This window comes from Pseudomonas sp. B37(2017) (genome assembly GCF_002112885.1).
Lineage (GTDB): Bacteria > Pseudomonadota > Gammaproteobacteria > Pseudomonadales > Pseudomonadaceae > Aquipseudomonas > Aquipseudomonas paraglycinae.
This window is the reverse complement of the sequence record NZ_NEIX01000003.1, coordinates 1-53,818: the sequence shown is the minus strand read 5'-3', so window position 1 is coordinate 53,818 and position 53,818 is coordinate 1. Positions and strand designations below refer to the sequence as shown.

Sequence of the window (53,818 nt, the reverse complement as noted above, 5' to 3'; positions counted from 1 at the left end):
ATCGCGCTGGTTTATCTGTTCGGCAATCAGGGCATGTTGCGCGGGCTGCTGTCGGACAACATCTACGGTTTCTGGGGGATTGTTCTGGGTGAGGTGATCTACACCTTCCCACACGCCTTGATGATTTTGCTGTCAGCCCTGTCGCTGGCGGATGCGCGATTGTTCGACGCTGCGTCGAGCATGGGCGCCAGTCCGGCGAAAGCCTTCCGCAGCATCACCTGGCCGGCGACCCGTCAGGCCGTGTTCGCCGCGTTCTGTCTGGTGTTCACCCTGACGATCACCGATTTCGGTGTGCCGGTGGTGGTCGGTGGCGACTATCAGGTGCTGGCGCTGGAAGCCTACAAAGCCGTGGTCGGCCAGCAGCAATTCGGTCGCGGCGCATTGATCGGCATGGTTCTGTTGCTGCCGGCACTGTTCAGCTTCGGCGTCGATGCCTGGCTGCGCCGCCGTCACGGCGACTCCATGAGCGGCCGCGCCCAGGTGTTCAAACCGGCACCGTCGAAGAAGCGCGATGCTTTTTATCTCAGTGTTGTGCTGCTGATCAGCGCCGCGTTGCTGCTGGTGTTCGGCATGGCGGTGTTCTCGTCGCTGGTGAAGTTCTGGCCGTACAACCTGTCGCTGTCGCTCAACCACTATCAGTTCAACGAGACTGCCGGTGGTGGTTGGCTGGCCTACGGCAACAGTTTGAAGATGGCGCTGGGCACGGCGTTGATCGGCAGCGTGTTGATCTTTACCGGCGCCTACCTGATGGAAAAGACCCGCAACCAGCGCGGGCTGAATCTGACACTGCGCATGCTCAGTTTCGTACCGATGGCGGTGCCGGGGCTGGTGCTCGGTCTGGGTTACGTCTTCTTCTTCAACCTCACCGGCAACCCGCTGCACGTGCTGTACGGGACCATGACCCTGCTGATCGTCTGCACCATTGCTCACTATTTGACCACTGCGCAAATGACCGCCACCACCGCGCTGCGTCAGCTCGATGCCGAGTTCGAAGCTGCCGCGCTGTCGCTCAAGGCGCCGCTGTACCGGCATTACCTGCGGGTCACCGTGCCGATCTGCCTGCCGGCGCTGCTGGACATCGTGCGCTACCTGTTTGTCTCGGCCATGACCACCGTGTCCGCCGCGATCTTCCTCTACAGCCCCGACACCATCCTCGCGGCGGTGGCGGTGCTGAACATGGATGACGCCGGCAACGTCGGCGGCGCGGCGGCGATGTCGACGCTGATTCTGTTCACCTCGGCGGGCGTGTCCTTGCTGCTGGCGTGGGCTTCGCGCGGCTTGCTGCGCCGTTCCCAGGCCTGGCGGCAAACGGCGCCCGGCCACTGATTTTCCCAACCTCAACTCAAGACAGGAAAACGATCATGTTCAAGCCTATGGCCCTGGCCGCTGCTGTGCTCGCTACTTTCAGCCTGAATGCCTTCGCGGCAAAAACCGAGTTGACGGTGTACACCGCCCTCGAAGCCGAGCAGTTGAAGTCCTACAAAGAGGCCTTCGAAAAGGCCAACCCGGACGTCGAGATCAAGTGGGTGCGCGACTCCACCGGGATCATCACCGCCAAACTGCTGGCCGAAAAGGATCGTCCGCAGGCTGACGCGGTCTGGGGCCTGGCGGCGTCGAGCCTGGCGATTCTCGATCAGCAAGGCATGCTGCAAAGCTATGCGCCGAAGGATCTGGGCAAGATCGGCGCGAACTACCGCGATGCCGCCAACCCGCCAGCCTGGGTCGGCATGGACGTCTGGGCCGCGACGATTTGCTTCAACACCGTCGAGGCCGAGAAGCAGGGCCTGACCAAACCGGTGAGCTGGCAGGACCTGACCAAGCCTGAGTACAAAGGCAAGATCGTGATGCCGAACCCGGCCTCGTCCGGCACCGGTTTCCTCGACGTCAGCGCCTGGCTGCAAACCTTCGGCGAGAAACAGGGCTGGGCCTACATGGACGGCCTGCACCAGAACATCGGCCAGTACGTTCACTCCGGCTCCAAGCCTTGCAAACTGGCGGCAGCGGGCGAATTCCCGATCGGCATTTCCTTCGAATACCCGGCCGTTCAGCTGAAGCGCCAAGGTGCGCCGCTGGACATCATCCTGCCGAAGGAAGGCCTGGGCTGGGAGATCGAGGCGACTGCCGTGATCAAAGGCACGCCGCACGAAGAGGCCGCGAAGAAACTGGCCGACTTCTCCGCCAGCGCCCCGGCGATGGATCTGTACAAGGAAAACTTCGCCGTCCTCGCGCAACCGGGCATCGCCAAACCGCAGACCGAACTACCGGCCGACTACGAGCAGCGCCTGATCAAGAACGACTTCGCCTGGGCCTCGAAGAATCGCGACGAGATCCTGACCGAGTGGCGCAAGCGCTATGACGGCAAGTCCGAGAAAGTCGCTGCCAAGTAAATCTTCTTACCCGATCGTTCCCTGACGGAGCATTGATCGTTCCCACGCTCCGCGTGGGAATGCAGCCAAGGACGCTCCGCGTCCTCTGTGACGCAGAGCGTCACGGTATTCATTCCCACGCAGAGCGTGGGAACGATCATTGAGGTAGCTACATGACACAACACAAAGACTTGCTGATCGTCGGCGCCGGCATCCTCGGCCTGTCCCACGCCTATGCCGCTGCCCGGCGCGGTCTCAAGGTCACGGTTTTCGAACGCACCGCCACGCCACTTGGCGCGTCAGTACGCAACTTCGGCCAGGCACTGGTCACCGGCCAGCCACCGGGCCCGATGCTCGAACTGGCCAAGGCCAGCCGCGAAATCTGGGGCCAGTGGGCGCAGCTCGCCGGCCTGCAACTCAAGCGCAACGGCTCGTACCTGTTCGCCCGCACCGAGGCAGAAGAGCACCTGCTCGAAGCCTTCTGCGCCGGACGCGCCGTCGAGCACGGCTACCGCGTCGAACTGCTGCGCGGTGCCGCGTTGCGCGATCTGTACGGTGGTCAGTTCAGCCATCACCGCGCCGCGCTGCACGGCATGGACGATCAACAGCTGTATTCGCGGGAAGCGATTCCGGCGCTGATCGAATACCTGCGTCGCGAACTCGACGTCGAGTTTCACTTCTCGACGCTGGTGCGCGACGTCGAACCGGGGTGCTTGCACAGCACTGCCGGGATCTTCACCGCCGAACAGATCATCGTCTGCTCCGGCCACGATTATCAGACTTTGCTGGCCGAGCCGATTGCCGCCCTCGACCCGCAAATCTGCCGCCTGCAAATGCTCCGTGCCAGGCCGCAGATCGACCTGAACTTGCAACACGCCTTGCTCACCGGCCTCAGCTGCGTGCATTACGGCGCCTTTGCCGATCTGCCGGAAGCGGCCGCAGTGCAGGCGCAGATCCTGCGCGAGCAACCGCACTTGCAGGAAAACGGCATTCACCTGCTGATCAGCCCGACACCTTATGGCGAACTGATCATCGGTGATTCACACCATTACGGCTGCGATCCGTCGCCGTTCAACGCAGAACAGGTCGACAACTGGATGCTCGAACTGGCCGAACAGACCCTCGGCTGCAAGGTGCAGGTGGTCGAGCGCTGGCAGGGTGTCTATGGTTCCCGTGGACCGGGGCCGTTTTCGTTTCTGCGTCCGGCACCGGGGCTGAGTGTGGCGCTGATGCACAGCGGCGTCGGCATGAGCGTCGGTCCGGCCATGGCCGAACGCAATGTCGCACAGCTTTTTGGAGAGCACTGATGTTGAGTCACGAACAAGTCATCGACCGGGTGTTCGGCCTCTATGAGCGCTTCGGCGCCAGCGACTACATCGGCGAACCGGTGTCGCAGATCGAACACATGTCCCAGGCGGCGCAACTGGCCATCGCCGAAGGCTTCGACGACGAAGTGGTGCTTGCCGCGTTCTTCCACGACATCGGCCACTTGTGTGCCGAAGGCGCGGAAAACATGGGCGGTTACGGCGTGGTCAGCCACGAACGCCTCGGCGCGGATTATCTGCGTGAGGCCGGCTTCAGCGAACGCCTGGCGCGGCTGGTGGAATATCACGTCCAGGCCAAGCGTTATCTGACGCTCAGGGAATCGGGCTATTACGACCGCTTGAGCGAAGCCAGCCGCCGCACCCTGGAATATCAGGGCGGGGTGATGACGGAGGCTGAAGCGGATGCGTTCGAGCAGGATCCGTTGTGCGCCGTCAGCCTGCGAATGCGCCAGTGGGATGAGCTGGCGAAGGAAATGGCGGTGCCTGTGATGGATCTTGCCGTCCTCAAGCGCAAGGCTGAGTTTTTGTTGTCGACCGGGTGAGGGCGCGGATCTAAAGCTCAAGCACCTTCCCTACCAACAACTCAATCTGCTCCTGCCGCTCCGCCTGATTCAGCTTCGGATGCGGATTCAGCGAAGACCATTGCGGATGCGCCCGCGCTTTGTTCAGCGCCTCCGGCAGCTTGCCTTCGCGCCAGGTCTTGTCCTGCGGCGTCGCCACCTGAACGGCATCCATCGCCGCATGGCCTCGGGCATTCAGCGCTTGCAGCAGTTGCCGCTGACGCAGTGCCAACAGGCGCAACACGTTGTCGTCGACGGTCAGCTCTCGTTCCCCTTTGATCTTGCCGAGCAGACGGTTGCCATAGCTGCGGGCGGTTTGCAGGGCGCCGCCGGCAATGGCCCCAGCCAGAGCGGCGGCGCCGAGGGTGATGCCGCCCACCAGCAGATCCACACCCGCACCGGCTGCGGCACCGGCGGCAATCCCGCCACCGACTCGCACGCCGAGTTGCTTGAGGGTTTCCGGGTTGAACAGGTCATCGCCCCAGCGCCCGTCGAGCAGCGGCAGATCACTGGCGGCGGCGTCCTGCGGGCGGAAGGCGTAGAGCTTGAGCAGCGCTTCGACGCAGCGTTGTTCGCGCTGGCGCACGGCTTTGCGCAGTTCGCTGATGGCTTGTTGTTCCTGTTCGGCGTTGCTCGCCACACTGCGCCGGCAGGCGGCGCAGTCGATCAGCAATTCGGCGATCAGGCGTGCGGCGCTTTGCTCGCGGGCCAGGCGTTGGGCCTGTTGATCGGCGATCAGTCGTTCAAGTTGTGGGCGGGCGTTTTCCAGCAACAGTGCGAGGCTTTCATACAGCCGCCGCTCACCGTCCTCGGGCGGGACGACGCTGTCGAAACGCACCAGCGCATGCAGGCCCAGACGCGCCAGCGCTTCGCGCCAGTCCGGCTCGCGGTGGTTGGCGCTGCTGACGAAATTCAGCACCGGCAGCAACGGCTTGCCACAACTGGCCAGCACTTCCAGCTCATCGCGGTACTTGGCCAGCACCGGTTCGCGGGCGTCGATCACGTACAGGCCGGCATCGGACTCGAGCAGCTGCCGCAACACTTTGGCTTCCTGTTCGAAACGCTGGCGCGCTTCGCTGCCATCGAGAAACCGCGCCAGGCGTGCCGGGCCGTCGAGGCGTTCGCCGGGGCGCTCCAGACGTTCCAGAAAATCCAGCAGGGCGATGGCGTCTTCCAGACCCGGCGTGTCGTAGAGGTCGAGCAACGGTTCGCCATCCACCGACAACCGCGCGCCTTCGACATGCCGGGTGGTGCTCGGGCGATGGGAGACTTCGCCGAAGCCGACGTCGCGGGTCAGGGTGCGCAACAGCGAAGTCTTGCCGACGTTGGTATGGCCGACCACCGCCAGTTTCAGCGGCGCTTTCCAGGCATCAGTCATGTCCGTGCTCCAGCCAGCTCAACGGGGCGCAATCGGCAAACGGCAGCTCAAGCTGTTGCAGCGCCACATGCCAGTCACCGAGGCGTTCGGCGTCCAGCGCCTGTCCTTGCGGCGCCTGCAACAGCCAGACGCGGGTCGCGGCGGCGTTGCGCGCCAGCTCGGCGATCAGCGCCAGGCTGCCGCGATCCGGTGAACGCCGTGGGTCGCAGGCAATCGCGAGGCGCGCCGGCGGGAAGCGGCTGAGTTGTTCGAGCAGTTTGTTGCGCGATTCGCGACTATCGAGGATGCCGGCGTTGCTGACGTTTTTCGGCAGTGTCGGCGGCCATGAGTGTTGATCGTCGAGTTCGATTGCCACGAGCAACGCGCCATCGCTGGCGTGTTCGCCGACGGTGCTTTCGACGCGGTGCAATTGCGCAGGTTCTGGATCGGTGATGCCGAGGCGTTCGCTGGTCGGCATCAGGCGTTCGCGCAGTTGTGCGTAGCCGGGCAGGTTCAGGTCAAGATGCAGCGCAGCTTTGCCGCTGTTCCAGCGCCAGAAGCAGAACAGCGCCAACAGCAGGCGCGGCAACACGCCGTACACCACCAGCACGCCGACCAGCCAGGTTGCCCACGCCTGACGGGCGCTTTCGATGTTCAGCGCGGTGTCGCCGCTGGCGCGGATCATGTCCACGGTCGGCACGTTGAAGCCCAGTAGCGCCGGCAATGCGCCGAGGGCCTGGGTCATGGTGATGAACGTGTCGGCGCTGAGAATCGTGGTTTCCCAGACGAAGCCGTAGCGCCGGGTCGCCATCAGGGTTAGCAGCAAAACCAGCGCGCTGAACATCGCCAGCAACCACAAGCCATTGACCAGCGTGCCGAGCGCCCAGCGATTGAGCTTTTTGCGTTGCAGCATCAACAGCAGGGCCGGCGCCAGTTGTGCAGCTTTGGCATCGCGGGCGAGTTTTTCACTGAGCCATAGCCACAAGCGGCCGAGGGTGGCGCCGTGTTCGCCAGCGAAGATCAGCCCCAGCGCCCAGCTCAACAGCAGAATCAGGTTCAGCCCGAGCAGACTGCCCAGCGCCCAGAACACATTGACCGGCGTCTGTCCCAGTGCAGCGAAGGCCAGGCCGGCGCCGCTCAGTACCGCGAAGATCGCCAGCAGCACCAGCGCCAGACGTGCGCCTTGCAGCCAGTGCTTGAGCGCCGAGGTCAGGCCGTCGCGCTCGGCCAGCCACAGGGCGCGGCGTTGAATGCGTCCCGGCAGATCGCCGCCGGCCGCGCGGGCCAGGCGATTGGCTTCCAGATCGTCCAGCGGGCCTGCGTGCTCTTCGCGCAGGCGCACGGTTTCGGTGAGCCAGAGGTTTTGCAGTGAAGTCAGTTCAGTCACGCGGCATCCCGTTGCTTGATTGAGCCGTGAGCATAACCGCTGTGGCGCTTATCGGGGTAAGGGCGGCTCTGGTATCCTCGCCCGCATGACTAAATCACTCCCCCTCAGCCTGATCGCAGCCCTCGGTGAAAACCGTGTGATCGGCGTCGACAACAGCATGCCCTGGCACCTGCCGGGGGACTTCAAATACTTCAAGGCCACGACACTCGGCAAGCCGATCATCATGGGTCGCAAGACCTGGGATTCGCTGGGACGTCCGTTGCCGGGCCGTCTGAATATCGTGGTCAGCCGTCAGGCCGGTCTGGTGCTGGAAGGCGCGGAAGTCTATCCGTCGCTGGACGCCGCCGTGGTTCGCGCCGAAGCGTGGGCGAAAGAGCAGGGCGTCGACGAGTTGATGCTGATTGGCGGGGCGCAGTTGTATGCGCAGGGGCTGGCGCAGGCGGACCGTTTGTATCTGACTCGCGTGGCGCTGAGCCCGGAAGGCGATGCGTGGTTTCCGGAGTTCGATCTGAACCAGTGGAAACTGGTGTCGAACGTGCCGAATCCGGCTGAGGGCGACAAACCGGCTTACAACTTCGAAGTCTGGGAGCGGGTTTAGCTCGATTGATCGTTCCCACGTCGAGGCGTCGAACCGTCCGCGTGGGAATGCAGCCCGTGACGCTCTGCGTCACTGGACGCGGAGCGTCCCTAGAGGCGTTCCCACGCAGGAGCGTGGGAACGATCAGTATCAAGACTTACGCCTGAGCAAGCTCCGCATGCTCATCGGCATCCAGCAGTGCCTTGTCGGTCTGCTGCATCGCCTGGCTGGTAATCGCGCCAGCGGTGATCGAACCGCTCACGTTCAGCGCCGTGCGACCCATGTCGATCAGCGGCTCGACCGAAATCAGCAACGCCACCAGCGAAACCGGCAAACCCATGGCCGGCAGCACGATCAGTGCCGCGAAGGTCGCACCGCCACCCACGCCCGCCACACCGGCCGAACTCAGGGTTACGATCGCTACCAGCGTCGCGATCCACAGCGGATCCAGCGGGTTGATGCCCACGGTTGGTGCAACCATCACCGCCAGCATTGCCGGGTACAGACCGGCGCAACCGTTCTGGCCGATGGTCGCGCCGAACGAAGCGGCGAAGCTTGCCACCGATTGCGGAATGCCCAGACGACGGGTCTGCGCTTCGATGCTCAGCGGGATGCTCGCTGCGCTGGAGCGGCTGGTGAACGCGAAGGTCAGCACCGGCCAGATCTTGCGGAAGAAGCGCAGCGGGTTGATCCCGGCCGCCGACACCAGCAAGCCATGCACCACGAACATCAGGCCCAGACCGAGGTACGACACGACCACGAAACTGCCGAGCTTGATGATGTCCTGCAGGTTGGAACCGGCGACCACTTTGGTCATCAGCGCCAGCACGCCGTACGGGGTCAGCTTCATCACCAGACGCACCAGACGCATCACCCAGGCTTGCAGGGTGTCGATGGCGTTGATCACTTTCTGACCTTTCTCGACGTCATCCTTGAGCAGTTGCAGCGCGGCAACCCCCAGGAACGCGGCGAAGATCACCACACTGATGATCGAGGTCGGCTTGGCCCGCGCCAGGTCGGCGAACGGGTTCTGCGGAATGAACGACAGCAGCAGTTGCGGCACATTCAGGTCGGCGACCTTGCCGGCGTAGTCGGTCTGAATGGTTTGCAGACGGGCCATTTCCTGTGTGCCGGCGACCAGGCCTTCGGCGGTCAGGCCGAACAGGTTGGTCAGGCCGATACCGATCAGCGCCGCAATCGCGGTGGTGAACAGCAGCGTGCCAATGGTCAGGAAGCTGATCTTGCCCAGCGATGAGGCGTTGTGCAGACGGGCCACGGCGCTGAGGATCGAGGCGAACACCAGCGGGATCACGATCATTTGCAGCAGTTGCACGTAACCGTTGCCGACCAGATCGAACCAGCCGATCGAGGCTTTCAGCACCGGGTTGCCGGCACCGTAAATCGTGTGCAGCGCGACGCCGAATGCCACGCCCAGCACCAGTGCGAGCAGGACTTTTTTCGCCAGGCTCCACGAGGTGTGACGGGTTTGCGCCAAGCCGAAGAGCAGGGCGAGGAACACCAGCAAGTTGAGAATCAGGGGCAGATTCATGAGGACTCCAGAAAAGACTGTGCCAACAACCTTCCGGGGCTGTTGCGAACCGGCAAGCCTAACAGTTTGATTTCCAATGATTTAATACCGAAATCAAAGGTCGTCCGTCGTTTTTGGAATAAGCGGGTGTCGCTCTCGGGGATGCAGCTGGCGCGAAACGGACGTGCACGGTCGCTGACAGACGGGGACTGTCACATTTATTTGTTAGCGTCGATTTCTTTGACCCAGGGAGAAGCGCCAATGAAGTTTGCACCGAAATTTCTGGCTGTCGCACTGACTGTGGGGATGGGCCTGGCCACTCAGGCATTCGCCACCGACCTGAAACACTGGCCGGCGGATCAGGCCAAGGCACTGGACGCGATGATCGCCGCCAACGCCAACAAGGGTAACTACGCGGTGTTCGACATGGACAACACCAGTTACCGCTACGACCTCGAAGAGTCGTTGCTGCCGTTCATGGAAAACAAGGGCCTGATCACCCGCGACAAGCTCGACCCCTCCCTGAAACTGATGCCGTTCAAGGACACCGCCGACCACAAGGAAAGCCTGTTCAGTTACTACTACCGCCTCTGCGAAGTCGACGACATGGTCTGCTACCCATGGGTGGCGCAGGTGTTTTCCGGCTTCACCCTCAAGGAACTCAAGGGCTACGTCGATGAGCTGATGGCCTCGGGCAAACCGGTGCCGGCGACTTATTACGAAGGTGACGTGGTCAAGAATCTGGATGTGAACCCGCCGAAGATCTTCACCGGCCAGAAAGAGCTGTACAACAAACTGATGGAGAACGGCATCGAAGTCTACGTGATGACCGCCGCCTCCGAAGAACTGGTGCGCATGGTCGCGGCCGATCCGAAGTACGGCTACAACGTCAAACCGCAGAACGTGATCGGCGTGACCACGTTGCTGAAGAACCGCGAGACCGGCGAACTGACCACCGCGCGCAAGCAGATCACCGCCGGCAAGTATGACGAGAAAGCCAACCTCGGCCTCGAGTTGACCCCGTACCTGTGGACCCCGGCGACCTGGATGGCCGGCAAGCACGCGGCGATCCTGACCTACATCGACGAGTGGAAAAAACCGGTACTGGTGGGTGGCGACACGCCGACCAGCGACGGCTACATGCTGTTCCACGATGTGGATGTGGCCAAGGGCGGCATTCACCTGTGGGTCAACCGCAAGGACAAATACATGACCCAGATCCAGGGCATGATGGCCAAACACGCGGCGGCCCAGGCGAAAGAAGGTTTGCCGGTGACGGCGGACAAGAACTGGGTGATCGTGAAGCCGGAAGAAATCCAGTAATTGCTACGGTGATCGCTCTCGAGCAGAGCGCGATGATCGTTCCCACGCTCCGCGTGGGAATGCAGCCCGTGACGCTCCGCGTCACTGGACGCAGAGCGTCCCTTGAGGCATTCCCACGCGGGAGCGTGGGAACGATCAAAACCTGAAGGCAAAAAAATGCCCCGCACTTGGCGGGGCATTTTTATGCGCGACGGCTAAGCATTACAGCCCGTCGAGCATCGCCTTGTTACGCACTGCACCCTTGTCGGCGCTGGTCGCCAGCAGGGCGTAGGCCTTGAGGGCGGTGGTCACTTTGCGTGGACGCTGTTCGACCGGTTTCCAGCCTTTCTTGTCCTGCTCGACCCGGCGTGCCGCCAGTTCTTCGTCGCTGATCAACAGGTTGATCGAGCGGTTCGGAATGTCGATCAGCACCTTGTCGCCGTCTTGCACCAGACCGATCGCGCCGCCGGCCGCAGCCTCTGGCGAAGCGTGGCCGATGGACAGACCGGAAGTACCGCCGGAGAAACGGCCATCGGTCAGCAGGGCGCAGGCTTTGCCCAGGCCTTTGGATTTCAGGTACGAGGTCGGGTAGAGCATTTCCTGCATGCCCGGGCCGCCTTTCGGGCCTTCGTAGCGAATGATGACGATATCGCCTTCCTTCACTTCGTCGGCGAGGATGCCGCGTACGGCGCTGTCCTGGCTTTCGAAGATCTTCGCGTTGCCTTCGAACACGTGGATCGACTCGTCGACGCCGGCGGTTTTCACCACGCAGCCGTCCAGGGCGATGTTGCCGTACAGCACGGCCAGGCCGCCTTCTTTCGAATAGGCGTGTTCGAAGCTGCGGATGCAGCCGTTTTCACGGTCGTCGTCCAGGGTTTCCCAGCGGGTCGACTGGCTGAACGCGGTTTGCGTCGGAATGCCGGCCGGGCCTGCCTTGAAGAAATGGTGCACGGCTTCATCGTCGGTCTGGGTGATGTCCCACTTGGCGATGGCTTCTTCCATGCTGCGGCTGTGCACGGTCGGCAGGTCGGTGTGCAGCAGGCCGCCACGGGCCAGCGAACCGAGGATGCTGAAGATGCCGCCGGCGCGGTGCACGTCTTCCATGTGGTACTTCTGGATGTTCGGCGCGACCTTGCACAATTGCGGCACCTTGCGCGACAGACGATCGATGTCACGCAGGTCGAAGTCGATCTCGGCTTCCTGGGCAGCGGCCAGCAAGTGCAGGATAGTGTTGGTCGAACCGCCCATGGCGATGTCGAGCATCATCGCGTTCTCGAACGCCTTGAAGTTGGCGATGTTGCGCGGCAGTACCGACTCGTCGTTCTCGCCGTAGTAGCGTTTGCACAGCTCGACGATGGTGCGGCCGGCCTGCAGGAACAGCTGTTCGCGGTCGCTGTGGGTGGCCAGGGTCGAACCGTTGCCCGGCAGTGCGAGGCCCAGGGCTTCGGTCAGGCAGTTCATCGAGTTGGCGGTGAACATGCCGGAGCACGAACCGCAGGTCGGGCAGGCGCTGCGCTCGTACTCGGCAACCTTCTCGTCAGAAGCGCTGGAGTCGGCGGCGATGACCATGGCGTCGACGAGGTCGAGACCGTGGCTGGCCAGTTTGGTCTTGCCGGCTTCCATCGGGCCGCCGGAAACGAAGATCACCGGGATGTTCAGGCGCAGGGCGGCCATCAGCATGCCCGGGGTGATCTTGTCGCAGTTCGAGATGCAGACGATGGCGTCGGCGCAGTGGGCGTTGACCATGTACTCGACGGAGTCGGCGATGATCTCGCGGCTCGGCAGCGAATAGAGCATGCCGTCGTGGCCCATGGCGATGCCGTCGTCTACGGCGATGGTGTTGAATTCTTTTGCAACGCCGCCAGCGCGTTCGATCTCACGGGCAACCAGTTGACCCAGGTCCTTCAGGTGAACGTGACCCGGTACGAACTGGGTGAAGGAGTTGGCAATGGCGATGATCGGCTTCTTGAAGTCGTCATCTTTCATCCCGGTGGCGCGCCACAGTGCGCGGGCGCCGGCCATGTTGCGGCCGTGGGTGGATGTTTTCGAGCGGTAATCTGGCATGGAGCACTCCGGGCGGCTAATCAGGTATCAAAAGGGAGTGAGCTTCTATTGACGTCTGGAACACTCAGAAATGGCCGTGTGTCCTGATGTTGCCGATGACGTTGCGGGATCGCCGCTGGTCTCAGCCTGAGCTCATAAACCCGCCGGGGATGAATGGCGATGAATCTCGCGATTCTACACCGCTGGCGTCAGGAGGGAATGGCGCAAAGCGTTGTTCCAGTGCTGACGAAGCGTGCGGGATGACGACCGGCAGGATTAATCGCTGTCCGGTTGCGCCACCAGAGCGTTGCGCCGGCTGATCCGCGCGTTCAACGCCAATGCCACTCCGCTGAGTATCACGAAGCTGTAGCCCAGCGTGGATTGCAGATTGGTCGGGCTCAGGCTGATCAAGGCACTGATCAAGCCGCCGCAGATGAAAATGATCGTGCTGCCGGCCGAGGCGGAGGTGCCGGCGTTTTCCGGAAACAGGCTCATGGCCCGGGACGTGGCCGCCGGCCGGGCAATGGTGGTGCCGGCGGTGCAGATCAGCATCGGGATCAGCACGGTCGCCGGAGCCAGTGCAAAGTTCGACGACAGGTACAGCATGGTCACGCCGGCGAACAGGATCAGGCTCAGGCCGACGACCATCTGCTGGCCGCTGTTGATGCGCCTGCTCAGCACGCTGGCGAGGATCCCCCCGGTCACGTAAGCCGCACCGTAGATCAGCAGGATCAACGAAAATTCGTAAGCGGACAGTTGCAGTCGATCCATGAAGATCAGCGGCGAGATCACGATGAATGAAAAGTGGCAGGCGAAGGCAAACGCTGAAATCAGCCAGTAACCGACGAAGTCGAAATCCCCCAGAACCCGTCGATAGAACGTGAGGAAGTTCGTACGTGTGCCACTGGCGGTCGGTCGGGTTTTCTCCAGAAACAGCCAGGCCTTGAGCAGCACTGCGGCTGATAATGCGATGAACACCCAGAAGCTGCCGCGCCAGCCCAGCGTCGCCTGAAGAAAGGTGCCAGCCAGCGGCGATACCGAGATGAAAATCCCGCCGGCGGTCACCATCAGGATCCGCAGGCGATCACGTTGCTCGCCTTCAAAAAGATCCTGCACCAGCGCCTGTGACAGCACGAAGCAACCGCACCCCAGCGCCTGCACCACCCGGAACATCAGAAACAGCGAATAGTCCGAGGTCATCACGCACCCGAGGGCGCCGAGTATTGAAACGCTCATGCCGGCGAGCAGCAGCCCCTTGCGCCCGATCACGTCCGACAGAGGGCCGATCAGCAACTGGGCGAAGGCAATTCCGACCGCGAACAGGCTGATCGACAGGGCGATGTCCGCCGGGGTGCGGCGAAAGTGTTCGGCCAGTGCCGGGAACGAAGGCAGCAGGACATCCAGTGGAAAGACGCCGAGCAACACCATTGCCAGCAGAAGACTGACAGCCCCGCGCCGCTGTCGTCGGGTCACCACAGATTGTCCGTCATCCATCGATCAGTCCTGCCCTGGCAAATAATGTCTGGTTTTGAGGTTCGGCAAAAAATCCGGCTTTTTTCAGTGCGTTCAATGTAGCGAGGCTGCCGGCGCGCGCCTGTCGTCGACGGGCCTGGGTCGTTGTCATCGTGCCGAGAATGTCCATCACCGTCGTGTTTGCAATGCCCGCGCCACAGAGGCTTTCCTGCAGCCAGTGCTCATCCACTTCGAAGAAGATTTGCAGAATGTCGAGCAGGGTCGTCGCGGTGAACGTTCGCTGTCGCGGGTTCAGGTGCAACCAGAGGTAGTGGAACACTTCGGTGAAATAGCGGCTGTGGCGCGCTTCGTCGGTGAGGTGATCGCGCAACATGTCGTTGACGCCGGACACCAGGCTGTCGCGGCAGACATCCAGCAGTTCACGGGCAATGATCGTTTCCGAAACGAAGCCCAGAAGAAAGCACGCCAGCGGTCGTTGCTCCTGCCCGGTGCGCGCAATCAGCAGGTTCATCCGGGTGATCCGCCTGGGCATCACGGGGCGCCCGGTGATGGCGTAGATACTGGCGATCTGCTCTGCCACCTGACTGGAAAACAGGGCGTGATAGCCCTCGTCGGTGTAGAGCTGGAGTGCGGCGGTTTTCATCGGCGCAGGCACCGCGACCGGCAGTTCGCCGTGGACGATGGTTTCGACGGCGCGATTGACGATCCGGTGTTCGAGCAACGTGGTGTAGTCGAGAAAATGCACCAGATGCCGGGCCGTAAGCCGATGCAGCATCGAACGGCCCGCTGCTTCAATGGCCGGGTGGGCCAGATAGGGCAGGAATGCCGGCGGAAACCAGTGCCGGGTCTCCAGTTGTTCCTGCACGTTGTCCGGCAAGCGGTAATCGTGAGGGCTGGTGCGGACCGAGGCGCGGCTGTTCCAGTCACTCAGGGTGAACTGAAAGACCGGTTCCGGGGCGAGGGGGTTCATGATTGTGCCTCACGCAGCAGGTCACGCATTTGCTGACACATCGCCTGACCGTCGCTTTCCCCGCAACCGACAAAGAACAAGGGTTGCTCCGCACTGTTCTCGAGCTTCAGCAACGTTTCGACCTGATCGTCGGAAAACGCGCCCGTGAGCCAGGTGTTCATGCCCAGCGCTGTAGCCACCAGTTGAAATGTCTGCGAAAGGTGCCCGGCTTCGACGAACGCCATTCGATAGGCGCGTGAGTGCGGGTATTTCCACCAGAGCCGGTCGAAGCGGGCGGTGATGAACAGCCCCAATGGCAGGTTATTGATGAAATGCTGGCCCCCCAGCAGATTGCCGGGCTCGGTGTCGGGCAAGGGGTTGATGAAGCTCAAGGCGTGTTCGACGGGGTGGTAGGCATAAACGCCGGGCGCCAGTCCGTCGACGTTCTGTACAAACACGAACCCGGCGCAGGCATTGAGCCCGCCGCCGGAAGGACTGCTACGCCGTGCGCCAAGTCCGTCGGCAATGCTGTCGTCGCAATCGGCTTCGCGTTCTCGCAGGTAACCGAGTGACAGGTAGAGCAAGGTGCCGACATCGTCCAGCGACACGGCGGCGCCGGTGAAGGATCGGCAGGTCTTTCGCCGGGTCAGTGAACTCGACAGGCTGTCGTCCTTCAGTGCCAGCGGTTCGGGCAGGGCGATGAGTGGGGTCGGACAGGTATCTGCAGGGATGTCGGCCGGCGGTGGGGTAGCAAGCACTGTGTTGCAGTGTTCGAGGTATTGCCTGGACCATTCCTGAATGTTTCGGGGAGTGTGTTCGCAAGGAATATCCCGAGTCCCGATATGGTAGATCCTGGACAGTTCATCCCAGCCCCAGACAGACGCTGAGATTTTTGAAGAAGTCAGTATTCCGGCATTTAATAACTGTGTGTCTATTATGTTGCTATTGTCATATGAATCAGGGTTGTGAATAAGTTGCGCCAATCGGGAGGAGTACTCAAGATTAAGTTCATGTTGAGTATGGTCTTTGTAGTTCCAGACTATCTGGCCGGGCGTTCGTGGCAGTATGAATAAATAAGGGTTTATATGCATGTTGGGGCACGCTGCTCTGGATAGGTGCTTTGTCAGAGGCGCTGGGTAGCCGGCTATACCCAGCGCCGACCTTACTTAACGGGCTTTAGGTGCGACCAGAAAAGCCAGGTTTGCGAGGGTGCGGGATTCCAGAGTAATTGCTTTCATGATTGAACTCCTTGTTCATTGTTGCTTCGTGGTTAGTTAGTGTCACCTCCGTGGTGACGACTTAATAATAGTTTGTAATGGGTTAATCGCAAGCAAATATTAAGTAGGAATAATCCAGTAATTTTGTCGGAGTGATCTTTGGCTGGAAGTCAGTGTGTAAGTTAGATATCAGTAAATAAAGTATTCGCGGAAATATCCTGCACGTCGGCAGGACGCTAAATGTAGGAAAGCAAAATCAAGGCAAAAAGAAGGGGAGCCCGTGGGCTCCCCTTCTTTATACGCATCGATCCCGTTAGCTGTTGGGCAGCAGGCGGCAGGTGATGCTTTTGATGTAGCGGGTTTCCGGGATGGCCGGGTGTACCGGGTGATCCGGGCCCTGACCGCCGCGCTCCAGCAGCTGGATGTTGCGGTCCAGGTGACGGGCGCTGGTCAGCAGGATGTTCTGCAGGTCGTCTTCCGGCAGGTGCATCGAGCACGAAGCGCTGAACAGGATGCCGTCCTTGGTGAGCAGGCGCATGGCTTGCTCGTTCAGGCGACGGTAGGCGCCTTCACCGTTCTTCAGGTCTTTCTTGCGCTTGATGAACGCAGGCGGGTCGGCAACGATCACATCGAAGCGCTCTTCGCTGGCCTTGAGTTCCTTCAGGGCTTCAAAGACGTCGCCTTCGATGCAGGTCATCTTGTCGGCGAAGCCGTTGAGTGCGGCGTTGCGCTCAACGCCGTCGAGGGCGAAGCCCGATGCGTCGACGCAGAACACTTCGCTGGCGCCGAATGCGGCGGCTTGCACGCCCCAGCCACCGATGTAGCTGTACAGGTCCAGCACGCGCTTGCCTTTGGCGTAAGGGGCCAGGCGTGCGCGGTTCATGCGGTGGTCGTAGAACCAGCCGGTTTTCTGACCTTGAACCACTGGCGCTTCGAATTTCACGCCGTTCTCTTCCAGCGCCACCCACTCCGGCACCACGCCGAACACGGTTTCGGTGTAACGCTCGAGGCCTTCGGCATCGCGCGCGGCGGAGTCGTTCTTGAACAGGATGCCGCTTGGCTTGAGCACTTGGGTCAGTGCCGCGATCACGTCATCTTTATGCGCTTCCATGGTCGCCGAGGCGAGCTGGACCACGAGGATGTCGCCGAAACGGTCGACCACCAGACCCGGCAGCAGGTCGGAATCGCCGTAGACCAGACGATAAAACGGCTTGTCGAACAGACGCTCGCGCAGCGACAGGGCCACGTTCAGGCGGTGCACCAGCAGCGACTTGTCCAGCGGCAGCTTGATGTCGCGCGACAGCAGACGTGCGCAGATCAGGTTGTTCGGGCTCATGGCGACGATGCCCAGCGGCTTGCCGCCGGCGGCTTCGAGGATCGCCTGGTCGCCGGCTTTGAAGCCGTGCAACGGGGTCGCGGCCACGTCGATTTCGTTGCTGTAGACCCACAGGTGACCGGCGCGCAGGCGACGGTCGGCGTTGGCTTTGAGGCGCAAGCTAGGCAGGGACATGACGTCGCTCCGGAAAAAAGAGCGGGAGTATACCGTGTTGCGCCTTATGTCGGGTTTGGCGCGCGATGAAACGCGGCTGACCTCATCACGAGCAGGCCCGCTCCATATCCACGCGCTTATGCCCTATGCCGACAGCGCGTCAATCAGCGCATTGCTGAACGCCGGAATATCATCCGGTTGGCGGCTGCTGATCAGGTGGCCGTCTTTTACTACCTCCTGATCAACCCAGTTCGCCCCCGCATTGACCAGATCGTCCTTGACGGTCTTGTAGCTGGTCATGGTTTTGCCATTGACCAGCCCTGCCGAAATCAGCAGCCAGCTGCCATGGCAGATCACTGCGATCGGCTTGCCGGCAGAGGTACCGGTCTTGACCAGGTGCTGGGCGTCCTGATCGATGCGGATGGTGTCAGAGTTCTGCACACCACCAGGCAGCACTACGGCATCGTATTGATCGATGCTTGCGCCCTGGAAGGTCTGGTCGACCTTGAAGTCGTCCGCAGGTTTATCGTGATTCCAGCCTTTGACGCTGCCGGCTTCGGCAGAGAGGATGTCAACTTGCGCTCCGGCCTGCTCCAATGCCTGTTTGGGGCCAGTCAGTTCAACCTGCTCGAAACCGTCGGTTACCAGAAAAGCGACGCGCTTGCCGCTGAGAGAAGTCGCCATCGTTAAGCTCCTGAGTCTGTTGGAATTACTGCCCGAGACAGATGGAGAACTGCTCCGGGCACTACAGATTCCGAAGGCTGGTGGAAAGTGAAAGTTCCTGCGAATTGCCCACTGGTGTGTCGTCCGTCGGTTTTTAGAGGTTAGAATCGCGGCCTGTCCCAGAGTGTGTACTTATGTCCCAAGAGCTGACCACCGAACAGATTCAACAGTCCCTGCAAGGCATCAGCGTGCCTGCGCAGCCGCAGATCATGGTGGATCTGCAAATGGAGCAGTACATGCCCGACCCGGATCTGGAGACGATCGCCAAGCTGATCTCCCAGGATCCCGGCCTGTCCGGCTCGCTGCTGAAAATCGTCAACTCGCCGTATTACGGCCTGAGCAACAAGATCACCTCGATCAAGCGCGCGGTGAACCTGCTGGGCAGCCGTTCGATCGTCAATCTGATCAACGCCATGTCGATCAAGGGCGAGATGAACGACGACACCATCGTCACCCTCAACCGTTTCTGGGATACCGCCCAGGACGTGGCCATGACCTGCCTGACCCTGGCCAAGCGCGTCGGCACCGAGGCCAGCGACGAGGCTTACGCCTTGGGCTTGTTCCATGACTGCGGCGTGCCGCTGATGCTTCAGCGTTTCCCGGATTACATGACGACGCTCGAAAAGGCCTACGCCAACGCGAGTGCCGAGCGCCGGGTCGTTGACACCGAGAACGATGTCTACAACACCAATCACTCGGTGGTCGGTTATTACACCGCCAAGTCCTGGCGCCTGCCGGAACACGTCAGCGCGGCGATCGCCAACCACCACAATGCCTTGGCGATCTTCAGCGACGAGACTTCGCGCAACAGCCAGATGAAAAACCTGCTGGCGATCCTGAAGATGGCCGAGCACATCTGCGCGTCGTACCGAGTGCTGGGCAATCAGACCGAAGACTTCGAATGGCAGGCCGTCGGGCCGCTGGTGCTGGAATACATCGGCCTTTCGGATTACGACTTCGAAACGTTGAAGCAAACCATCCGCGAACTTGGCGCACACTGATTTAGCAAACTGATTCGAGACCCCCATGCCTGAATTGCCGGAAGTCGAAACCACCCGCCGCGGCATCGCTCCGCACCTGGAAGGCCAGCGCGTCAGCCGGGTGATCGTGCGTGATCGCCGGCTGCGCTGGCCGATTCCCGAAGACCTTGATGTGCGGCTGTCCGGGCAGCGCATCGTGCTGGTGGAGCGGCGCGCCAAGTATCTGCTGATCAACGCCGAAGTCGGCACACTGATCAGCCACTTGGGCATGTCGGGAAACCTGCGGCTGGTGGAGGTGGGGATGCCGGCGGCCAAGCATGAGCATGTCGATATCGAACTGGAGTCGGGCCTGGCCCTGCGCTACACCGATCCTCGGCGTTTCGGGGCGATGCTCTGGAGCACCGACCCGCTCAATCACGAGTTGCTGATTCGCCTGGGTCCGGAGCCGTTGACCGATCTGTTCGATGGCGAGCGGTTGTATCAGCTGTCACGCGGGCGTTCGATGGCGGTCAAGCCGTTCATCATGGACAACGCGGTGGTGGTGGGGGTCGGCAATATCTACGCGACCGAAGCACTGTTCGCCGCCGGCATCGATCCGCGCCGCGAAGCCAAAGGCATTTCCCGGGCGCGTTATTTGAAGCTGGCGATCGAGATCAAGCGCATCCTCGCTGCCGCCATCGAGCGCGGCGGCACCACGTTGCGTGATTTCATCGGAGGCGACGGGCAGCCGGGGTATTTCCAGCAAGAACTGTTTGTCTACGGTCGCGGCGGCGAGCACTGCAAGGTCTGCGGCACGGGCTTGCGGGAAATGAAGCTCGGCCAGCGCGCCAGCGTCTGGTGCCCGCGCTGCCAGAGCTGAGCAAAGCCTCCGAAAAAGTCCTACGGTCTATAGTGAGTTGTCTCACTGTTCAGCCCGAAGGATCGTGCCATGAAGTCCTTGCAAACCCTCATCGTCGCCCTGCTGCTGTGCTTCAGCCTGACTGTTCAGGCCACGGAAGGCGGCAGCGGTGACCCTCGTTACGCCATCCAGAATCCACCGGCCTACGCCATGCTCGGCGATCTGCTGATTGCCCGACCATTGCTGGTGGTGGCAACGGTGATCGGTGCCGGGGCGTTCGTCGTGTCGTTGCCGTTCACCGCGCTGGGTGGCGGGATTGGCGATGCGGGAGAGGCGCTGGTGGTGGCGCCGGCGAAAGCGGCGTTCGTGCGTTGCCTGGGCTGCACAGGGGAGGGGTTCGAGCAGCGTGAATGATGCGATCGCAGCCGGGAGCTGCGATCGTATTCAGTGGCTCAAGCCTTGCCGGTAATCTTGCGGTACTTCTCCATCAACTGTTCTTCAGTCTCCGGATGGGCTTCGTCCAGCGGAATGCAATCCACCGGGCAGACCTGTTGGCACTGCGGCTCGTCGTAGTGGCCGACGCACTGGGTGCACAGGTTCGGGTCGATCACATAGATCTCTTCGCCTTGGGAAATGGCGGCGTTCGGGCACTCGGGTTCGCAGACGTCGCAGTTGATGCAATCGTCGGTGATGATCAGGGACATGCTAACTCCAGCCGGGGCGGGGAGCCCGGGCGCTATGAATCAATGCGCGCAATTGTGCCGCATTGGCGCCCGTAGTGCACGCGGGCGCCGTTTGAACGGTCGTTACTTCTTGAAGCGCAGGGTCAGGGCTTCGGCCACCGCCGGGTGGACGAACTTGCTGATATCGCCGCCCAGGGCCGCGATTTCCCGCACCAGGGTCGAGGAAATGAACGAATAACGCTCGGACGGGGTGAGAAACAGGCTCTCCACATCCGGGGCCAGCTGGCGGTTCATGTTGGCCAGCTGGAATTCGTATTCGAAGTCCGACACCGCGCGCAGGCCACGCAGGAACACGTTGGCGTTCTGCTCTTTGGCGAAATGCGCCAACAGCGTCGAGAAGCCGACCACTTCCACGTTCGGCAGGTGTTTGGTGACCTCGCGGGCCAGCTCGACCCGTTGTTCCAGCGGGAACAGCGGATTCTTCTTGGGGCTGGCGGCGACGGCGATGATCACGTGGTCGAACAGGCGCGAGGCGCGTTCGACCAGATCGCCATGGCCCTTGGTAATAGGGTCGAAGGTACCTGGGTACAACACTCGGTTCATCGCGTCGTCCTGGCGGGAATCCGTTGGGGAGTCGGATGGTATCGCAGCCGTCCCGGTCGGGAAAGTCGCCTGTTGGGTAAGAAAGCACTATAGACGATCGGAATTTTCGCCTTTTTCACGGGTTTCTCAACCGTTCGCCGAGGGATGTCGCCAGTTGCGCCGTCAGACCATACACCGACAACTGCGGGTTGGCGCCGATGCTGGTGGGGAACAAAGAGCCGTCATGAATCGACAGATTGCTCAGTTGATGATGTCGACCGAGGCTGTCGGTGACGGCGGTTTTCGGGTCCTCGCCCATCGCGCAACCGCCCATGACGTGGGCGCTGCCCAGACGGGTGCGATACAACTCCAGACTCAAGCTGTCGATCAACGAGCGGGCCTCGGCCAGGCTGTTCACGTAGCGCGCATCGGCGTGCATCGGCATCACCGCTTTGGCGCCGCCGGCGAACTGGATCTCCGCCATGCTGTGGAATGACCGGCGCAAACCCTCCCAGGTGTAAGGCGACACCTGATAGTCGAGCACCGGCGAGCCGTCACCGCGCAACTCGACACTGCCGCCCTGACTGTCCGGGTGAAAACCGTCGCGCAGCAGGGCGAGCATCGCGTGGGTGTGCGGCAGGTCCGCCATGTGTTGCGCGCTTTCCTGACCGAAACCACCGAGCAACGTGGCGGCCAGCGCCGGGTGCAGCGGTGGCACTTCGAGTTTGTAGGCCATCGGGCCGGTCGTGCCGTCCTTCCACTGGAAATGATCCGAGTAGATCGACTGCGGCGCACCGTAGAACGGGTTGATGACCTCGTCGAAACGCCCGGCGGACATGTTCACCAAATGCAGGAAGGTGCGCTTGCCCAGCCGTTTGTGCGGATCCGGTGCATCCGAACGCATCAGCAGCGCCGGGCTGTTGATCCCGCCGCCGGCCAGTACGTAATGCCGCGCCTTGACGGTGATCGTGCGTCCAGTCGGCTCGACGCAGCGTTCGTCCATCGCCACGCACTGCAGGCCGGTGACCTTGTCGCCGCTGATCAAAAGCTTTTCGGCGCGGGCGAGATACAGCAGTTCGCCACCCTTTTCCAAAGTCGCCGGAATGGTCGTGACCATCATCGATTGCTTGGCGTTGGTCGGGCAGCCCATGCCGCAGTAGCCCAGGTTCCAGCAGCCACGCACGTTGCGCGGGATCACGTGCCAGCTGTAGCCGAGCTGTTCGCAGCCTTTGCGGATCACGTCGTTGTTGGCGTTGGGCGGCACCATCCACGGGGCGACGCCGAGGCGCTGCTCCATTTTTTCGAACCACGGCGCCATGACGGCGGGGCTGTGGCCTTTGACGTTGTGCTCTTTGGCCCAGTGTTCGAGGGTCGGCTCGGGGGTGCGAAAACTCGATGTCCAGTTGATCAGGGTGGTGCCGCCGACTGCGCGGCCTTGAAGGATGGTGATCGCGCCGTCCTTGCTCATGCGGCCGATGCCTTCCTGATAGAGGCTGCTGTAGGCCTGGTCTTCCAGCAGTTTGAAATCGCTGCTGGTCTTGAGCGGGCCTTCTTCGATCAGCAGCACTTTGTAGCCGGCGGCGCTGAGGATTTCCGCTGTGGTGCCGCCACCGGCGCCGCTGCCGATGATGGCGACATCGGCTTCCAGGGTCAGGTCATCGGTGAGTTGCGCGCCGTTGTAGGTTTTCCAGCCACGGGCAAGGCCTTCGCGAAACGGGTCGGGTACGGGCATCGATCAGGTTCTCTTATTATTGTTTTGCGTGGGTCGCCAGGCTCAAACGGCGGGCGGGCCGGGGTAACCGCAATGGGCCCAGGATTCGGCGCGGGTGTACCAGGCCATCATCACCATTTGCAGCAATGAGCTGTGGCCCATGCGCAGCAGGCTCAGTGAGCTGTTTTCCCAGCGTTCGAGGAAGTGACGGATCGCCTCGGGGCTGGCGTTTTCCCAACTGCCCCAGATTCCGGTCAATGGCCCGCGTGTCACGGCCATGCCCAGCACATCGAACAGTTGCCGGGTGAGCTTGAGCATTTCCGGTGACAGGTGATCGAGGCTGTAATCCAGCGACTTCAGGGTTCCATCGACAGCGGCGGGCAGCTTTTCCACAGCTACGGCGCCCTCCAGCAGCACTGGAATCAGCGCGCGCAGAAACAACAGATCGCCGCTGCGCAACGTGGCGAATCCATTGGCCGATACGCTCGACGAACAGCCACTCAGGCTGGCACCAAGGCCGGCGGTAGCGAGGAAAGCCGTGGCGCCCAGGCTGAATTTCAGCAGGCCACGGCGCGACAGGGCAGGTGTTTCGGTCAGGCTTGGGTGCATTGTTGTTATTACCCGGCGGTGACGTTAGCGAATGAACAGTTTCTGGATCAGTTTCTGAATGGATTTGCCGTAGGGCGGGTAGATCAGCTTCGCCGCGTTGAAGCGCTGTTTGACCAGCACGCCCTTGGCCTTGCTGAACGTCAGGAAACCTTCGTGCCCGTGGTAATGGCCCATGCCCGACGGGCCGATGCCGCCGAACGGCATGTCGTCCTGCGCCACATGCAGCAACGTGTCGTTGAGGCAGACGCCGCCGGAATGAGTTTCGCTGAGCACGCGCTTCTGTTCGCGCTTGTCGTAGCCGAAGTAGTAAAGAGCCAGAGGACGTGGCCGCTGATTGATGTAAGCAAATGCCTGATCCAGATCCTGATACGGCACGATCGGCAGCAGCGGGCCGAAGATTTCGTCCTGCATCACCGTCATCTCGTCGCTGACATTCAGCAGCAGGCTGTGCGGCATGCGCCGGCCCTGGCCCTGGTCGAACAGCGGAATCAGCAGCGCGCCCTTGCTGGTGGCGTCGCTGAGATAGCTGTTGAGCCGCGCCAGTTGGCGCTCGTTGATGATCGCGGTGTAGTCCGGATTGTCGGCAAGCGTCGGATAAAACCCGCGCACCGCCTGGCGATAGGCTTCGACGAAACCACCGATGCGCGCTTCCGGCACCAGCACGTAGTCCGGGGCCACGCAGGTCTGGCCGGCGTTGAGGGTCTTGCCGAAAGCGATGCGTTCGGCGGCGTCCTTGAGCGGCACATCGTGGGAAACGATGGCCGGGGATTTGCCGCCCAGCTCAAGAGTCACGGGCGTCAGGTTTTCTGCCGCTGCACGCATCACATGCTTGCCGACGCTGGTGGAGCCGGTGAACAGCAGGTGGTCGAAGCGCATCTTCGAAAATGCCACGCCGACATCGGCCTCGCCGAGCACCACGCACACCAGATCTTCGGGGAAGATCCGCGCCAGCAATTCCTTGAGCAGCAGGCCGGTGGCCGGGGTCGATTCGCTGAGCTTGAGCATCACCCGATTGCCGGCCGCGAGCGCGCCGGTCAACGGGCCGATGGCGAGGAATAACGGGTAGTTCCACGGCACAATGACGCCGACCACACCCAGCGGCTGGTACACGACTTTCGCCGACGCCGGCTGGAAAGCCACACCCACTTTGCGTCGCGAAGGTTTCATCCATTGACTGATGTGCTGGCTGGCATAGTGAATGCCGTGCAGGCTCGGCATCAGTTCGGCGAGCAGGGTTTCATCGGCGCTGCGATGGCTGAAGTCGGAGCTGATGGCGTCGATCAGAGCCTGCCGTTCGCTGCTCAGCAAGTCGCGCAGGGCCTTGAGCCATTGCTGGCGCTGGGCCGCAGGTGGCATCGGGTTGGCGGCGTAGGCGGCACGCTGCGCATCGAACAGCCGGTTGAGCTCTTCCAGCGGCTGTTGCAGCGTTTGCAGGTAGGCAATATCGGCAGTCATTGTCAGCTCCGGAGATGTTGTAATGAGGAACTTTTTAGAGTCTATGCTCTAGAAAGTCAAATGGCTTCCTTGCGCATCCTGGTTTTATCCCGTTCCGGTTAGGTCGTAAGATGCCCCCCAACGCACTCTGAATTAAAGCTCAAGCCATGGCCCCACGGATCAAAACCAGCGAGCGCATCGTGCAGAACAGCCTCGAGCTGTTCAATCAGCAGGGCGAGCGCAGCATCAGCACCAATCACATCGCCGCCCATATGGAGATTTCTCCGGGCAATCTGTACTACCACTTCCCCAACAAGCAGGCGATCATCGCCGTGCTGTTCAGTGAGTACGAAAGCCTGGTGGACAGCTTCCTGCGTCCGCCCCAGGGCCGTGCCGCGACGGTCGAAGACAAGCGTTTCTATCTCAAGGAACTGCTGTCGGCGATGTGGCGCTACCGTTTCCTGCATCGCGATCTCGAACATCTGCTCGACAGCGATCCGGATCTGGCCGGGCGTTACCGGCGCTTTTCCCAGCGCTGCGTGATCCAGGGTGCGGCGATCTATGAAGGCTTCGTTGCCGCCGGGATCCTGAAGATGGACCGGGTGCAGATCGAGTCCCTGACCCTCAACGCGTGGATCATCCTCACCTCGTGGGTGCGCTTCCTGTGCACGACCCGGGAGAATTCCAATCACCTCAGCGAACAGGCCATCAAACGTGGCGTGTATCAGGTGCTGGTGCTGGAAGCCGGATTCGTCACCGAGCAGGCCCGCGATGAGGTCAACGCCTTGTTCGAAGAGTTTTACGTGCCGCTGGCCCAGGCCCTCGAAGAAAGACCGTAATTCCATTTCCTCACTGGAGTCGTTCGCTATGCCGATTGCGCAACTGATCAGCCCGACCGCACTGGATGCCCGCAAGGCGCAACCGGGGCTGGTGATTCTCGATTGCCGCTTTGCCCTCGAAGACCCGGATTACGGCCAGCGCAGCTACGCCGAGGGGCACATTGCCGGGGCACATTTCGCCGATCTAGAGCGTGATCTCAGCGGCCCGGTCACCAAAGGCGTGACCGGTCGCCATCCGCTGCCGGAACCGGCGGCGCTGATCGAACGACTGCAAGCGTTCGGCATCGACAACGACAGCGACGTGGTTCTGTATGACGACGGCCCGGGCGCCTATGCGGCGCGGGCCTGGTGGTTGCTGGCGTGGCTGGGCAAGCGCGACGGCGTGTTCATTCTCGATGGCGGGCTCAAGGCCTGGCATGCGGCGGGGCTGCCGCTGAGTCTCGATCCACCGTCAGCGGCCCGGGGTAATTTCAGCGGCCAGCCGGACATGAGCCTGCTGCTCAGCGCCGAGCAATTGCAGCAGCGCCTCGGCCAGCCGGCCCTGACCCTGCTCGATGCCCGCGCCTTGCCGCGCTTCAAGGGTGAAGTGGAACCGATCGACCCGATCGCCGGGCACATTCCCGGCGCGCAATGCGCGGCGTTCACCGACAACCTGGGCAGCGACGGGCGTTTCCTGCCGGCCGATCAGCTCAAGCAGCGTTTCGCCGCGAAACTCGGCGAGCGTTCCCCGAACGATCTGGTGGCTTACTGCGGCTCCGGGGTGACGGCGTGTCACAACCTGTTCGCCCTGTGCCTGGCGGGTTATCCGTTGGGTTCGCTGTATGCCGGATCGTGGAGCGAGTGGATCAACGATCCTGCGCGTGGAATCGCGACGGGCGAATAAGCGCTCAGCGATCCAGCCGCGCGCTGCGATAGGCCGCCGGCCCCACGCCATAAACCTGTTTGAATTGCCGGCTCAGATGGCTCTGGTCGGCAAATCCCAGCTGCGTGGCGACTTCGACCGGCAGGCAGCCGCTCTGCAACAAGCCCCGCGCGCAGGCGATCCGCTGCTGCATCAGCCAGCTGTGCGGCGGCATGCCGGTGGCGCGGCGGAACACCCGGGCGAAATGGAAAGGCGACAGGTTCACGGCCGCCGCCAGTTCTTCCAGTGAGGGCGGCGCTGCCAGCTGCGCGTGCAGTAACTCCTTGGCTATCGCTACCGCGCGGTGCTCTTTGCCGGGATTACCGTTGATTTGCACCGCCGCGTGACGCTGCAACAGCAGCATCATCATTTCGCGCCACACCGTTTGCTGCTGCAACGCGGTGGCGGGACTTTCCAGCAAACGATGCAACTGACAGAAACCGTTGACCAGGTCCGGATCGCGATACAGCGTCGCGCCGAAAGCCGGCATCGGTGCGGTCGGCAGTTCCAGTTCATTCAACAGCGCGACAATCTGCCCGGTGTCGGGATAAAACGCCCGGTACAGCCAGCCGTCCTCGGTGCCCTTGTGGCCGTTATGCACTTCGTCCGGATTGATCAGCACCAGCGTGCCGCTGCCCGCCAGGTGTTCGGCGCCGCGATAACGGTAGCGCTGAGCGCCGGCCATGATCATGCCGATCACATAACCGTCGTGGACGTGCGGGGCGAAACGATGCTCGATGTAGCGCGCGGTCAACAGCTCGACCCCAGCCAGGGGCGCGGCTTGCCAGAAACGGATCGACTCGCCCTGATCGCTCATGACCTCACCCGCGCCCCGCGTCGGCCAGCCACTGCGGAATCCGTCGTTCCAGGTAATAACCCGGCTGGCGGAACGTGCCGTCGACGAAGCCGACGTGCCCGCCCTTGCTCTGCAATTCGAACTGGGTCGTGGCCGACAACTCACTGGCCTGCGGCAGGCTGTGGGGAAACACGAACGGATCGTCCGCTGCCTGAATGATCAGGGTCGGCGTGCGGATCTCGCCGAGAAAGTAACGGCTCGACGCGCGGCGATAGTAATCCTCGGCATCGGCGAAACCGTGCAGCGGCGCGGTCACCCGGCCATCGAAATCCCAGAAGGTGCGCATGTTTTCCAGCGAGCCGAGGGCGGCCAGTGCGGCGAGACCGTCCTCGCGCCCGTCGTGTTGGAACTGGCGCTGCTTGTTCTTGATGTAGGCCACCATCTCGCGCATGAAGTGCGCCTGATAGACCTTCGAGAAACCCTGGCCGATACGGTCGGCACATTGATCGAGGCGAAACGGCACCGACACCGCCACCGCACCGAGCACGCCGCTGGCGCTGCCGGTTTCCCCCAGATGCTTGAGCAGCACATTGCCGCCGAGGGAATAGCCGACCGCATACAGCGGTGCCAATGGCCGCTTGGCTTTCAGGTGGCGAATGGTTTCGGCGAGGTCTTCGCTGGCGCCGGAATGGTAGCTGCGCGGCAACAGGTTCGGTTCGCCGGAGCAACCGCGCCAGTTCAGCGCAACACTGGCCCAGCCTTGCGCGGCGAGCGCTGCCTGGATTCCCGCGACGTAAGGCGAGTTGGAAGAACCGGTCAGCCCGTGCAGTACCAACACCAATGGCGCCTCGGCGCTGTGGGGCCCGTGCCAGTCGAGGTCGAGAAAGTCGCCGTCGTCCAGCCACAGCCTTTCGCGCTGGCGATCAAGGTGCACAGTTTTGCGCCACAGCGGCCCCCACAAGGTTTGCAGGTGCGGATTGCCGAGACCGAAGGCGGGGATGAACGGTTTTGACGAAGGGGACACGATTGCTCTCAATGCAGCGCAGCGAGCCTCGGCTGAGACTCGCCGCTTTTTCAGGCCGGTCGGTTAACCGGCGATCACTGCCATACGTTGCCACAACGCGTAGTACACACGCCCGGATTTCTGCTCGCGGTGCAGGCGCCAGTTGCCCGGCAGGCCTAGGGTCGATGGCGCGGTTTCGCTTTCAGTGTAGATCCACGAATCGTCGGCCAGCCATTGGCGCTCTTCCAGCAATGTGCACACCGTCGGCAGCAGGTTCTGGTTGAACGGCGGGTCGAGGAACACCAGGTCGAACGCGGTCGCAGTCTGGGTTTCCAGGTAGCGCAGGGCATCGGCGGTCTGCACGTGGCCGTTGGTGCAGCGCAGCGTGCCGAGGTGTTCTTTCAGGCTGGAGACTGCGACGTGGCTGGCGTCCAGTGCCTGACCCATGGCCGCGCCACGGGACAGCGCTTCCAGAAACAGTGCGCCGCTGCCGGCGAACGGATCGAGCACCTTGGCCCCGGCAACGTACGGCGCGAGCCAGTTGAACAGGGTTTCGCGCACCCGGTCCGGCGTCGGGCGCAGGCCCGGCGCATCAGGAAAGCTCAGCTTTCGGCTGCGCCATTCGCCGCCGATGATGCGCAACTGGTTCACACCGTTGTGCAGTTTTTGTACAGGTTTCTTTGGACTGGCCATTAATGCTCCGGAACCCCGAGCGGCTGCTCGGCAGGTTTATCAGATGGGGCCGGTAACGGCTTTTGCGGCACGGTCGGGCCAGCGCTGACGATGACCAGTTTATCCGTGCTCAAGTGTTTGTTCAGAACGTCGCGAACCTGCTCGACCGTCAGGCTCTGGGACTGACGCATGAAGTCATCCAGATAGCTCAGCGGCAGGTTGTAGAAACCCATGGCGCCGAGCTGGCCGACGATATCGGCGTTGCTCGCGGTGGACAGCGGGAAGCTGCCGGCCAGTTCACGCTTGGCGTCGTCGAGTTCTTTCTGGGTCGGGCCGGTCTTGAGATAGTCGGCGAGCACGTCCTGCACCAGTTTCAGGGTGCCTTCGCTCATTTCCGCGCGGGTCTGCAGGTTGATCATGAACGGGCCGCGAGCCTGCATCGGGCTAAAGGCCGAATACACGCCGTAGGTCAGGCCGCGCTTCTCGCGCACTTCGCTCATCAGCCGGGTGCCGAAACCGCCACCGCCGAGGATCTGGTTGCCCATCGACAGCGCGGCGTAGTCCGGGTCATCACGGTCGATGCCCAGTTGCGCGATCATCAGGTTGGTCTGCTTCGACGGAAACTCGATGTGGCCGATGCCGGCTTTCGGCTCGGTCGGTTGCTCGACTTTCGCCAGCGCCGGGCCTTTTGGCAGCGCAGCGGACACCTGATTGGCAATCGCCTCGGCTTCGCTGCGGGACAGATCGCCCACCAGCGCGATCACCACGTTGCCGGCCGCATAGGCCTTGGCGTGGAACTCACGCAGTTGCGCCAGCGTGATCTTCGGCACGCTTTGCGCGTTGCCGTCGCTGGAATGGGCGTACGGGTGATTGCCGTACAGGCGCTTCATCAGTTCCAGACTGGCGAGTTTGCCGGGGTTCTGTTTCTGGTATTCGAAACCGGCGAGCATCTGGTTCTTGATGCGCGCGAAGGAGTCAGCCGGGAAGGTCGGTTTGCCCACTACTTCCGAAAACAGCTTCAGCGCTGGCTCGCGTTTGTCGGCAGCACTGAGGCTGCGCAGCGACGCGATGGCCATGTCTTTATAGGCGCCGTTGCCAAAATCCGCGCCCAGGCCTTCGAAACCTTGAGCGATGGCGCCGACGTCCTTGCCCGCCACACCTTCGTTGAGCATGGCGTTGGTCAGCAAGGCCAGGCCCGGCGCGTTACCGTCCTGGCTGCTGCCGGCGGAAAAGATCAGGCGCATGTCGAACATCGGCAGTTCGCGGGCTTCGACGAACAGCACCTTGGCGCCTTCGGCGGTGTTCCAGGTCTGCACGTCGAGCTTGCGGCTGGCCGGGGCCTTGCCGTCGAGTTCGGCCAGCGATTGCAGCTTCTGACTGGACTTGGCGTTATCCAGCGCTTCGCTGGCCTTGCTGTTGTCGCTCGGTACCAGATAGAACGCAGCGGAGCCGATGATGGCCACGGCGATCAGGCCGAGCAGCAGGCGTGGGGTTTTGCGCTCACTCATGAGTCGTCTCCAGTGGCAGGACGTGGGCGACGCTGAGACGTTCGCGGGTGAAATACAGCTTGGCGGCGTTCTGGATGTCTTGCGGGGTGACGCTTTCCAGATCGGCCAGTTCGGTGTCCATTAGTTTCCACGACAGACCGACGGTCTCCAGCTGGCCGATGGCGGTGGCCTGGCTGGTAATCGAATCGCGCTCGAAGACCAGACCGGCGATGACCTGCGCACGCACACGCTCCAGTTCTTCAGCGGACGGTGCAGTGGTTTTCAGTTGTTCCAGCAGTTTCCACAGGCCGGCTTCAGCCTGGGCCATGGTCTTTTTCTTCTGGGTGTTCGGCGTGGCCGACAAGGTGAACAGGCTGTCACCGCGGGTGTAAGCGTCGTAGCTCGACGAGCCGCCGGACACCAGCTCTTCGCCGCGCTCCAGTTGGGTCGGGATGCGGCCGCTGTAGCCGCCGTCCAGCAGCGCCGAAATCAGGCGCAAGGCGTTGACCGAGCGTTTGTCTTCGGCGGTGGCGATGCTCGGGACGTTGAAACCGAGCATCAGGCTCGGCAGTTGAGTCTGCACGTGCAGGGTGATCTGGCGTTCACCCGGTTCGGCCAGTTCCAGCGGCTTTTTCGCCGGCGGCACGTCGCGTTTCGCGATTGGCCCGAAGTAGCGCTGGGCGAGGGTCTTCACCTCGTCCGGGGTCACGTCGCCGACCACCACCAGCGTGGCGTTGTTCGGCACGTACCAGGACTGATACCAGTGACGCAGCTCTTCGACCTTCATCCGCTCAAGGTCAGCCATCCAGCCGATGGTCGGCGTGTGATAACCGCTGGCCGGGTAGGCCATGGCCTTGTAGCGCTCGAAGGCCTTGGCCATCGGCTTGTCGTCGGTGCGCAGGCGGCGCTCTTCCTTGATGACTTCGATTTCCTTGGCGAACTCGTCGGCCGGCAGGCGCAGGTTGGCCATGCGGTCGGCTTCCAGTTCGAAGGCCACGCCCAGACGGTCGCGGGCCAGCACCTGGTAATAAGCAGTGAAGTCGTCGCTGGTGAACGCGTTCTCTTCGGCGCCGAGGTCCCGCAGGATCAGCGAGGCTTCGCCGGGGCCGACTTTTTCGCTGCCCTTGAACATCATGTGCTCGAGGGCGTGGGACAGACCGGTCTGGCCCGGGGTTTCGTAGCTGGAACCGACCTTGTACCAGACCTGCGACACCACCACCGGCGCGCGATGGTCTTCGCGCACGACGACCTTCAAGCCGTTGTCGAGAGTGAATTCGTGGGTCGGTTGCGGGTCGGCCGCCAGGGCCGAAAGGGGCAGGCAGACTGTGCTGAGCAGCAGGCCTGCGGCGCGGCGGGCTAGAGCATTCATTCGTTTTTAAACCTGTTGGGCTGCCCGCTTGGTCTTAGCGTCGGCGGGCGAGAGGGTGCTAGGATACTGATCCGTTTTACCGGCGACCACGCCTATCCGGTTTTGAAACCTGATCAGGTTGTAAGGGTTTGCGGCAGAAGGCTTTGGTTTATCAGCTAAACTTCGCTTTTTCGCCGATTTTTCCGGCCAGTCCTTCATTAAAACGATTCCTTTGAGGTGCCGTTGGTGCCTCGACAAAATGTTGCGCGTGAACAAGCTGGGTGAAACACAGTCTGTTCTGCATCGAATATTTATTTGCCGGGGCGCCCCTGTGGCGCGTCGCTACCGTGAGATAGCCGTCCTCCATGTTTGGTTCCAACGACGACAAGAAGACCCCAGCTGCGGCTGGCGAGAAGAAAAGCCTGTTCGGATGGCTGCGCAAGAAACCGCAGGAACCCGTCGTCGAACAGCCGACTGCCATTCCTGAGCCAGCCCCTGCGCCCGCTCCCGTAATAGAAGAAGCGCCGGCGCCGGTTGTGCTGCCGATCGCCGAGCCGGTGCTGCAACCGGTGGCCGAGGCCGAGCCAGAAGCGCCGGCTGCCGCTGAATTGCCGCTGACCCCGGCCAGTGAGCCGTGGCTGACCTTGCCAGTGGCGGAAGAACCGGTGGCGCTGGTTGAAGAGACTGCGCCGCATGTTACGCCGCCGATTCCTGCGCCGGTTGCGTTCGCTGCTGAGCCTGTTCAGGCGCCGGTGGTGGAAGCTGCTCCGGTCATTCCAGAGCCTGTGGTTGTTGCCCCGGTTGCCCCAATTGTTGAAGTGCCCGAACCTGCACCTGCACCTGCACCTGCACCTGCACCTGCACCTGCACCTGCACCTGCACCTGCACCTGCACCGGTCGCCGTAGCGCCAGCCGCGCCAGTCGCTCCTGTGGAAATCCAGGTTGAAACCCCGGTCGAGGCCCCGCGCACCGAAGAAACCAAGGCCGGCTTCTTTGCCCGTCTCAAGCAAGGCCTGTCCAAGACCAGCGCCAGCATCGGCGAGGGCATGGCCAGCCTGTTCCTCGGCAAGAAAGCCATCGATGACGATCTGCTCGACGATCTCGAAACCCGCCTGCTGACTGCCGACGTCGGCGTCGAGGCGACTTCGGTGATCATCCAGCGCCTGACCCAGAAGGTCGCACGTAAAGAGCTGGCCGATTCCGACGCCCTGTACAAATCCCTGCAGGCCGAGCTGGCCGCAATGCTCAAACCGGTCGAGCAGCCGCTGAAGATCGCTTCCCAGAACAAGCCATTCGTGATTCTGGTGGTCGGCGTCAACGGCGCCGGCAAGACCACCACCATCGGCAAACTGGCGAAGAAACTGCAGCTGGAAGGCAAGAAAGTCATGCTGGCCGCCGGTGACACCTTCCGTGCCGCGGCTGTCGAGCAGCTACAGGTCTGGGGCGAGCGCAACAAGATTCCGGTGATTGCCCAGCACACGGGCGCGGACTCGGCTTCGGTGATCTTCGACGCCGTGCAGGCCGCCAAGGCTCGTGGCATCGACGTGCTGATCGCCGACACTGCCGGTCGCCTGCACACCAAAGACAACCTGATGGAAGAACTGAAAAAGGTTCGCCGGGTGATCGGCAAGCTCGACGCCGATGCGCCGCACGAAGTGCTGCTGGTGCTCGACGCCGGCACCGGCCAGAACGCCATCAATCAGGCCAAGCAATTCAACCAGACCGTCGAACTGACCGGCCTGGCGCTGACCAAGCTCGACGGCACCGCCAAGGGCGGGGTGATTTTCGCCCTGGCCAAGCAGTTCGGCCTGCCGATCCGCTACATCGGCGTCGGTGAAGGCATCGACGATCTGCGTACCTTTGAAGCCGAACCCTTTGTCCAGGCACTGTTTGCCGAGCGGGAGCGTTCATGATTCGTTTCGAACAGGTCGGTAAGCGCTACCCGAACGGTCACGTCGGCTTGCATGAGCTGAGCTTTCGAGTCCGTCGCGGCGAGTTCCTGTTTGTCACCGGCCACTCCGGTGCCGGTAAATCCACGTTGTTGCGCCTGTTGCTGGCGATGGAACGTCCGACCAGCGGCAAGCTGCTGCTGGCCGGGCAGGACCTGAGCACCATCAGCAATGCGCAGATTCCGTTCCTGCGTCGGCAGATCGGCGTGGTGTTCCAGAACCATCAACTGCTGTTCGATCGCACGGTGTTCAACAACGTCGCACTGCCATTGCAGATTCTCGGGCTGTCCAAGGTCGAGATCGCCAAGCGCGTCGATTCGGCGCTGGAGCGCGTGGCGCTGTCGGACAAGGCAGAGCTGTATCCGGGCGATCTGTCCACCGGTCAGCAACAGCGCGTCGGTATTGCCCGCGCCATCGTTCACCGTCCGGCCCTGCTGCTGGCGGACGAACCGACCGGTAACCTCGACCCACGTCTGGCGGCCGAGATCATGGGCGTGTTCGAAGACATCAACCGTCTGGGCACCAGCGTGCTGATCGCCAGTCACGACCTGGCGCTGATTGCGCGCATGCGCCATCGCATGCTGACCCTGCAACGCGGCCGATTGATCGGCGACGGGGAGGCCGGTGTATGAGTGCAACACGCAGTCCGAAGGTTTCCGAGCGCGTGGCCCCGAAGGCCGCCGATCCGCAACCGCCAAAGAAGAAAAAGCACGACGATGACGACGGTCCGGACTTTGCCACGTTGTTCCGTGCCTGGATCGAAAGCCATCGCGCCAGCTGGATCGACAGCCTGCGCCGTCTCGGCAAGCAGCCGATCGGCAGCTTCTTCACCTGCATGGTGATGGCGGTTGCGCTGAGTCTGCCGATGGGCCTTTCGTTGCTGCTGAGCAACGTCGAGCGTCTGGGCGGCTCGTGGCAGCGCGCGGCGCAGATTTCGCTGTACCTGGAACTCGAGGCGAGTCCGGCTCAGGGCGAAGCGTTGCGTGATCAGATCAAGGGCATGCCGGGCGTAGCTGATGCTGAATATGTCGGCCGCGATCAGGCGCTGGAAGAGTTCCAGCAGCAGTCCGGATTGGGCGAAGCCCTGCGCGAGCTGCCGGAAAACCCGCTGCCTGGCGTGGTGCTGGTGACGCCGAACGAGGTCGACAAGTCGACCCTGGAAGCATTAAGACAAAAACTTTCCGAGCTGCCCAAGGTACAGCAGGCGCAACTTGATCTAGTCTGGGTCGAGCGTCTGGCCGCCATCCTCAAGCTCGGTGACCGTTTCGTGTTCGGTCTGACGGTGTTGCTGGTTTCTGCATTACTTTTGGTGATAGGCAATACCATTCGTCTTCATATTGAAAACCGCCGCACCGAGATAGAAGTGATTAAACTCGTCGGCGGCACCGACAGCTATGTGCGTCGTCCCTTCCTCTATATGGGTGCGTTGTATGGCTTCGGTGCGGGGCTGCTGTCCTGGGGTGTATTGGCGTTCGGCCTGAACTGGCTGAACGACGCGGTGGTCGGGCTGGCCGGCTTGTACGGCAGTGATTTCGCACTGGCCGGGGTGCCAGTTGCCGACGGTCTGTCGCTCTTGCTTGGCGCGGTGCTGTTGGGTTATATCGGTGCATGGATTGCAGTCGCACGTCATCTCAGGGAGCTGGCGCCGAAGTAGAATCTTTTTTTGCGCGTGATTGACCTTACGGTTTTTAGGGAACTTGTACTTGAGTTCCCGGTCAATTTTTCGCAGTGCCGAAAGGCGCGAGTATGTAAGTCGGAGGTTTTTTCGTATGACCAATTCTTTGCAACCTGCGTATGCATTGGTTCCGGGCGCAAACCTGGAAGCCTATGTACACACCGTCAACAGCATTCCATTGCTGACGCCGGAGCAGGAGCGTGAACTGGCCGAGAGTCTCTACTATGAGCAGGATTTGGGGGCGGCTCGGCAGATGGTGCTCGCCCACCTGCGGTTTGTCGTACACATCGCCCGTAGCTATTCCGGCTACGGTCTGGCTCAGGCTGACCTGATCCAGGAAGGTAACGTCGGTCTGATGAAAGCCGTGAAGCGTTTCAACCCGGAAATGGGCGTGCGTCTGGTGTCCTTCGCGGTGCACTGGATCAAGGCCGAGATTCACGAGTTCATCCTGCGCAACTGGCGGATCGTGAAAGTCGCGACCACCAAGGCCCAGCGCAAGCTGTTCTTCAACCTGCGCAGCCAGAAGAAACGTCTGGCCTGGCTGAACAACGAGGAAGTCCACCGTGTGGCGGAGAGCCTCGGCGTCGAGCCGCGTGAAGTGCGTGAGATGGAAAGTCGCCTGACCGGCCATGACATGGCCTTCGACCCGGCTGCGGAAGCGGACGACGACAGTGCTTTCCAGTCGCCGGCCAACTACCTGGAAGACCACCGGTACGACCCGGCGCGTCAACTGGAAGATGCCGACTGGAGCGACAACTCCAATCACAACCTGCACGAAGCGCTGGAAGTGCTGGACGAACGCAGCCGCGACATCCTCTACCAGCGCTGGCTGGCAGAAGAGAAAGCCACGCTGCACGACCTGGCGCAGAAGTACAACGTGTCGGCCGAGCGGATCCGTCAGCTCGAGAAGAGCGCGATGAACAAGCTCAAGTTGTCGATTGCCGCGTAACCGGTAATCCGACAATAAAAAACGCCCCGATCAGTGATGATCGGGGCGTTTTTGTTTGCCTGTCAGAAATTCATTGGGCCCAGGGCGCGCGGCGCGAATCATTGAGTGTCAGCAAATAGCTGTCGCCACCCAGTTGGCTCATCTGCTGACGAATCCAGCCGGCCCGACGCGACACATAGGCTGTCGGATGACTGGCGCTCCAGACCCGGGGATTCGGCAGCACCGCCGCCAGATAACTCGCCTGCTGCCGGGACAATGACCTGGCGCCTACGCCAAAGTGATGCCTTGCCGCCGCTTCGGCGCCGAACACGCCGTCATCCCACTCGACGCTGTTCAGGTACACCTCGAGAATCCGCTGCTTGGGCCAGAACACTTCGATCAGCGCGGTGAACCACGCTTCCAGGCCTTTGCGCAGATAACTGCGGCCGGACCACAAAAACAGGTTCTTCGACACTTGCTGACTCAGGGTGCTGGCGCCGCGAATCGAGCCGCCGAGTTCGTTGTGGGCCAGTGCGGCCTTGATCGCACTCAGGTCAAAACCCCAGTGCTCTGGGAATTTCTGGTCTTCGCCGGCAATCACCGCGACCTTCAGGTCATCGGAGATCTCGTCCCACGGCTTCCACGTGCGTTGCAGATCGATCGGCTCGCCGTCGACCCAGGATTCGACCTTGCGCTCGACCATCAGCGCCGTGCCCGGTGGCGGCACAAAGCGAAACACCAACACCAGCAATACGCTGCCGCCCGCGAACCAGAGCAGGGCCTTCGTGAAACGACGGAGAAATAAACGCAGCATAGAGATGGCTTGGCCGAACCGGTTGAGCGGGCCATTATACAGACCCTGCCGATCGAGTCTGACTGGAGTTCTACATGCTGCGTAGCTTTCTGATGCTGGCTGCCTTCTTTGGTTTCACTGGTGTCGGCCTCGGCGCATTCGCCGCCCATGGCCTGAAAAATCGTCTGACCCCCGAGTACCTGGCAATCTTTCACACCGGAGTCACCTATCAGTTGGTGCACGCGCTGGCGCTGTTCGGCGTGGCACTGCTGGCCACGCAGCTTCAGGGGCGGCTGGTCGCCTGGGCCGGCATCTCGTTCAGCGTCGGCATCCTGCTGTTTTCCGGCAGCCTGTACCTGCTGACCACCCTCGGCATCGGCAAGCTCGGCATCATCACCCCGTTCGGCGGCCTGGCGTTCCTGATCGGCTGGCTTTGCCTCGGACTCGCCGCCTGGCGCCTGCAGCCAACCGCTTGACGCTTGGTGCTGACCTTTAGGTCATGATCGGGCTAGAATGCCACCCCCTAAAAAGTGATGGCGGCGTTGCGCATGCGCATTCAGTTGAACGGTGAATCCTTTGAACTGCCCGACGGTGAAACCGTTGCGGCCCTGCTGACCCGTCTGGATCTGACCGGACGCCGCGTCGCGGTCGAACTCAATCTGGATATCGTCCCGCGCAGCCAGCATGCCGACACCACTTTGAACGACGGCGACAACGTCGAAGTGGTGCATGCCATCGGCGGCGGCTGATCGCCAGGCCTGCATGGGCCGAGAATTCTGCAAGACCCTCACCCCAACAGAGGATTCCCCATGAGCATCGTTCGTAGCGACAAGCCTTTCGTTCTGGCCGGTCGTACTTACCAGTCGCGTTTGCTGGTCGGTACCGGCAAGTACCGTGACATGGAAGAAACCCGTCTGGCCATCGAAGCCTCGGGTGCCGAGATCGTCACCTTCGCCGTGCGCCGCACCAACCTGGGCCAGATCGAAGGCGAGCCGAACCTGCTCGAAGTGCTGTCGCCGGATCGCTACACCTTCCTGCCGAACACCGCCGGCTGCTACGACGCCGTCGAAGCCGTGCGCACCTGCCGTCTGGCTCGTGAGCTGCTCGACGGCCACAACCTGGTGAAGCTGGAAGTGCTGGCCGACCAGAAAACCCTGTTCCCCAACGTGATCGAAACCCTCAAGGCCGCCGAAGTGCTGGTCAAGGAAGGCTTCGACGTGATGGTTTACACCAGCGATGACCCGATCATCGCCCGGCAACTGGCGGAAATCGGCTGCATCGCGGTCATGCCGCTGGCCGGCCTGATCGGTTCGGGCCTGGGGATCTGCAACCCGTACAACCTGCAGATCATCCTCGAAGAAGCCAAGATCCCGGTGCTGGTGGATGCCGGTGTTGGCACCGCTTCCGACGCCACCATCTCGATGGAACTGGGCTGTGACGCGGTGCTGATGAACTCGGCCATCGCCCACGCCCAGCAGCCGATCATGATGGCCGAAGCCATGAAACACGCGATCGTCGCGGGCCGCCTGGCCTACCTCGCCGGCCGCATGCCGAAAAAACTCTATGCCAGCGCCTCTTCGCCGCTGGATGGTCTGATCAAGTAAGAGCTATTGATGACTGAATCGAACGACACGCCAATCCAGACGGAAGAAGGCGACGAGCGCCAACACCGCCGCATCAAGAGTTTCGTGATGCGCGCCGGGCGCATGACCGAAGGCCAGCAGCGCGGCCTGGATCAGGGCGCGCCGAAGTTCGTCCTGCCGCTGGCCGATGCGCCGGTGGATTACGACCAGGTGTTCGGCCGTTCCGCGCCGCGTTCGCTGGAAATCGGTTTCGGCATGGGCCACTCGCTGCTGGAAATGGCAGCTGCTGCGCCGGAACAGGATTTCATCGGTGTCGAGGTTCACCGTCCGGGTGTCGGCGCGCTGCTCAACGGCGTGCTGACTCAGGGCCTGACCAACCTGCGGGTCTACGATTGCGACGCGATCGAAGTGCTCAACCGCTGCATCGCCGACAACAGCCTCGATCGCCTGATGCTGTTCTTCCCGGATCCGTGGCACAAGAGCCGTCACCACAAGCGCCGCATCGTTCAGGCGTCCTTCGCTGAACTGGTGCGCAGCAAGCTGAAAGTCGGCGGCATTCTGCACATGGCCACCGATTGGGAGCCGTACGCCGAATACATGCTGGAAGTGATGAACGTCGCTCCGGGCTATCGCAACCTCGCCGAAGACGGCAAGTGCGTACCGCGCCCGGCCGAACGCCCGATCACCAAGTTCGAACGCCGCGGCGAACGTCTTGGGCATGGCGTGTGGGATCTGAAGTTCGAAAAACAGTCGTAAGTACTGCGCAGTGATCGTTCCCACGCTCTGCGTGGGAATGCCTCAATGGACGCTCCGCGTCCGCTTCGGGGGACGCAGAGCGTCCCGGGCTGCATTCCCACGCAGAGCGTGGGAACGAGCACGTGAGATTCAGCGGCGATCCGCGACCACGCCAATCAACACCAGCACCACCAACAACACCGGCGCCAGGCTGTAGTTGTTGAACTGGCTCAGCCCCTTCACCACCCACGGCGTCGCGTAGATCAGCGCTGCGCCGCTGCCGATCAGGCACAGCAGGGCCATCAGTGGGACGCGCAGGGCGCCGGCGATGCTGCCCAGGCGTTGCTCGACCCAGGCCTTGAAGTCAGCGCCGAACAGCACCAGCAGGCAGCCCACCAGGGCCAGCGCGATTTCCGAGAGGTTGCTGCGGCTCCAGCGGGACACGGTGGCGAGCAGGTCGAGTATCAAATCCATGCGGTTTCCTTAAGAGCGGTCAGCTCAGAAATTTCTGCAGCAAGTCGTTGAGGAACAGTTGTCCGCGCTCGGTGGCCGCCAGACGTGACGGTTCGACCTGCAACAGGCCGCTTTGTTCGGCCTCTCGCCGGTGTTCGTCGAGGCTCTCCAGCGGCAGGCCGGTGCGCTCCGGGTACAGGCGCGATTCGACGCCGGCGGTCAGGCGCAGGGCGTTCATCAGGAACTCGAACGGCATCTCGTCGTTGGTCAGGGCTTTCTCGCCGGCCTGGAAGCTTTTGGCCGGGTTGAGGTAGTCCTTCGGCAGGCGCGTCTTCCAGGTGCGCACGATGCGCCCGTCCGGATGGCTGAGCTTGCCGTGGGCGCCGGCGCCGATGCCAATGAAGTCGCCGAAGCTCCAGTAATTCAAGTTATGCCGCGCCGGGCGACCCGGTTGGGCATAGGCCGAAACTTCGTACTGCGCGTAACCGTGGTCGGCCAGCAGCGCCTGTCCGGCCTCTTGAATGTCCCACAGCGTGTCGTCTTCCGGCAGCACTGGCGGCTGGTTCCAGAACACGGTGTTCGGCTCCAGCGTCAGCTGATACCAGGAAATGTGCGTCGGCTTCAGCTCGATCGCCTGGCGCAGGTCGCTAAGGGCATCGTCCAGCGACTGGTCTGGCAAGCCGTGCATCAAGTCGAGGTTGAAGTTATCGAACCCGGCCTGGCGCGCCATGCCGGCGGCGCGTACCGCTTCGTCGCCATTGTGGATGCGGCCGAGGGCCTTGAGCTTTTCCTGCTGGAAACTCTGGATGCCGATCGACAGGCGATTGATCCCCAGTTTGCGGTAGGCGACGAACTTCTCTTGCTCGAAGGTCCCGGGGTTGGCTTCCAGGGTGATTTCGATGTCGTCGGCAAACGGAATGCGCTGTTTCACGCCTTCCAGCAAGCGGCCCAGGGCTTCGGCACTGAACAGGCTCGGGGTGCCGCCGCCAAAGAAGATCGAACTCAATTCACGGCCATACACCGCGTGCAGATCCTGATCGAGGTCGGCCAGCATCGCGTCGACGTATTCCTGCTCCGGCAACACCGGGCTGGCGGTGTGGGAGTTGAAGTCGCAATAGGGGCATTTGCGCACACACCACGGGATGTGGATGTACAGCGCCAAGGGCGGCAGCGTCGGCAACGGCGCCCGAGGCGAGGAGGCGGCGCCGCCGATAATCAGCGACGACGCGGAGGAGCTATCGGTCATTTCAAGCCCAGACGCTGGCGCAGCAGATCCATTGCACGGGCGCGGTGGCTGATCTGGTTCTTGTCGCTCGGGCTCAGTTCGGCGCTGGACACGTTACGCTCCGGCACCCAGAACAGCGGGTCGTAACCGAAACCGTGCTCACCGCTGGCAGCGGTCAGGATGCGCCCGTGCCACAGACCTTCGCAGAGGATCGGCAGCGGATCGTCGGCGTGACGCACCAGCGCCAGCACGCAGACGAACTGCGCGCCACGCTCGGCTTCAGGCACATCCTTCAAGGCATCGAGCAGCTTGGCGTTGTTCGCCGCGTCGCCCTTGCCGTCGGCGTAGCGCGCCGAGTAGATGCCCGGCGCACCGTTGAGGAAGTCCACCGCCAGACCCGAATCGTCGGCCAGCGCCGGCAGCCCGGAGATGCGAGCGGCATTGCGCGCCTTGAGGATCGCGTTCTCGACGAACGACAGACCGGTTTCTTCCGGCTCCACGCTGCTGAATTCGCCGATTGAGCGCAGTTGCACCGAATCGCCGAGCATGGCCTGGAGTTCCTTGAGTTTGCCGGCGTTATGGCTGGCCAGTACGAGTTGCTTGAGATTGATCATTGGCCAGGGAAAAGCTCTTGGTTGAAATTGATGGTGTTGATTTTGTCGCCGGTCTGCACCTTGATTTCAAAGGTGCGGGTTTCCTGCTGCTCCACCGGGTATTGGGCGATGTAGTAGATCGCGCCCTGTTCGGTGATCTGGCGGAAAGTCAGCGGCACGCTCTGGCTGGTCAGGTCTTTGACGGTGCCGGTGACCTGGGCGATCAGCGGTTTGCCGTCCTTGATCACCGAGACATTGATCACGCCCTGGTTCTTGCTGCGGATCAGCTCGGCAGCCTTGGCGATGTCCGGCGTCAGGAAGGTCGAGTTGAAGGTGTTGTAATGCACGGTGACATCACCGAACACTTCCTTGCGTTCGCCCTTGATGGCATCGGCGGCCACGGCCGACAGGCTCAGGCAGGCGGCCAATAGCGCGGTAATCAAGCGTCCCATGTTCGTTCTCCTCGCAATGTCGTGGTTCAGACCGCGATTCTGTGATCCGCAAGCCCCGGGCTGCTGACGCGGTAGATACCGATCTCACCTAACAGATTAGGCCATAGCTTACTGGCCCACCCGTGGCGGTGCTGTTGATCCACGGCAAGCCGATCAATGACCTTCGCCTCACGTTCGCGACAAAGTTCTTCAAAGTCTTCGAAGGTGCAGAAGTGAATGTTCGGCGTGTTGTACCAGGTGTACGGCAGGAATTCCGACACCGGCATCCGGCCCTTGCTCGCCAGGTACCAGCGGCAGCGCCAGTGACCGAAATTCGGGAACGTGATGATGCACTGGCGTCCGACCCGCAGCATTTCGTCGAGGATCTTGTCCGGGTAATGCACGGCTTGCAGGGCCTGGGTCATCACCACGATGTCGAAGCTGTTGCTGGCGAAGTTGCCCAGGCCTTTGTCCAGATCCTGCTCGATGACGTTGACGCCCTTTGCCACACACTGCGCGATGTTGTCGGCGTCGTTTTCCAGACCGTAGCCGGTGACCTGCTTGTGGTCGCGCAGCCAGGTCAGCAACTCGCCGTCACCGCAGCCGAGGTCGAGCACGCGGCTGCCGGCGGGGATCCATTCCTGGATGATTTCCAGATCAGCTCTCATGGCTTTCTCACAACGTAATGCGGTTCATGTAATTGCCGAACGCCTGCAAGTAACGCGGGATCGGAATCAGGAAGGCGTCGTGGCCTTGCGGCGCGTCGATTTCCAGGTAGCTGACGTCCTTGCGTGCGGCCATCAACGCGTCCACCAGTTCCCGCGAGCGGGCCGGGGAGAAGCGCCAGTCGGTGGTGAACGACATCACGCAGAATTTGGCTTTCGCACCTTCGAAGGTTTTCGCCAGGTTATCGTTGAAGTTCGCCGCCGGATCGAAGTAGTCCAACGCTTTGGTCATCAACAGATAGGTGTTGGCATCGAAGCGACCGGAGAACTCTTCGCCCTGATAGCGCAGGTAGCTTTCGACCTGGAACTCGACGCTGTGGAAGTCGTAGTTGAGCTTTTCGCTCTTCAGGCCACGGCCGAATTTCTCGCCCATGGAGTCGTCGGACAGGTAAGTGATGTGTCCGACCATCCGCGCCAGCATCAGGCCGCGTTTGGGGATCACGCCCTGTTCCTGGAACGAGCCGCCGTGGAATTCCGGGTCGGTGAGGATCGCCTGGCGCGCCACTTCGTTGAAGGCGATGTTCTGCGCCGACAGCTTCGGGGCCGAGGCGATGGCCAGGCAGTGGCGAACGCGATCCGGGTACGTGATGGTCCATTGCAGCGCCTGCATGCCGCCCAGGCTGCCGCCGATCACCGCGGCCCACTGGCTGATGCCGAGCAGGTCGGCCAAGCGTGCCTGGCTGTGCACCCAGTCTTCCACGGTCAGCACCGGGAAGTCGGCGCCGAACGGCTTGCCGGTTTCCGGGTTGAGGCTGCTCGGGCCGGTGGAACCGTTGCAGCCGCCGAGGTTGTTCAGGCTGACCACGAAGAACTTGTTGGTGTCGATCGGTTTGCCGGGGCCGATGCAGCTGTCCCACCAACCGGGCTTGCGGTCGTCGACGCTGTGGTAACCCGCAGCGTGGTGGTGGCCGGACAGGGCGTGGCAGATCAGCACGGCGTTGCTCGCTTGCGCGTTCAGCGTGCCGTAGGTTTCGTAGATCAGGTCATAATCGGCCAGCGAACGGCCGCAGGCCAGGGCCAGCGGTTCGCTGAAGTGCGCCGTTTGCGGCGTCACCAGACCAACAGAATCGGGGGGAAAGGCAGCTGGCATCGACCCTGCTCTCGTTGAAATGAGGCGTAAGTCTAAAGACCGGTGGGGTTAGCGGCAAGCAACCATCAGGCCTGATTTGCGCTCGTTCCCACGCTCTGCGTGGGAATACCTCATTGGACGCTCCGCGTCCGCTTCGGCGGGGGACGCGGAGCGTCCCGGGATGCGTTCCCACGCGGACGGTTCGACGCCTCGACGTGGGAACGATCAGCGGACTAGTCCGGGCAAATCCGGCAATTTCTTCGGCGAGCAAATCTTCACCCGCTTCTGCCGGTTCAACTCACCGCTGAGCAAACTGACCTGGCTCTTGGAAACCCCAAAAGTCTTGGCCAGAAATCCCATCAGATAGGCATTGGCCTTGCCCTCGACCGGCGGGGCGGTCAGGCGGATCTTCAGGCGATCGCCGTGGAGCCCGCAGAAATCATCGCTGCGGGCGGCCGGTTGCAGGTGACATTCCAGAATCAGGTCGTCACCGTCCCAGCGAAACCAGCTCACATCAGCAGGCGCAGGATTTCCGGCATCATCGTCATCGCCGCGAGGTTGTTGATCACCAGCATGTCGATCAGCTTCAGCACGAGGAAGGCGAAGATCGGCGACAGGTCGAGACCGCCGAGGTTCGGCAGAATGCGGCGGAACGGCGCCAGGGCCGGTTCACAGATCTGGTTCACCAGCTCGGCGCCCGGATTGTGGCTGCCCGGTGCGACCCAGGACAGGATGATGCTGATGATCATGGCCCAGAAGAAAATCTTCAGGAACAGTGCCGTCACGCCGATCAGCGACCAGATCAGCAGTTGCAGCGGGTTGCCGGTGGTGCCGTAGGTCAGCAGCAGGGTCAGCGCCATCAGCGCCAGTTGCACGAGAATCGCCAGCACCAGCGACGACATGTCGAGGCCGAACATGCTCGGGATGATCCGGCGCAGTGGCTTGAGCAGCGGCTGAGTGGCCTTGACCACGAACTGGCACAGCGGGTTGTAGAAGTTCGCCCGCACCAGTTGCAGGACGAAGCGCAGCAGCACGATCAGCAGGTACAGGCTGCCGAGGGTTTGCAGCACGTAGACCGCTGCGGTGTTCAATCCAATCATGTAAGGCTCCTTATTTGCCCAGTTGTTCGGCCATTTCGGCCGAGCGGTGCGCGGCGGCGCCGAGTGCTTTTTCCACCAGGGCTTCGAAGCCGCCGGCCTGGAACGATTTGATCGCGGCTTCCGTGGTGCCGGCCGGCGAGGTCACGCGGCGGCGCAGTTCGGCAGCGTCGACGTCGCTGGACACCGCCATGTGCGCGGCGCCCAGCGCGGTCTGCAAAGTCAGTTGCTCGGCGATTTCTTTCGGCAGGCCGAGTTTGACGCCGGCGGCGGTCATGGCTTCGATCAGCAGGAAGAAGTACGCCGGGCCGGAACCGGAGACGGCGGTGACCGCGTCCAGTTGCTGCTCTTCGTTCAGCCACAGGGCGATGCCCACGGCGGACAGCAGCTCTTCAGCCTGCTGGCGTTGTTCGGCACTCACTGCGCCGGTGGCGTACAAACCGCTCACGCCCTGACGCAGCAGCGCCGGGGTGTTCGGCATGCAGCGCACGATCGGCTGCTCGCCGAGCCATGCGGTCATGCTGGCGCAGGTGATGCCGGCGGCGATGGAGACCACCAGTTGATTCGGTTTCAGGCTCGGGCGAATCGCTTCGCACACGGCTTTCATGGCCTGTGGCTTGACTGCCAGCACGACAACGTCGGCACCGTCGATGGCCTGGGTGTTGTCGGCGAAGGTTTCGATGCCGTGTTCGGCGCTGACCCGGTTGCGGGTTTCTTCGCCCGGATCGCTGGCGCGAATCCGTGCAGCTTCCAGACCCTTGGCCCGCAGGCCGCCGATCAGGCTGGCGGCCATGTTGCCGGCACCGATAAAGGCAATACGTGTGTTGCTCATGTCAGGTCCTTATCTGGAAATGTTCAAGATTGGGAATAGTCGCGGGCGCCGAACAGGGCCGTACCGATACGGACCCAGGTCGCGCCCTGGGCAATGGCCGACTCGAGGTCGTGGCTCATGCCCATGGAAAGTGTGTCGAGCGGCAGATCGAGGCTGGCCTGCAACTTCTGAACGGCGGCGAATGCAGCATCCTGCTCGGCGCGATCTTCAGTCGGTTCGGGAATCGCCATCAACCCGCGCAGCTTCAGGCGTGGCAGGACGCTGATGGCCTGGGCCAGCGCCGGCAGGTCTTGCGGCGTGCAGCCGGACTTGCTGGCCTCACCGCTGACGTTGACCTGAATGCAGATGTTCAGTGGCGGCAGATCCGCCGGGCGTTGCTCGGACAGGCGTTGGGCGATTTTCAGACGATCCACGGAGTGCACCCAGGCGAAATGCTCGGCAATCGAGCGGGTCTTGTTCGACTGAATGGGGCCGATGAAGTGCCAGATCAAGGGCAGGTCGGCCAGCTCGAGCTGTTTGCCCAAGGCCTCTTGCAGGTAGTTCTCGCCGAAGTCGCGCAGGCCGGCGGCGTACGCTTCGCGCAGGGCTTGTGCCGGTTTGGTCTTGCTCACGGCCAGCAGCTGGACGCTGTCTTCGCTGCGATTGGCAGCTTGGGTCGCTGCCTGGATGCGCGAACTAACCTGGAGAATGTTGTCTGCTATCGTGGACATCAAGAGGCGCCAGCGGTCTGAAGGTTCGCGGCATTCTACTGGAATTGAGGGACGCTATGGATATCACTGAACTGCTGGCCTTCAGCGCCAAACAGGGCGCTTCCGACCTGCACCTGTCGGCCGGTCTGCCGCCGATGATCCGCGTGGATGGCGACGTACGGCGGATCAATCTGCCGGCGCTGGATCACAAGCAGGTGCACGAACTGATCTACGACATCATGAACGACACCCAGCGGGTGGACTTCGAGAAACATCTGGAAACCGACTTTTCCTTCGAAGTCCCCGGCGTGGCGCGCTTTCGGGTCAATGCCTTCAACCAGAACCGTGGCGCTGGCGCAGTGTTCCGGACCATCCCGTCGAAAGTGCTGAGCATGGAAGACCTCGCCATGGGCGACGTCTTTCGCAAGATCACCGATGCGCCACGCGGACTGGTGCTGGTGACCGGACCGACCGGTTCCGGCAAGTCCACGACCCTGGCGGCAATGATCGATTACCTCAACACCCATCGCCATCACCACATCCTGACCATCGAAGATCCGATCGAATTCGTCCACGAATCGCGCAAATGCCTGATCAATCAGCGCGAAGTCCACCGCGATACCCGCAGTTTCGCCACCGCGTTGCGTTCAGCGCTGCGCGAAGACCCGGACGTGATCCTGGTGGGCGAGATGCGCGATCTGGAAACCATTCGCCTGGCGCTGACCGCGGCCGAGACCGGGCACCTGGTGTTCGGCACCTTGCACACCACGTCGGCAGCCAAGACCATCGACCGGGTGGTGGACGTGTTCCCCGGGGACGAAAAATCCATGGTGCGCTCGATGCTCTCGGAGTCGTTGCTGGCGGTGGTGTCGCAGACGCTGATCAAGAAGATCGGCGGCGGCCGGGTGGCGGCGCACGAGATCATGCTGGGGACGTCGGCGATTCGTAACCTGATCCGCGAGGACAAGGTGGCGCAGATGTATTCGGCGATACAGACCGGCGGGTCGCTGGGGATGCAGACACTCGACATGTGCCTGAAGGATCTGGTGACCAAAGGCTTGATCAGCCGCGAGCATGCGCGGGAAAAGGCGCGTACGCCGGATAACTTCTAGGCAAAAAAAATCGCAGCCCGTGGGCTGCGATTTTTGTTCTGATCGTTCCCACGCTCTGCGTGGGAATGCAGCCCGGGACGCTCTGCGTCCCAAAGCGGACGCAGAGCGTGCGGACGAGCTGGCTTCAGCGCTGAACGACGCGCATCTGCCCCTGTTCTTTCGGCAATACGCGCTTGGCCACCACGTAGTGCTTTTCCCAGTACGGCTTGTTCAGTGTGTCGATGCTCACCGACTTGCCGCGCCGTGGCGCATGAATGAAACGGTCGTTGCCCAGGTAGATGGCAACGTGATTGACCCGACGGCTCTTGATGTTGAAGAAAATCAGGTCGCCAGGCTTCAGGTCCTTGCGTTCGACTTTCTCGCCGTGACCGCTGGCCATGGCGTTCGAGGTGCGTGGCAGGTCGAACGTGGCGTCGTTGAACGCGTATTTCACCAGACCGCTGCAGTCGAAGCCTTTACTCGGGCTGCTGCCGCCCCAACGGTAGGGTGTACCGAGGACGTTTACCGCGCGACTCAGGACGTTGCTGCTTTCCTTGGTCGCCATCGGTGGCACCAGCTTGCTGCGGCCGTTGCTGCTCAGCGTGGTGTGTTTGACCTGTTTGCCTTTGTTCGAAGGAGCAGAGGCATGGGATTTAGGGGTGAAACCGTTAACGTTTGGAAGACGTTGCTCACGATTGGTGGCGTGGGCGGCCAGTGGCATTAATAGGCAAATGGTTAGCCATGTCTTGAAAAATGGACGCATTAGGCAGGGCTCTTGGTGTGTTAGCGCGCAACTTTATAACAGCTTTTTTGTCACTTCCGAGGCCGTTGGTCGATTCAATCGGGTGCCAACGGAACCAAATAAGCGGCAAAAAGACGCAATTGTCGGACAGAAGTCCGGTGCTATAAGGCTTTGACGGGAGACACGGTAGCATTTGCCATACGTCGGCTACCTGTAAAAAAGTCACAAAGAATTAAAGAATATTTATCTATCGCGTGTATCGAGGTCTTAATGAACGGCTATCAGCTGCCCCGTGTGAAGGAAAAAGACACCCATAGCAAGGTGATCGGCTACCTGTTGTGGATTTTCGGTTTCACAGGCTCTCACCGCTTCTATTACGGCAAACCGGTGACCGGCACGATCTGGTTTTTCACCTTCGGGTTGCTGGGGATCGGCTGGCTGATCGACGTGTTCCTGATCCCGGCGATGGATCGCGAAGCCGACCTGCGATTCGCGGCGGGCCCGATCGAGTACAACGTGGCATGGATTCTCCTGACCTTCCTCGGCGCGCTCGGCGTGCACCGGATGTATCAGGGCAAGTGGATCAGCGGGGTGGTGTATCTGCTGACCGGCGGGTTGTTCTTTTTGGGGGTGCTGTATGACTTCTGGACACTGAACGATCAGGTGTCGGTGCGTAATGCCGAAGGGCGCGGCGCCTTCCAATAAAGCTTCTCGAGCAAGCTCGCTCCCACAGGGTTCGTGGTGACCTTGTGGGAGCGAGCTTGCTCGCGATTGGGGGCAACTCGGTATCAAGCCTGGTGGCTGATCCGACCATCGACCAAGGTATAGCGAACCACACCCGGCAGGCTATGGCCTAGGAACGGGCAGTTCTCGCCCTTCGACAGCCAGGTTTCGCCGGCCACGGTCGAGGCCTTCGGATCGAACAGCACGATATCCGCCGCGCCGCCGACAGCAAGTTTGCCTGCCGGCAGGCGCAGGGCCTCGGCCGGGCCGGCGCTCAGGCGCGCCAGCAGGGTCGGCAGATCCAGCAGACCATCCTCGACTAGCGTCATCGCCAGCGGCAGCAACAGCTCGACGCTGCTGATGCCCGGCTCGGTCGCGCCGAACGGTGCCAGTTTGGCATCGCGCTCATGGGGCTGGTGATGGCTGGAAATCGCCGAGACAACGCCGGACTTCACCGCCTCGCGCAGACCATCGCGGTCGGCGCGGGTGCGTAGCGGCGGTTGCACGTGATACAGGCTGCTGAAGTCGATCAGCGCTTCGTCCGTCAGGATCAGCTGATACAGGGCGACATCCGCCGTGACTTTCAAGCCACGGGCCTGGGCCTGCGCGATCAGGGCCACGCCGCGAGCGCTGGTCAGCTGGCTGAAGTGCGCACGCACGCCGGTCTGCTCGACCAGCAGCAGATCCCGGGCCAGGGCCACGGTTTCAGCGGTTTCCGGAATGCCCGGCAGGCCGAGGAAGCTGGCGGTGGCGCCTTCGTGGGCCAGTCCACCGTCGGCCAGGTCGTGATCCTGCGAATTGAAAATCACCGTCAGGTCGAAGGTCGCCGCGTAATCCAGCGCCCGGCACAGGGTGCGGGTGTTGCGGAAGCTTTCGAGGCCGTTGCCGAACGCCACACAACCGGCGTCGCGCAGGGCGACCAGCTCGGCCAGTTGTTCGCCATCCAGACCTTTGCTCAGCGCGCCGATCGGGAACACCTTGGTGTTGCCGGCCTCGCGGGCGCGGTCGAGGATCAGTTCGGCCACAGCGGAGGTGTCGAGCACCGGTCTGGTTTTCGGCGGGCAGCACAGGCTGGTCACGCCACCGGCCGCTGCGGCGCGGGTTTCGCTGGCAATGGTGCCTTTGCGGCTGTAGCCCGGCTCGCGCAGGGCGACGTTCAGATCGACCAGCCCCGGAGCGGCCACGAGGCCTGTGGCGTCGATGGTTTCGACGGCGGTGAAACCGGCCGGTGCAGCGCCGAGGGCGACGATCTTGCAGGCTTCAACGTGAATATCGGTGATTTGATCCAGGCCGCTGCTTGGATCGATGACGCGGGCGCCGAGAATGCTGAGCTTCACTGGGCGTTCTCCTGCTCGAATTGACGCTGCGCTGTTTGTCCGCTCATGGCCATGGACAGCACGGCCATACGGATCGCGATGCCGTAGGTGACTTGATTGAGGATCACCGAGTGCGGGCCGTCGGCCACCGCCGACTCGATCTCCACGCCGCGGTTGATTGGCCCCGGGTGCATGACGATGCAGTCGGGCTTGGCGCCGGCCAGGCGCGCGGTGGTCAGGCCGAACAGGCGGTAGAACTCGCCTTCGCTCGGCAGCAGGCCGCCGGTCATGCGCTCACGCTGCAGGCGCAGCATGATCACCACGTCGACGTCTTTCAGGCCTTCGGTCATGTCGGTGTAGACCTTCACGCCGTACTGCTCGATGCCGATCGGCAGCAGGGTCTTCGGTGCGATCACGCGGATGTCCGGGCAACCGAGGGTCTTCAGGGCGAGCATGTTCGAGCGCGCCACCCGCGAGTGCAGGATGTCGCCGACGATGGCTACCGAGAGGTTCTCGAAACCGCCCTTGTGGCGGCGGATGGTCAGCATGTCGAGCATGCCCTGGGTCGGGTGGGCGTGCCGGCCGTCGCCGCCGTTGATGATCGCCACTTGCGGGCAGACATGTTCGGCGATGAAGTGCGCAGCGCCCGAGTCACCGTGGCGCACGACGAACATGTCGGCGGCCATGGCTTCCAGGTTGCGCAGGGTGTCGAGCAGGGTTTCGCCCTTGCTGGCCGACGAGGTCGACACGTTCAGGGTGATCACGTCCGCCGACAACCGCTGGGCCGCCAGTTCGAAGGTGGTGCGGGTGCGGGTCGAGTTTTCGAAGAACACGTTGCACACGGTCTTGCCGCGCAGCAACGGGACCTTCTTCACGGCCCGGGCACCGACTTCGAGGAACGAGTCGGCGGTGTCGAGGATTTCCGTCAACAACTCGCGGCGCAGGCCGTCGAGCGAGAGGAAGTGGCGCAGCTGGCCCTGATCATTGAGCTGCAGCGGGCGCTTGGTATCTAGAGGCGTCATCGCGAGGGGGACTCTCAATAGGGCGGATTAAAGGGCAAGGTCTTGCAGTTCGAGGGCCAGCTCCGGCCCGGACAGCTTGACCCGCTCGTGTGCGGCCAGCGACAGGGTCGCGCCAACCACGTTCGGGCGGATCGGCAGTTCGCCGGCGTCCAGGTCCAGCAGGCAGACCAGCGTCACGCTGGCCGGGCGGCCGTAGTCGAACAGTTCGTTCATGGCAGCGCGGATGGTCCGGCCACTCATCAGTACGTCGTCGATCAGCACCAGATGCTGGCCTTCGATTTCGAAGGGCAGGGCGGACGGGCGCACTTGCGGGTGCAGGCCGTTCTGGCTGAAATCGTCGCGGTAGAAGGAAACATCCAGCGTGCCCAATGGCGCGTCGCTGCCCAGCTCTGCGAGCAGGGCCTGGGCGACCCAGACGCCGCCGGTGCGGATGCCGATGTAACGCGGTTCGCTGATGTCACGCTGGGCAAGGTGCGCCTTGAGGCGGGTCGCCATCTGGCTGATCAGATCGGCGGGATTGGGCAGGCTCATGGTTGCTCCTTCTTGGGGTCGAGCCGGTTCTCGCGAACCGTGGCTCGGGTTGTAACCAAAAGAAAAGCGCCGTAGCGCTTGTCAGGATTCAAATAGTGCGGTGTTTTCGTCGAGCCAGCCTTGCAGCAGCAGGGCGGCGGCGATGGCGTCCACCGGGTTGTCGCGGTAGCTGCCTTTCTGTCCGCCGCGCACCAGTCGCTCGCCCTTGGCTTCGAAGGTCGTCAGGCGTTCGTCGTGGGTATAGAAAGGCAGGTTGAAGCGGCCATTGAGGCGTCGGGCGAATTTCTCGGCGCGGGCGCACATCTCGCTGGGCGTGCCGTCCATGTTCAGCGGCAGGCCGACCACCACGGCGTCGGGTTTCCATTCCTTTATCAGGGCTTCGACCTGATTCCAGTCCGGCACACCGTTCTGCGCCTTCAAGGTGCACAGTTCGCGGGCCTGGCCGGTAATCACCTGGCCGACCGCCACGCCGATCTGTTTGGTGCCGTAGTCGAAGCCGAGGATCAGGCGCAGGGCCATCAGGCGTGTCCTGCCTGGCTGGTCAGCAGGCTGAGGTTGATCCCCAGGTGCTTGGCCGCCGCTTCCAGGCGCAGTTCACTGCTGGTGTTGAACAGGATGTCGGCGTCGTACGGGCAGGTCAGCCAGGCGTTGTCGGCCAGTTCGGCCTCCAGCTGACCGGCTTCCCAACCGGCATAACCGAGGGTGATGACGCTTTTGGCCGGGCCCACGCCGTCGGCGATGGCGAACAGCACATCCTGCGAGGTGGACAGGGCCAGATCGCCCTCCAGCTCAACGGTGGCCTGGAACGTCTTGCCCGCCGGGTGCAGGACAAAACCGCGATCTGTCTGCACCGGGCCGCCGATGAAGATCGGCACATGCTGGCACAGCGCTGGCGGATCGATGTCCGGGCGCAATTGTTCGAGGATGTCGGCCAGATTCAGCTCTTGCGGTCGGTTGACCACCAGCCCCATGGCGCCATTGGCCGTGTGCTCGACGATGTAGGTCAAGGTGTGGGCAAAGTTCGGGTCGGCCATGTGTGGCATGGCGATCAGGAAGTGATGCTTGAGGTAGCTGGGGCTGACGTTTTTCATGTGCGCTAGTGTGGCGTTGAAGGGGCAAACTGACAAGCTGAGGATCAGAGAACAACGTAGATCAAATGTGGGAAGATTCTATGTTGCAGGGGAACCCTGCAATCTTAGATTCGGTTGGTATTCGCTCTGGTTTTTCATGAGGGCGAATGCCACCCGGCAAAGCTTGCGGGCGAGGATGACCAAGGCCTGGGTTCTGGCCAGACCTCTTGCCAGATAGGATTCATAGAACGGTTTCCAAACAGGGGATCGACAAGCTGCCATAGCTGCATTGTGTGCAAGACGCCGTAATTCCCCGTCACCTTTTTTGCTCAAGTGGCGAGGACTGTGTTTCTTGCCTGAGTCCTTT

General features: G+C 62.1%; 59 protein-coding genes (1 of these 59 cut by a window edge). 21 read left to right on the top strand and 38 right to left on the bottom strand.

What is annotated here, in order from left to right; translation table 11 throughout:
• The 4 genes from CAF90_RS09480 to CAF90_RS09465 form a co-directional block, all read left to right on the top strand.
• A protein-coding gene (locus tag CAF90_RS09480) for a putative 2-aminoethylphosphonate ABC transporter permease subunit (RefSeq protein WP_085605930.1) crosses the window boundary here: on the top strand, positions 1 to 1,326 show its 3' portion. 399 nt of this gene lie to the left of the window's left edge; 1,326 of the gene's 1,725 nt are visible here — the last part of the coding sequence; its start codon lies beyond the left edge, outside the window; its stop codon occupies positions 1,324 to 1,326.
• Positions 1,327 to 1,361: 35 nt separating this feature from the next.
• Positions 1,362 to 2,387, top strand: coding sequence for a putative 2-aminoethylphosphonate ABC transporter substrate-binding protein (locus CAF90_RS09475; RefSeq protein ID WP_064600170.1), 1,026 nt, complete (start codon positions 1,362 to 1,364; stop codon positions 2,385 to 2,387).
• Positions 2,388 to 2,539: 152 nt separating this feature from the next.
• Positions 2,540 to 3,673: a TIGR03364 family FAD-dependent oxidoreductase gene (locus tag CAF90_RS09470; RefSeq protein WP_085605928.1), complete on the top strand. Its 1,134-nt coding sequence runs from the start codon at positions 2,540 to 2,542 to the stop codon at positions 3,671 to 3,673.
• The gene (locus CAF90_RS09465) at positions 3,673 to 4,233 is read left to right on the top strand and encodes a phosphonate degradation HD-domain oxygenase (RefSeq protein ID WP_085605926.1); all 561 of its coding nucleotides are present in this window, start codon (positions 3,673 to 3,675) and stop codon (positions 4,231 to 4,233) included. The genes CAF90_RS09470 and CAF90_RS09465 overlap by 1 nt, the downstream gene beginning before the upstream one ends.
• 10 nt (positions 4,234 to 4,243) lie before the next feature.
• Here the strand turns inward: CAF90_RS09465 and CAF90_RS09460 are convergent, their stop codons facing one another.
• Together CAF90_RS09460 and CAF90_RS09455 are read right to left on the bottom strand one after the other, a co-directional pair.
• The gene (locus tag CAF90_RS09460; RefSeq protein ID WP_085605924.1) at positions 4,244 to 5,629 is read right to left on the bottom strand and encodes a GTPase/DUF3482 domain-containing protein; all 1,386 of its coding nucleotides are present in this window, start codon (positions 5,627 to 5,629) and stop codon (positions 4,244 to 4,246) included.
• The gene (locus CAF90_RS09455; RefSeq protein ID WP_085605922.1) at positions 5,622 to 6,995 is read right to left on the bottom strand and encodes a DUF2868 domain-containing protein; all 1,374 of its coding nucleotides are present in this window, start codon (positions 6,993 to 6,995) and stop codon (positions 5,622 to 5,624) included. Before CAF90_RS09455 ends, CAF90_RS09460 begins: the two co-directional genes overlap by 8 nt.
• An 85-nt stretch (positions 6,996 to 7,080) precedes the next feature.
• Between CAF90_RS09455 and CAF90_RS09450 the strand changes: the two genes are divergently transcribed.
• Positions 7,081 to 7,593, top strand: a complete 513-nt coding sequence (locus CAF90_RS09450) for a dihydrofolate reductase (protein WP_085605920.1) — start codon at positions 7,081 to 7,083, stop codon at positions 7,591 to 7,593.
• A 136-nt stretch (positions 7,594 to 7,729) separates the two neighbouring features.
• On the opposite strand, the gene CAF90_RS09445 is transcribed toward CAF90_RS09450, so the two are convergent.
• On the bottom strand, positions 7,730 to 9,121 hold the full coding sequence (locus CAF90_RS09445) for an L-cystine transporter (RefSeq protein WP_007953434.1): 1,392 nt from the start codon (positions 9,119 to 9,121) through the stop codon (positions 7,730 to 7,732).
• A 240-nt stretch (positions 9,122 to 9,361) separates the two neighbouring features.
• Between CAF90_RS09445 and CAF90_RS09440 the strand changes: the two genes are divergently transcribed.
• Complete coding sequence (locus tag CAF90_RS09440) at positions 9,362 to 10,423, top strand: phosphorylcholine phosphatase (protein ID WP_085605918.1); 1,062 nt, start codon at positions 9,362 to 9,364, stop codon at positions 10,421 to 10,423.
• A 201-nt stretch (positions 10,424 to 10,624) separates the two neighbouring features.
• Here the strand turns inward: CAF90_RS09440 and ilvD are convergent, their stop codons facing one another.
• The 6 genes from ilvD to CAF90_RS09410 form a co-directional block, all read right to left on the bottom strand.
• Complete coding sequence (gene ilvD / locus CAF90_RS09435) at positions 10,625 to 12,466, bottom strand: dihydroxy-acid dehydratase (RefSeq protein ID WP_011336405.1); 1,842 nt, start codon at positions 12,464 to 12,466, stop codon at positions 10,625 to 10,627.
• Between the two features lie 255 nt (positions 12,467 to 12,721).
• Positions 12,722 to 13,939: an MFS transporter gene (locus CAF90_RS09430; RefSeq protein ID WP_085605916.1), complete on the bottom strand. Its 1,218-nt coding sequence runs from the start codon at positions 13,937 to 13,939 to the stop codon at positions 12,722 to 12,724.
• Complete coding sequence (locus CAF90_RS09425) at positions 13,932 to 14,888, bottom strand: diiron oxygenase (RefSeq protein ID WP_085605914.1); 957 nt, start codon at positions 14,886 to 14,888, stop codon at positions 13,932 to 13,934. The genes CAF90_RS09430 and CAF90_RS09425 overlap by 8 nt, the downstream gene beginning before the upstream one ends.
• On the bottom strand, positions 14,885 to 15,958 hold the full coding sequence (locus CAF90_RS09420; RefSeq protein ID WP_085605912.1) for a SagB family peptide dehydrogenase: 1,074 nt from the start codon (positions 15,956 to 15,958) through the stop codon (positions 14,885 to 14,887). The genes CAF90_RS09425 and CAF90_RS09420 overlap by 4 nt, the downstream gene beginning before the upstream one ends.
• A 439-nt stretch (positions 15,959 to 16,397) precedes the next feature.
• Entirely contained in the window at positions 16,398 to 17,594 is a 1,197-nt protein-coding gene (locus tag CAF90_RS09415; RefSeq protein WP_085605910.1) for a class I SAM-dependent rRNA methyltransferase, read from the bottom strand.
• A gap of 123 nt (positions 17,595 to 17,717) precedes the next feature.
• Positions 17,718 to 18,257: a type 1 glutamine amidotransferase domain-containing protein gene (locus tag CAF90_RS09410; protein ID WP_011336400.1), complete on the bottom strand. Its 540-nt coding sequence runs from the start codon at positions 18,255 to 18,257 to the stop codon at positions 17,718 to 17,720.
• Between the two features lie 227 nt (positions 18,258 to 18,484).
• Between CAF90_RS09410 and CAF90_RS09405 the strand changes: the two genes are divergently transcribed.
• From CAF90_RS09405 to CAF90_RS09395, 3 genes are all read left to right on the top strand, one after another.
• Positions 18,485 to 19,297, top strand: coding sequence for an HDOD domain-containing protein (locus CAF90_RS09405; RefSeq protein ID WP_162130477.1), 813 nt, complete (start codon positions 18,485 to 18,487; stop codon positions 19,295 to 19,297).
• Positions 19,298 to 19,322: 25 nt separating this feature from the next.
• Entirely contained in the window at positions 19,323 to 20,135 is an 813-nt protein-coding gene (gene mutM / locus CAF90_RS09400; protein ID WP_007953423.1) for a bifunctional DNA-formamidopyrimidine glycosylase/DNA-(apurinic or apyrimidinic site) lyase, read from the top strand.
• 69 nt (positions 20,136 to 20,204) lie between these two features.
• Entirely contained in the window at positions 20,205 to 20,528 is a 324-nt protein-coding gene (locus tag CAF90_RS09395; RefSeq protein WP_007953415.1) for a hypothetical protein, read from the top strand.
• Between the two features lie 38 nt (positions 20,529 to 20,566).
• Here CAF90_RS09395 and CAF90_RS09390 read toward each other — a convergent pair whose 3' ends face one another.
• The 5 genes from CAF90_RS09390 to CAF90_RS09370 form a co-directional block, all read right to left on the bottom strand.
• Entirely contained in the window at positions 20,567 to 20,818 is a 252-nt protein-coding gene (locus tag CAF90_RS09390) for a YfhL family 4Fe-4S dicluster ferredoxin (RefSeq protein ID WP_003195146.1), read from the bottom strand.
• A 102-nt stretch (positions 20,819 to 20,920) separates the two neighbouring features.
• On the bottom strand, positions 20,921 to 21,400 hold the full coding sequence (gene coaD / locus CAF90_RS09385) for a pantetheine-phosphate adenylyltransferase (RefSeq protein WP_007953414.1): 480 nt from the start codon (positions 21,398 to 21,400) through the stop codon (positions 20,921 to 20,923).
• Positions 21,401 to 21,515: 115 nt separating this feature from the next.
• Positions 21,516 to 23,111 (bottom strand): GMC family oxidoreductase, encoded by a 1,596-nt coding sequence (locus CAF90_RS09380; protein ID WP_085605909.1) that lies wholly within the window; start codon positions 23,109 to 23,111, stop codon positions 21,516 to 21,518.
• 42 nt (positions 23,112 to 23,153) lie between these two features.
• Positions 23,154 to 23,699 (bottom strand): twin-arginine translocation pathway signal protein, encoded by a 546-nt coding sequence (locus CAF90_RS09375; RefSeq protein ID WP_085605907.1) that lies wholly within the window; start codon positions 23,697 to 23,699, stop codon positions 23,154 to 23,156.
• A gap of 24 nt (positions 23,700 to 23,723) precedes the next feature.
• Complete coding sequence (locus CAF90_RS09370) at positions 23,724 to 25,154, bottom strand: coniferyl aldehyde dehydrogenase (protein WP_085605905.1); 1,431 nt, start codon at positions 25,152 to 25,154, stop codon at positions 23,724 to 23,726.
• A gap of 146 nt (positions 25,155 to 25,300) precedes the next feature.
• Here CAF90_RS09370 and CAF90_RS09365 point away from each other — a divergent pair, with 146 nt between their 5' ends.
• Both CAF90_RS09365 and CAF90_RS09360 read left to right on the top strand, forming a co-directional pair.
• On the top strand, positions 25,301 to 25,972 hold the full coding sequence (locus tag CAF90_RS09365; protein WP_007953407.1) for a TetR/AcrR family transcriptional regulator: 672 nt from the start codon (positions 25,301 to 25,303) through the stop codon (positions 25,970 to 25,972).
• 28 nt (positions 25,973 to 26,000) lie between these two features.
• Positions 26,001 to 26,855 carry a sulfurtransferase gene (locus tag CAF90_RS09360; RefSeq protein ID WP_085605903.1) on the top strand — a complete coding sequence of 285 codons (855 nt, stop codon included), beginning with the start codon at positions 26,001 to 26,003 and terminating at the stop codon, positions 26,853 to 26,855.
• Between the two features lie 4 nt (positions 26,856 to 26,859).
• Here the strand turns inward: CAF90_RS09360 and CAF90_RS09355 are convergent, their stop codons facing one another.
• The 6 genes from CAF90_RS09355 to CAF90_RS29550 form a co-directional block, all read right to left on the bottom strand.
• Positions 26,860 to 27,690, bottom strand: a complete 831-nt coding sequence (locus CAF90_RS09355) for an AraC family transcriptional regulator (RefSeq protein ID WP_085605901.1) — start codon at positions 27,688 to 27,690, stop codon at positions 26,860 to 26,862.
• Between the two features lie 4 nt (positions 27,691 to 27,694).
• Complete coding sequence (locus CAF90_RS09350) at positions 27,695 to 28,693, bottom strand: hydrolase (RefSeq protein WP_085605900.1); 999 nt, start codon at positions 28,691 to 28,693, stop codon at positions 27,695 to 27,697.
• Between the two features lie 63 nt (positions 28,694 to 28,756).
• The gene (rsmD, locus tag CAF90_RS09345; RefSeq protein WP_085605898.1) at positions 28,757 to 29,365 is read right to left on the bottom strand and encodes a 16S rRNA (guanine(966)-N(2))-methyltransferase RsmD; all 609 of its coding nucleotides are present in this window, start codon (positions 29,363 to 29,365) and stop codon (positions 28,757 to 28,759) included.
• Positions 29,365 to 30,852 carry a pitrilysin family protein gene (locus CAF90_RS09340; protein WP_085605896.1) on the bottom strand — a complete coding sequence of 496 codons (1,488 nt, stop codon included), beginning with the start codon at positions 30,850 to 30,852 and terminating at the stop codon, positions 29,365 to 29,367. The genes rsmD and CAF90_RS09340 overlap by 1 nt, the downstream gene beginning before the upstream one ends.
• On the bottom strand, positions 30,845 to 32,200 hold the full coding sequence (locus CAF90_RS09335) for a pitrilysin family protein (RefSeq protein ID WP_085605895.1): 1,356 nt from the start codon (positions 32,198 to 32,200) through the stop codon (positions 30,845 to 30,847). Before CAF90_RS09335 ends, CAF90_RS09340 begins: the two co-directional genes overlap by 8 nt.
• 6 nt (positions 32,201 to 32,206) lie before the next feature.
• Positions 32,207 to 32,398 carry a hypothetical protein gene (locus tag CAF90_RS29550; protein ID WP_170929366.1) on the bottom strand — a complete coding sequence of 64 codons (192 nt, stop codon included), beginning with the start codon at positions 32,396 to 32,398 and terminating at the stop codon, positions 32,207 to 32,209.
• A gap of 146 nt (positions 32,399 to 32,544) precedes the next feature.
• On the opposite strand from CAF90_RS29550, the gene ftsY reads away from it, so the two are divergent.
• The 4 genes from ftsY to rpoH all read left to right on the top strand — a co-directional run bounded on the left by ftsY (position 32,545) and on the right by rpoH (position 36,752).
• A complete protein-coding gene (gene ftsY / locus CAF90_RS09325; RefSeq protein WP_085605893.1) occupies positions 32,545 to 34,092 on the top strand; it encodes a signal recognition particle-docking protein FtsY in 1,548 nt (515 codons plus the stop codon).
• On the top strand, positions 34,089 to 34,760 hold the full coding sequence (gene ftsE, locus CAF90_RS09320; protein ID WP_007953396.1) for a cell division ATP-binding protein FtsE: 672 nt from the start codon (positions 34,089 to 34,091) through the stop codon (positions 34,758 to 34,760). The genes ftsY and ftsE overlap by 4 nt, the downstream gene beginning before the upstream one ends.
• Positions 34,757 to 35,782 (top strand): permease-like cell division protein FtsX, encoded by a 1,026-nt coding sequence (ftsX, locus tag CAF90_RS09315; RefSeq protein ID WP_007953395.1) that lies wholly within the window; start codon positions 34,757 to 34,759, stop codon positions 35,780 to 35,782. Before ftsE ends, ftsX begins: the two co-directional genes overlap by 4 nt.
• A 115-nt stretch (positions 35,783 to 35,897) precedes the next feature.
• Positions 35,898 to 36,752 (top strand): RNA polymerase sigma factor RpoH, encoded by an 855-nt coding sequence (gene rpoH / locus CAF90_RS09310; protein WP_003229146.1) that lies wholly within the window; start codon positions 35,898 to 35,900, stop codon positions 36,750 to 36,752.
• Between the two features lie 70 nt (positions 36,753 to 36,822).
• Here rpoH and mtgA read toward each other — a convergent pair whose 3' ends face one another.
• Complete coding sequence (mtgA, locus tag CAF90_RS09305) at positions 36,823 to 37,545, bottom strand: monofunctional biosynthetic peptidoglycan transglycosylase (RefSeq protein ID WP_085605891.1); 723 nt, start codon at positions 37,543 to 37,545, stop codon at positions 36,823 to 36,825.
• Positions 37,546 to 37,619: 74 nt separating this feature from the next.
• On the opposite strand from mtgA, the gene CAF90_RS09300 reads away from it, so the two are divergent.
• From CAF90_RS09300 to trmB, 4 genes are all read left to right on the top strand, one after another.
• Positions 37,620 to 38,000: a DUF423 domain-containing protein gene (locus tag CAF90_RS09300; protein ID WP_085605889.1), complete on the top strand. Its 381-nt coding sequence runs from the start codon at positions 37,620 to 37,622 to the stop codon at positions 37,998 to 38,000.
• 72 nt (positions 38,001 to 38,072) lie between these two features.
• The gene (gene thiS, locus CAF90_RS09295; protein WP_007953386.1) at positions 38,073 to 38,273 is read left to right on the top strand and encodes a sulfur carrier protein ThiS; all 201 of its coding nucleotides are present in this window, start codon (positions 38,073 to 38,075) and stop codon (positions 38,271 to 38,273) included.
• 60 nt (positions 38,274 to 38,333) lie between these two features.
• Entirely contained in the window at positions 38,334 to 39,128 is a 795-nt protein-coding gene (locus tag CAF90_RS09290) for a thiazole synthase (protein WP_007953385.1), read from the top strand.
• Positions 39,129 to 39,137: 9 nt separating this feature from the next.
• A complete protein-coding gene (gene trmB / locus CAF90_RS09285; protein ID WP_039767926.1) occupies positions 39,138 to 39,863 on the top strand; it encodes a tRNA (guanosine(46)-N7)-methyltransferase TrmB in 726 nt (241 codons plus the stop codon).
• Positions 39,864 to 39,992: 129 nt separating this feature from the next.
• Here the strand turns inward: trmB and CAF90_RS09280 are convergent, their stop codons facing one another.
• The 10 genes from CAF90_RS09280 to CAF90_RS09235 all read right to left on the bottom strand — a co-directional run bounded on the left by CAF90_RS09280 (position 39,993) and on the right by CAF90_RS09235 (position 46,977).
• The gene (locus tag CAF90_RS09280; RefSeq protein ID WP_007953368.1) at positions 39,993 to 40,316 is read right to left on the bottom strand and encodes a DUF3392 domain-containing protein; all 324 of its coding nucleotides are present in this window, start codon (positions 40,314 to 40,316) and stop codon (positions 39,993 to 39,995) included.
• A 19-nt stretch (positions 40,317 to 40,335) separates the two neighbouring features.
• Positions 40,336 to 41,541 carry a radical SAM family heme chaperone HemW gene (gene hemW / locus CAF90_RS09275; RefSeq protein ID WP_085605887.1) on the bottom strand — a complete coding sequence of 402 codons (1,206 nt, stop codon included), beginning with the start codon at positions 41,539 to 41,541 and terminating at the stop codon, positions 40,336 to 40,338.
• On the bottom strand, positions 41,538 to 42,134 hold the full coding sequence (gene rdgB / locus CAF90_RS09270) for an RdgB/HAM1 family non-canonical purine NTP pyrophosphatase (protein ID WP_085605885.1): 597 nt from the start codon (positions 42,132 to 42,134) through the stop codon (positions 41,538 to 41,540). Before rdgB ends, hemW begins: the two co-directional genes overlap by 4 nt.
• Positions 42,131 to 42,565 carry a DUF4426 domain-containing protein gene (locus tag CAF90_RS09265; RefSeq protein ID WP_007953365.1) on the bottom strand — a complete coding sequence of 145 codons (435 nt, stop codon included), beginning with the start codon at positions 42,563 to 42,565 and terminating at the stop codon, positions 42,131 to 42,133. Before CAF90_RS09265 ends, rdgB begins: the two co-directional genes overlap by 4 nt.
• Positions 42,566 to 42,591: 26 nt before the next feature.
• The gene (gene metW / locus CAF90_RS09260) at positions 42,592 to 43,212 is read right to left on the bottom strand and encodes a methionine biosynthesis protein MetW (protein ID WP_007953362.1); all 621 of its coding nucleotides are present in this window, start codon (positions 43,210 to 43,212) and stop codon (positions 42,592 to 42,594) included.
• A gap of 7 nt (positions 43,213 to 43,219) precedes the next feature.
• Positions 43,220 to 44,359, bottom strand: coding sequence for a homoserine O-acetyltransferase (locus CAF90_RS09255; RefSeq protein ID WP_085605883.1), 1,140 nt, complete (start codon positions 44,357 to 44,359; stop codon positions 43,220 to 43,222).
• A 204-nt stretch (positions 44,360 to 44,563) separates the two neighbouring features.
• Positions 44,564 to 44,851: a DUF167 domain-containing protein gene (locus CAF90_RS09250; RefSeq protein ID WP_085605881.1), complete on the bottom strand. Its 288-nt coding sequence runs from the start codon at positions 44,849 to 44,851 to the stop codon at positions 44,564 to 44,566.
• Positions 44,848 to 45,438, bottom strand: a complete 591-nt coding sequence (locus CAF90_RS09245) for a YggT family protein (RefSeq protein WP_007953355.1) — start codon at positions 45,436 to 45,438, stop codon at positions 44,848 to 44,850. Before CAF90_RS09245 ends, CAF90_RS09250 begins: the two co-directional genes overlap by 4 nt.
• A gap of 10 nt (positions 45,439 to 45,448) precedes the next feature.
• On the bottom strand, positions 45,449 to 46,267 hold the full coding sequence (gene proC / locus CAF90_RS09240) for a pyrroline-5-carboxylate reductase (RefSeq protein ID WP_085605879.1): 819 nt from the start codon (positions 46,265 to 46,267) through the stop codon (positions 45,449 to 45,451).
• Between the two features lie 23 nt (positions 46,268 to 46,290).
• Positions 46,291 to 46,977, bottom strand: coding sequence for a YggS family pyridoxal phosphate-dependent enzyme (locus CAF90_RS09235; RefSeq protein ID WP_085605877.1), 687 nt, complete (start codon positions 46,975 to 46,977; stop codon positions 46,291 to 46,293).
• 56 nt (positions 46,978 to 47,033) lie between these two features.
• On the opposite strand from CAF90_RS09235, the gene CAF90_RS09230 reads away from it, so the two are divergent.
• Positions 47,034 to 48,068 (top strand): type IV pilus twitching motility protein PilT, encoded by a 1,035-nt coding sequence (locus tag CAF90_RS09230; protein ID WP_007953348.1) that lies wholly within the window; start codon positions 47,034 to 47,036, stop codon positions 48,066 to 48,068.
• 124 nt (positions 48,069 to 48,192) lie between these two features.
• Here the strand turns inward: CAF90_RS09230 and CAF90_RS09225 are convergent, their stop codons facing one another.
• Complete coding sequence (locus tag CAF90_RS09225) at positions 48,193 to 48,810, bottom strand: C40 family peptidase (protein ID WP_007953345.1); 618 nt, start codon at positions 48,808 to 48,810, stop codon at positions 48,193 to 48,195.
• Positions 48,811 to 49,059: 249 nt separating this feature from the next.
• On the opposite strand from CAF90_RS09225, the gene CAF90_RS09220 reads away from it, so the two are divergent.
• Positions 49,060 to 49,494, top strand: coding sequence for a TM2 domain-containing protein (locus tag CAF90_RS09220; RefSeq protein WP_007953343.1), 435 nt, complete (start codon positions 49,060 to 49,062; stop codon positions 49,492 to 49,494).
• 83 nt (positions 49,495 to 49,577) lie between these two features.
• Here the strand turns inward: CAF90_RS09220 and CAF90_RS09215 are convergent, their stop codons facing one another.
• The 6 genes from CAF90_RS09215 to CAF90_RS09190 form a co-directional block, all read right to left on the bottom strand.
• The gene (locus CAF90_RS09215; RefSeq protein WP_085605875.1) at positions 49,578 to 50,849 is read right to left on the bottom strand and encodes a dihydroorotase; all 1,272 of its coding nucleotides are present in this window, start codon (positions 50,847 to 50,849) and stop codon (positions 49,578 to 49,580) included.
• Complete coding sequence (locus CAF90_RS09210; protein WP_007913665.1) at positions 50,846 to 51,850, bottom strand: aspartate carbamoyltransferase catalytic subunit; 1,005 nt, start codon at positions 51,848 to 51,850, stop codon at positions 50,846 to 50,848. The genes CAF90_RS09215 and CAF90_RS09210 overlap by 4 nt, the downstream gene beginning before the upstream one ends.
• A gap of 27 nt (positions 51,851 to 51,877) precedes the next feature.
• Positions 51,878 to 52,381, bottom strand: coding sequence for a bifunctional pyr operon transcriptional regulator/uracil phosphoribosyltransferase PyrR (gene pyrR, locus CAF90_RS09205; protein ID WP_007953335.1), 504 nt, complete (start codon positions 52,379 to 52,381; stop codon positions 51,878 to 51,880).
• An 81-nt stretch (positions 52,382 to 52,462) separates the two neighbouring features.
• On the bottom strand, positions 52,463 to 52,900 hold the full coding sequence (gene ruvX / locus CAF90_RS09200) for a Holliday junction resolvase RuvX (RefSeq protein ID WP_007953334.1): 438 nt from the start codon (positions 52,898 to 52,900) through the stop codon (positions 52,463 to 52,465).
• The gene (locus tag CAF90_RS09195) at positions 52,900 to 53,472 is read right to left on the bottom strand and encodes a YqgE/AlgH family protein (RefSeq protein ID WP_039767938.1); all 573 of its coding nucleotides are present in this window, start codon (positions 53,470 to 53,472) and stop codon (positions 52,900 to 52,902) included. The genes ruvX and CAF90_RS09195 overlap by 1 nt, the downstream gene beginning before the upstream one ends.
• A gap of 78 nt (positions 53,473 to 53,550) precedes the next feature.
• A partial coding sequence (locus CAF90_RS09190; protein WP_139834477.1) for a transposase occupies positions 53,551 to 53,818 on the bottom strand: 268 nt, incomplete at its 5' end.

What these genes read in the sequence shown, in the direction of transcription:
- CAF90_RS09475 (WP_064600170.1), top strand. Translation starts at nt 1,362, where the DNA reads ATGTTCAAGCCTATGGCCCTGGCCGCTGCTGTGCTCGCTACTTTCAGC.
- CAF90_RS09470 (WP_085605928.1), top strand. Translation starts at nt 2,540, where the DNA reads ATGACACAACACAAAGACTTGCTGATCGTCGGCGCCGGCATCCTCGGC.
- CAF90_RS09465 (WP_085605926.1), top strand. Translation starts at nt 3,673, where the DNA reads ATGTTGAGTCACGAACAAGTCATCGACCGGGTGTTCGGCCTCTATGAG.
- CAF90_RS09460 (WP_085605924.1), bottom strand. Translation starts at nt 5,629, where the DNA reads ATGACTGATGCCTGGAAAGCGCCGCTGAAACTGGCGGTGGTCGGCCAT.
- CAF90_RS09450 (WP_085605920.1), top strand. Translation starts at nt 7,081, where the DNA reads ATGACTAAATCACTCCCCCTCAGCCTGATCGCAGCCCTCGGTGAAAAC.
- CAF90_RS09445 (WP_007953434.1), bottom strand. Translation starts at nt 9,121, where the DNA reads ATGAATCTGCCCCTGATTCTCAACTTGCTGGTGTTCCTCGCCCTGCTC.
- CAF90_RS09440 (WP_085605918.1), top strand. Translation starts at nt 9,362, where the DNA reads ATGAAGTTTGCACCGAAATTTCTGGCTGTCGCACTGACTGTGGGGATG.
- ilvD (WP_011336405.1), bottom strand. Translation starts at nt 12,466, where the DNA reads ATGCCAGATTACCGCTCGAAAACATCCACCCACGGCCGCAACATGGCC.
- CAF90_RS09430 (WP_085605916.1), bottom strand. Translation starts at nt 13,939, where the DNA reads ATGGATGACGGACAATCTGTGGTGACCCGACGACAGCGGCGCGGGGCT.
- CAF90_RS09425 (WP_085605914.1), bottom strand. Translation starts at nt 14,888, where the DNA reads ATGAACCCCCTCGCCCCGGAACCGGTCTTTCAGTTCACCCTGAGTGAC.
- CAF90_RS09420 (WP_085605912.1), bottom strand. Translation starts at nt 15,958, where the DNA reads ATGCATATAAACCCTTATTTATTCATACTGCCACGAACGCCCGGCCAG.
- CAF90_RS09415 (WP_085605910.1), bottom strand. Translation starts at nt 17,594, where the DNA reads ATGTCCCTGCCTAGCTTGCGCCTCAAAGCCAACGCCGACCGTCGCCTG.
- CAF90_RS09410 (WP_011336400.1), bottom strand. Translation starts at nt 18,257, where the DNA reads ATGGCGACTTCTCTCAGCGGCAAGCGCGTCGCTTTTCTGGTAACCGAC.
- mutM (WP_007953423.1), top strand. Translation starts at nt 19,323, where the DNA reads ATGCCTGAATTGCCGGAAGTCGAAACCACCCGCCGCGGCATCGCTCCG.
- CAF90_RS09395 (WP_007953415.1), top strand. Translation starts at nt 20,205, where the DNA reads ATGAAGTCCTTGCAAACCCTCATCGTCGCCCTGCTGCTGTGCTTCAGC.
- CAF90_RS09390 (WP_003195146.1), bottom strand. Translation starts at nt 20,818, where the DNA reads ATGTCCCTGATCATCACCGACGATTGCATCAACTGCGACGTCTGCGAA.
- coaD (WP_007953414.1), bottom strand. Translation starts at nt 21,400, where the DNA reads ATGAACCGAGTGTTGTACCCAGGTACCTTCGACCCTATTACCAAGGGC.
- CAF90_RS09380 (WP_085605909.1), bottom strand. Translation starts at nt 23,111, where the DNA reads ATGCCCGTACCCGACCCGTTTCGCGAAGGCCTTGCCCGTGGCTGGAAA.
- CAF90_RS09375 (WP_085605907.1), bottom strand. Translation starts at nt 23,699, where the DNA reads ATGCACCCAAGCCTGACCGAAACACCTGCCCTGTCGCGCCGTGGCCTG.
- CAF90_RS09370 (WP_085605905.1), bottom strand. Translation starts at nt 25,154, where the DNA reads ATGACTGCCGATATTGCCTACCTGCAAACGCTGCAACAGCCGCTGGAA.
- CAF90_RS09365 (WP_007953407.1), top strand. Translation starts at nt 25,301, where the DNA reads ATGGCCCCACGGATCAAAACCAGCGAGCGCATCGTGCAGAACAGCCTC.
- CAF90_RS09360 (WP_085605903.1), top strand. Translation starts at nt 26,001, where the DNA reads ATGCCGATTGCGCAACTGATCAGCCCGACCGCACTGGATGCCCGCAAG.
- CAF90_RS09355 (WP_085605901.1), bottom strand. Translation starts at nt 27,690, where the DNA reads ATGAGCGATCAGGGCGAGTCGATCCGTTTCTGGCAAGCCGCGCCCCTG.
- rsmD (WP_085605898.1), bottom strand. Translation starts at nt 29,365, where the DNA reads ATGGCCAGTCCAAAGAAACCTGTACAAAAACTGCACAACGGTGTGAAC.
- CAF90_RS09340 (WP_085605896.1), bottom strand. Translation starts at nt 30,852, where the DNA reads ATGAGTGAGCGCAAAACCCCACGCCTGCTGCTCGGCCTGATCGCCGTG.
- CAF90_RS09335 (WP_085605895.1), bottom strand. Translation starts at nt 32,200, where the DNA reads ATGAATGCTCTAGCCCGCCGCGCCGCAGGCCTGCTGCTCAGCACAGTC.
- CAF90_RS29550 (WP_170929366.1), bottom strand. Translation starts at nt 32,398, where the DNA reads ATGAAGGACTGGCCGGAAAAATCGGCGAAAAAGCGAAGTTTAGCTGAT.
- ftsY (WP_085605893.1), top strand. Translation starts at nt 32,545, where the DNA reads ATGTTTGGTTCCAACGACGACAAGAAGACCCCAGCTGCGGCTGGCGAG.
- ftsE (WP_007953396.1), top strand. Translation starts at nt 34,089, where the DNA reads ATGATTCGTTTCGAACAGGTCGGTAAGCGCTACCCGAACGGTCACGTC.
- ftsX (WP_007953395.1), top strand. Translation starts at nt 34,757, where the DNA reads ATGAGTGCAACACGCAGTCCGAAGGTTTCCGAGCGCGTGGCCCCGAAG.
- rpoH (WP_003229146.1), top strand. Translation starts at nt 35,898, where the DNA reads ATGACCAATTCTTTGCAACCTGCGTATGCATTGGTTCCGGGCGCAAAC.
- mtgA (WP_085605891.1), bottom strand. Translation starts at nt 37,545, where the DNA reads ATGCTGCGTTTATTTCTCCGTCGTTTCACGAAGGCCCTGCTCTGGTTC.
- CAF90_RS09300 (WP_085605889.1), top strand. Translation starts at nt 37,620, where the DNA reads ATGCTGCGTAGCTTTCTGATGCTGGCTGCCTTCTTTGGTTTCACTGGT.
- thiS (WP_007953386.1), top strand. Translation starts at nt 38,073, where the DNA reads ATGCGCATTCAGTTGAACGGTGAATCCTTTGAACTGCCCGACGGTGAA.
- CAF90_RS09290 (WP_007953385.1), top strand. Translation starts at nt 38,334, where the DNA reads ATGAGCATCGTTCGTAGCGACAAGCCTTTCGTTCTGGCCGGTCGTACT.
- trmB (WP_039767926.1), top strand. Translation starts at nt 39,138, where the DNA reads ATGACTGAATCGAACGACACGCCAATCCAGACGGAAGAAGGCGACGAG.
- CAF90_RS09280 (WP_007953368.1), bottom strand. Translation starts at nt 40,316, where the DNA reads ATGGATTTGATACTCGACCTGCTCGCCACCGTGTCCCGCTGGAGCCGC.
- hemW (WP_085605887.1), bottom strand. Translation starts at nt 41,541, where the DNA reads ATGACCGATAGCTCCTCCGCGTCGTCGCTGATTATCGGCGGCGCCGCC.
- rdgB (WP_085605885.1), bottom strand. Translation starts at nt 42,134, where the DNA reads ATGATCAATCTCAAGCAACTCGTACTGGCCAGCCATAACGCCGGCAAA.
- CAF90_RS09265 (WP_007953365.1), bottom strand. Translation starts at nt 42,565, where the DNA reads ATGGGACGCTTGATTACCGCGCTATTGGCCGCCTGCCTGAGCCTGTCG.
- metW (WP_007953362.1), bottom strand. Translation starts at nt 43,212, where the DNA reads ATGAGAGCTGATCTGGAAATCATCCAGGAATGGATCCCCGCCGGCAGC.
- CAF90_RS09255 (WP_085605883.1), bottom strand. Translation starts at nt 44,359, where the DNA reads ATGCCAGCTGCCTTTCCCCCCGATTCTGTTGGTCTGGTGACGCCGCAA.
- CAF90_RS09245 (WP_007953355.1), bottom strand. Translation starts at nt 45,438, where the DNA reads ATGATTGGATTGAACACCGCAGCGGTCTACGTGCTGCAAACCCTCGGC.
- proC (WP_085605879.1), bottom strand. Translation starts at nt 46,267, where the DNA reads ATGAGCAACACACGTATTGCCTTTATCGGTGCCGGCAACATGGCCGCC.
- CAF90_RS09235 (WP_085605877.1), bottom strand. Translation starts at nt 46,977, where the DNA reads ATGTCCACGATAGCAGACAACATTCTCCAGGTTAGTTCGCGCATCCAG.
- CAF90_RS09230 (WP_007953348.1), top strand. Translation starts at nt 47,034, where the DNA reads ATGGATATCACTGAACTGCTGGCCTTCAGCGCCAAACAGGGCGCTTCC.
- CAF90_RS09225 (WP_007953345.1), bottom strand. Translation starts at nt 48,810, where the DNA reads ATGCGTCCATTTTTCAAGACATGGCTAACCATTTGCCTATTAATGCCA.
- CAF90_RS09220 (WP_007953343.1), top strand. Translation starts at nt 49,060, where the DNA reads ATGAACGGCTATCAGCTGCCCCGTGTGAAGGAAAAAGACACCCATAGC.
- CAF90_RS09210 (WP_007913665.1), bottom strand. Translation starts at nt 51,850, where the DNA reads ATGACGCCTCTAGATACCAAGCGCCCGCTGCAGCTCAATGATCAGGGC.
- pyrR (WP_007953335.1), bottom strand. Translation starts at nt 52,381, where the DNA reads ATGAGCCTGCCCAATCCCGCCGATCTGATCAGCCAGATGGCGACCCGC.
- ruvX (WP_007953334.1), bottom strand. Translation starts at nt 52,900, where the DNA reads ATGGCCCTGCGCCTGATCCTCGGCTTCGACTACGGCACCAAACAGATC.
- CAF90_RS09195 (WP_039767938.1), bottom strand. Translation starts at nt 53,472, where the DNA reads ATGAAAAACGTCAGCCCCAGCTACCTCAAGCATCACTTCCTGATCGCC.